Genomic DNA, 57,671 nt, shown 5'->3' with positions numbered 1-57,671 from the left:
AACAGGTGGGAGAGCGCGTGGCGCACGGCCTCCGTGCGTTCCTCGTCGCGGTCCAGCTTCTTCTTCACCTCGTCGGTCATGACGATGGCGTTGTCGATGAGCAGGCCGATCGCGATGATCATGCCGAAGATCGTCATCTGGTGGATCTGCTGGCCGAGCACGTTCAGGCCGAACACCGTGAGCGCGGCGGACAGCGGCAGGGCCGCCCCCACGATCAGCGCGGCGCGCCAGCCCATGCCGACGAAGACCACCAGCATGACCAGCAGTGCGCCGGCGAACAGATTGCCGCCGAGGGTGGACAGGCGCTCTTCCGTGTAGCGGCTCTGATCGAACGCCACCTCGACGCCGATGCCCTGCCCCACCGATTCACCGTATTCCTCGACGGCGGCCCGCGCCGCCTCGGCCCAGCGGTCCACCCGTATCTCGGGCCCGGTGCGCGCGGCCACGAGGATGCTGCGCGCGCCGCCCGTGCGGGCGATCTCCGCCGGCGGCTCCCGCCAGCCCCGCGTCACCTCCGCGACGTCGCCGACGGTCACCAGCGCCCCCGCGCGGTTGCCCTGCAGCGGGATCGACGCCACGCGGGCGACGGAGTCGAGCTCGCCCGCGACCTCCACGAAGAGCTGGCGCTGCCCGGTGCGCAGCGCTCCCGCCGGCTGCTTGGGATCGGCGCCGGCCACCCGCGCGGCGGCCTCGGTGGCGGTCATGCCCAGCGCGGCCAGCCGGTCACGGTCGAGGGTGACCGTGATCTCCTCGGCCGGCTGGCCGTAGAGCCGCACGAGCTCGGTCCCCGGCACGTTGCGCAGCCGGTCGGCCAGTTCCTCCGCCAGCCGGTTCATCAGCGTCAGCCGGGGCTCGCCGCCCTGCTCCCAGTGGATCGACGCCACCAGGCTGAAGGCGGTGGCGCTGAACTCGTCGTCGAAGTCCAGTTGGGCGCCTGGCGGCAGTTCGGCGGTCACGTCGTTCAGGCGGTCGCGTATGCGCGAGAAGATGCGCTCGTTCTCGCCCGGACCCACGCGGTCCTGCAGCTGGATGTTGACCACGGACACGCCGGCCCTCGAGTTCGAGTCCAGCTCGGCGATCTCCGCGATCTCGCGCAGCGCGTCCTCCACGGGATCGGTGACCAGCGCCTCCATCCTTGCCGCCGTGGCACCCGGCAGCAGCGTGATCACCTTCGGATTGCGGTTCGTGATCCGGGGATCCTCGATGCGCGGCATGCTGCCGATGGCCGAAAGGCCGGCCAGCAGGATGACGATGACGCCCAGCACCAGGAGGTGGCGATTGGCGAACAGCGCAAGCGCCGGCCGGGCGACCGGCGGGACGCGGCGTCCCTCCATTACTCGGTCTCCGTGCCGGGCTCACGCATGGTGTCACCCATTGCCTGGCGGACGCCGATGCGAACCGTCTGCCCGGGGACGATGCGATGCAGCCCCTCGACGACCACGCGCTCGCCGTCCTCGATGGCACCGCGGACATAGACCCGGTCCGACTGCTCGTGCAGCACCTCGACCGGCCGGGCCTCGATGACGTGGGTCGCCTCGCCCGCGCGTTGGCCGTCGGATGGGTCCGCGGACAGCGGCACCGCCACGTAGTTCGTCCACACGCCCCGGTCGCCTTCGGCCAGGGATCCCAGCGGCACCCAGAAGCCCGGCTTCTCCACCGGCAGTTCCAGCGCGAGCCGGGCCAGGTCGCCGGGCAGCACCCGGTATCCGCCCTCGAGTTCGAAGATGGCGTCCACCGTCCGGGTAGCCGTATCCCTCAGCGGCAGCACGGCGCGCAGCCGGGCGGTCATCTCCCGGCCGTCCACCCGCAGGACGTGCTCTTCCCGCGCCCGGATGGCGTCCAGCATGTCGCCGGCCACGCCGATGCGGACCCGGGGCGCCGTCCGCTCCTGCAGCTCGAGCAGGACCTGGCCGGCGGCCAGCACCTCGCCCTCGTCGGCGGAGCGGTGTGTCACGGTCGCCTCGAAGGGAGCCCGCAGCACCGACTTGTCCAGGTCGACCCGCACGCTGTCGAGGCGTGCCCGGGCCGCCTCCAGGGCGGAGCGGGCCGCGCGCTCCGCGCGGACGGCTTCGTCGTATTCCTGCCGCGACACGCCGCGGAATTCGAGCGCTTCCCCGGTGCGCGCGAGGGTCGTCTCCGCCAGCGACAGCGTGGCCTCGCCCTGGCCCAGCGCGGCCTCCGCCTCCGCTTCACGGGCCTCCAGGCGCCCGGTATCCAGACGAGCGAGTGGTTCGCCCGCCGCGACGTTATCGCCCTCGTCCACCAGCACCGCCGCCAGCATCCCGCCAATCTCGAAGCCCACCGCACTGTCCCGTGCCGCCTCGACCCGGCCGGCGAATTCCCGCCGCACCACGTAGCCATCGGCCGGCGCGACGCGCGCCACGGGCACCAGCAGCGCCGGGTCCATTGCCCCCTCGCCGGCGCCGTCATCAGCGCAGGCAGCCAGTGCCGCCACGGCGGCGAGCACGACGCCGTGCCGCGAAAGCCTCATTCCCTGGCCTGTAGCCTGCCTCATAGACCGGACTCCCCGAGGTGTTCCATCCTGTGACCGCGTGCACTAAACTAGACTGTTCAGTTTGATCTTAAATTACCTATACGGAACTGTCCAGTTTGATAACTGAAGCGGCGCACGCCCGGCCCGGACGGCCGAAGAGCCAGGAAAAGCGCGACGCCATCCGGCAGGCGGCGGTACGCCTGTTCATGTCGGAAGGCCTGCAGCGCACCTCGATGGATGCCATCGCCGCCGAAGCCGGCGTCTCGAAGCAGACCGTCTATTCCCACTTCGACAGCAAGGACGCCCTGTTCCGCGAGTGCGTCCGTACCAAGGTGACGGACTACGGGCTGGAAGCCGAGGCCATACCGCCGGAGACGCCGGCCGCGGAGGCGCTGCACGCGTTCGGCCGCCAGTTCATGGAGCTGCTGCAGGACCAGGAGGTGCTCAGCATGTTCCGCCTGCTGGCCGGCGAATGCCCGAGCTATCCCTCGATCGCACGGGTCTTCTACGAGGCGGGTCCTGGCCAGAACTGCGAGTTCCTGGGCTCGCTGCTGTCGCGCTTCGCGGAACGGGGGGAGCTCGTCCTCGATGATCCCCTGGAAGCGGCCTCGATGCTCATGGCCATGTTCAAGGCCCACTACTTCCTGGAGCTGCTGCTGCGCGTGCGCGAGACCATCGAACCCGAAGAACTGGAGCACCACCTCCAGCGCACGGTGCGCCGCTTCCTTGCGCTGCACGGCAGCGCCGGGTCGCCGCGGGAACAGGGTTTGCCGACGCGGGAAATCCGCTGACTACGGGGGAGTAAAGCACCGAACCGCCCGCGCCGGCAACGATCGTGCGGCCCGCCTGCACCGGCGGACCGTCTTCTGATCTCCTCCTAGCAAGTCCCGTGCCAGGAGGCGCCCTCACCGCCGATCAAGCACTTGTGCTGCACACGCGTCCGCACTCCCCCGTCAGGTGCACCGCCGCGGTGCCGCGCGGCCGCGCGTTGCCCGCATTTCGGGCAACGACGCCCCAACCCTCGTGGCCCTCACGGCCATGGCGCTTGAATAGTCGCGGGCGCGGCCCGACTCTGTGCTGATGAGCGAAGAAGAACCCGTCGTCGTGTTCGAATCCCCCCGGCCCCGGGAGACCGGCGAGCGGGCGCTGGTGCTGCAGTCCGTCGGCATCCGCCACGAGGTGTTGAGCGACGGCCGCAGCTCGCTGTTGGTCGTCCCCGCCGCCGAGGCCGCCCGCGCCCGGCAGGAACTGGCCGAATGGCGCCACGAAAACCGGCACTGGCGCCCGCCCCGGCCGATGCCCGTGTTCCGCAAGCTGAATCCCTGGCCCGGCCTGGCCGGCTATCTCCTGCTGGTCTGCGCCGTCGCTTGGGCCTCCTCCCAGAGCCTGTGGGGACTCGACTGGTTCGGCGCCGGGCGGGTGAACGCCGCGCTCGTACTGGAGGGGGAATGGTGGCGCACCGTCACCGCCCTCACCCTGCACCTGGACCTCGGCCACATCACGGCCAACCTCGTATTCGGCCTGGGCTTCGGGCTGTTCGCCGGCCACTACCTGGGATCGGGCGTCGCCTGGCTCGCCATCGTCGCCGCCGGTGCGCTGGGCAACGCCGTGAACGCCGGGATCCAGCCGCCCGACCACAATGCCGTCGGCGCCTCCACCGCCATCTTCGGCGCGCTGGGACTCATCGGCGCGTTCGCCTGGCGGCGCAGGCTCTACCCCCAGGACCGCTGGGTGTACCGGCTGGGCCCCATCGTGGGGGCCATTGCACTGCTGGCCTACACCGGCAGCGGCGGCGAGCGCACCGACGTGGGCGCCCACCTGACGGGTTTCCTCTGCGGCGGCGTGCTCGGTCTCGCCTGCGCGCGGCTGAATACGGACCGGCTCGCAGAAGCGCGCATTCAGCTGTCGGCGGGTCTAGTCACCGTGGGCGTCATCGCGCTGTCGTGGGCACTCGCGTTCGAACACTGGTCCTGACCGCCCGCTCAGCTTGATCCACGCCCACCTTGCTCTAGAATCGGCGGCAGACAATAACACCAACCGGAGCGAAACCCCATGGAACTCGATCTTGAGCAGCTGGCCTCGAAGGCTCAGACCCTGGCCACGGAATTCGGCGTCGACATCATCGCCGCACTGGCGATATTCATCATCGGCCGCTGGGTCGCCAACCTGATCACAAAGGGCCTGCGCCGACTGATGGAACGGGCGAACGTCGACCCGACGCTGATCAGGTTCCTGAGCAATATCGTCCGCATCCTGCTGCTGATCTTCGTGATCCTGGCGGCCATCGCCCAGCTCGGCGTCCAGACGACCTCGCTGATTGCCGTCCTCGGTGCCGCCGGCCTCGCCGTCGGCCTGGCCCTGCAGGGTTCGCTCTCCAACTTCGCCGCCGGCGTGCTGGTCATCATCTTCCGGCCCTACAAGGTGGGCGACTACATCGAGGCTGCGGGCGTCGCCGGCACCGTCGACGAGGTGCAGATCTTCAACACCATCATGAACACGCCGGACAACAAGAAGATCATCGTGCCGAACAGCCAGATCACGGGCGGCATCATCACCAACTACTCGGCCCACGAGACGCGGCGGGTCGACTTCACTTTCGGCATCGGTTACGCCGACGACATCGACAAGGCGAAGAAGATCATCGAGGAAGTGCTCACCGGCGACGACCGGGTGCTGGCCGATCCGGCGCCGCAGATCGTCGTAGCCGAACTCGCCGACTCCAGCGTCAATATCGTGGCGCGGCCCTGGGCCAATGCGGCCGACTACTGGGGCCTGAAGTTCGACGTCACGGAGACCGTGAAGAAGCGCTTCGACGCGGAGGGCATCAGCATCCCGTTCCCGCAGCGCGACGTCCACGTGTACTACGAGACGCCGCAGAAGAGCTGAGGTGAAACTCGACGACCCGCAGCTGGAATCGGTCGCCGCCTCCGAGCGGGTCGTCGTCTTCCACTCCGGGCTGACGGACACCAGCCGCGTCCGGGAAGCGCTCGAGTCCCGACAGATCCCCCATCGCTTCGAATCGATGCCGATGGGGGACTCGCCCATGCGGGAACGCTTCCACCGGCTGAAACAGGGCACGGGCTGGTCCACGCTTCCCATCGTCTTCGTCGACGGTGAATTCATCGGCGGCGAGAACGAACTCATGGCCCACCCGCTGATCGCGGACGGCCCGCCGGGCGCCGCGACCTCGCCCGCACGCTGGATGGGCTACGCGGGCCTCGTCCCGTTCGCCCTGCCCGTGGCCGGCATCCTGGCGGGTGACAACGATGCCTGGTTCCTCGACTGGCTGACCGGCTACGGCGCCGTTATCCTCGCCTTCGTGGGCGCCCTGCAGTGGGGGCTGGCGCTGGACGAGCGGCGCGAGCGCCGCGGCGAGCGCATCCTGGTGAGCGTGGTGCCGGCGCTGGCCGGCTGGCTCGCCCTGCTGATGCCCCACGGCGCCGGCATCGCGCTGCTGATCGCCGGTTTCATCGGCATCTACAGCTACGAGCGCATTACCCTGTGGCCGGGCGGTTACCCGGTCTGGTTCCGGCGATTGAGGACCCAGCTCACCGTCGGCGCCTGCCTGCTGCTCGGCGCGGGACTGCTCGCCGCTTTCCTCACCGGCTGATCCGCCTGCGGGCCTCTGGCCAGCGGCCGGGCGATACTGTATTTTCATACAGTATGAGCAAGCCCGCCCCACAGCCCGGCCGCGGTGCCGTGTCCAACGCACCGGGACGTTTCGCAAGCCGTTGCATAGAGCCCGAGGACGCGGGAGAACACGCGCCGGGCACGCGCCTGCACGAGGAGCGCGCCGTCTCCATCGTCAGCCGCAACCGCTCGCCGGACGTGCCTTTCGACCAGTCATTGAACCCGTACCGGGGCTGCGAGCACGGCTGCGTGTACTGCTACGCCCGCCCCACCCACAGCTACCTGGACCTGTCGCCCGGGCTGGACTTCGAGTCGCAGATCTTCGTCAAGACCAACGCCGCAGAGCGCCTCCGCGAGACCCTGATGAATCCCCGCTACGAATGCCGCCCGATCACCATCGGCGCCAATACCGATGCCTACCAGCCTGCGGAGCGCAGCCGGCGCATCACCCGGGGCGTCCTCGAGGTGCTGGCGGAGTTCCGCCATCCCTTCAGCATCATCACCAAGTCCGCGCTGATCGAGCGCGACCTGGACATCCTCGGCGAGATGGCGGCGGACGGCCTCTGCTCGGTGGCGGTCAGCCTGCCGACCCTGCAGGACGACGTGAAGCGTCTGCTGGAACCGCGGGCACCCTCGGCCGCCCGGCGGCTGCGTACCATCGAGCGGCTGGTGACCGCCGGCGTGCCGGTCACCCTGATGCTGGCGCCGGTGATTCCGGCACTCACCGATCACGAGATCGAGCGGATCCTGGAGGCGGCTGCCGCGGCCGGCGCCGACCGGGCCACCTGGGTGCTGCTGCGCCTGCCCCACGAGGTCGCGCCGCTGTTCCGGGAGTGGCTGGACGCCCACTATCCGCAGCGGGCCGCCCGCGTCATGAGCCTGGTGCGCCAGTCCCGCGGCGGCCGCGACTACGATGCGGCCTGGGGCCGCCGCCAGCGGGGCACCGGCGAGTACGCCGGCCTCATCGCCCGCCGCTTCGCCGTGGCCCGGCGCCGCGCCGGCTACGGCGAGGGCGAGCGCCAGCTGGACACGTCGCGCTTCCGGCGCCCGCACCCGGCGGGCCAGCTCGCCCTCACCCTGTGACGGCTACCAGGTGTAGCGGACCCGGTAGGTGAGCGTCTTCTCGGTGTCCGCCGGGATCGTGACCGGGAAGCGGACGGCGCCCGCATCCGCCTTCTCCCATTCGTCCGAACTCGACAGGATCTCCCAGTTGCTCCAGCGATAGAGGGATTCCTGCACGATGACCTCCACGGGCACCTCCTTGCGGTTGGCCACGGTGATCTCGATGTCCTCCTCGATCCAGTGGGCCCGGGTGTCGATGCGGAAGTCCCGCTGCACGCGCTCCCCGGTGACGTCGAAGGCCGAGCCGAGCCGGATGCGCACGTCCTCGTTGCGGGGCGTGTGATCGATCACGTCCTCGCCGATGAACTCGAGGCTGCCGTCGGCCGTATCCACCTGGGAGACGCGGATGCGCCCGGCGGGCAGCGGCACGCCCAGGCCGTCGGTCTGCCGGTTGGTGAATTCCACGTAGACGTCCACCTTCGGGTTGGAGGCCACCCCGTACTCACGCGCCGTGCGCGGCTGGCCGTAGCCGCCGTAGCCGCCGGCACCCTGGTAGACCAGCACCTTGCGCGCCGGCACGCCCGCGGCCGCCGGGAAGAGTTCCAGCTGCTTGGTGGAGCGGTCCGGCAGGGTCGTGGGGCGGCCCAGCGTGTAGAGGTGGAATTCGAAGAACGCCTTCTGCTCGAAGCCGGCCGTGTCCGCCATCGCTATGGCCAGCGCCTCGGTGCGCACCCGTTGCTGGTAGCCCGGCGCCTGGCCGCGCTGCACGTCGCCCGCGATCAGCTTCAGGCGGGCGTCCTCGTAGCTCGCCCCGGACTGGTTCACGATGCTGACCCAGGCATTGACGTCCAGCGTGCCGGAATTGGCGTCGTCGCCCTCGTTCCAGGTGAGGTTGTAGTCCGCCCACCAGGTGATGCCCGCGGTCTCATACGCCACCCGGGTGCGATGCGAGCCGGCGCGTTCGCTGAGGACGTCCCAGATCAGGGTCGGCCGGGTGATCAGGCCGCCGGGCAGCTCCGGGAAGCCCACGCGCTGGTACTGGCTGACCACTTCCACCGTGCCGTCGGGCATGCCGAGCACCAGCCCGCCGGTGGTGCTCATCAGCGTGCCGGTGAGCACCTCGGACTCGCTGCCCACGCCGCGATGGACGGTGACGGGACGGTCCAGGTAGCGCTCCAGCAGGCGGTCGGTGCTGACCAGGTCGAAGCGGTAGTCCTGCTCCAGCACCCGGGTCCCGTCCGGGTCCGTCAGCGAGCGGAACCGTACCGTGGTGGGGTCGATGAGCGCGGCCACGTCGGTGAACTCCAGGGTGCCGCGGCCGCGGGCGAGACCCACGGTGCGGTCCTGGCGGACGATGGCGTAGCCCGGCACCGACGGGCCCGACCAGCCCCCGCGGCCGGGCAGCGGCCGGTAGAGATCCGGCGAGACGGCGCCCGGCCGGGCCTGGCTGTAGATGGTGAGGCTGGTGGAAGAGTCGGCGGCTGCTGCCAGGCCGGCGGCGAGCAGGCAGAAGAGCGGGATGAGGATCCTGGTCACGGTACTTTCTCCGGATGGCTGGGTTCCGGCACTGTAAACGCAACGCCGGCCCGCGCGGGGTCAGGCCTCCGTCCGACCGTTTTCCCGCGCCGCCGAACTGTCGCCACCATTGCCGGTCTACAGACCTTTGACCCGGACGCCTCTCCGTCCATAATCGATTGCCATGACGTCCTCCGCGCAAGACCGCCATCGTTCGGACACCTTGCCGCCGCCGCGCGCGGCGGCTGTCCCGCCGAACCGCGTGGCCGCGCTGGCCGCCATAATCCTCGCCATCCTCGCCATGGCCGTGCCCGCCGCCGCCGAAGACGATGCCGATTCGATGCCGGAGGCCGGCGACGCGGAGAGCCTGCCCATCACCGCGGCCGAGCCGGAGGACGAACCCCCCGGCCTGCACGGCGAACTGGACCGCGCTTTCCAGACCTACCGGCGCCTGTACGACAGCGGCCGCTATGCCAGTGCCATCGAGACCGGCAAGCGGGTGGTGGTGCTCTCCATCGAGGTGAACGGCCGGGATAACCTGCAGACCGCACGCGCGCTGACCAACCTGGCCATCGCCCAGCAGCAGAACGGCGAGTACGAGGCGGCGGTGCAGAACTACGAGGCGGCCGTGGACATCGTCGAGCGGGTGGAGAGCCGCCTGAGCAAGCACCTGATCAACCCGCTTCGCGGCCTGGGCAACACCTATCTGGAGGCAGGCCGGCCGGACGAGGCCATCCGCGTCTACGACCGTGCCGTGCATCTCACCCACGTGAACTCGGGGCCGCAGAATCTGGACCAGGTGGACCTGCTCGACGCGCTGGCGGAATCCTTCGTGCGCCTGCAGGACCTGGAGGAGGCCAGCGAGATCCAGGATCTGTCTTATCAGCTCTACGCCCGCCGCTTCGGCGAGGACAGCGCGGAGATCCTGCCCGCGCTGCAGCGCCGGGCCCGCTGGCTGCACCGGCTCGGACTGTTCGGCCGGGAGCGTGACGTGTGGAACCAGGCCATCGACGTCATCGAGGCCGAGTACGGAGAGGACGACCTGCGCCTGATCGAGCCCCTGAACGGCCTCGCGCGCACCTATCTCTACGACATCCAGCAGACGGTCACGAACCGGGGCGAATGGGCGCTGCGACGGGCGCTGGAGATTGCGGAGAATCACCCCGAGAGCACGCCCGCGCTGGTGGCCGACAGCCTGATCGACACCGGTAACTACCACACACTGCGGGGCGAGGCGCAGAAGGCGCGGCGCGCATACCGGCGCGCCTGGGAGCTGCTGAGCGAGACGGAGGCCCTGGCGGCCATACGCGACCGGCGCTTCGACCGGCCGGCGCTGATCCGGCACGCCCGTGCGCCCGCCTATGCGGACGAGGAGACCAACCCGGTGGTCAATCCGGTGTACCGCGGCCGGGAATTCGACCAGGGCGTCGTCGTGGCGGATTACACCGTCAATGCCCGCGGCCGCACGGAGGACATCGGCGTGGTCGAATCCGAGCCGCCCGGTCTCATGGACGCCGAGGTGAAGCGGGCGGTGCGCCGGCTGGTGTATCGTCCCCGCTACGTGGACGGCCAGCCGGTCTCGACGCCGGGCCAGACGTTCCGCCACCGCTTCTCCTATATTGCCGAGCGACTGCCCGACGAGATCGCGGCCGCCATGGAAGAGCGCGAGCAGCCGGCGGACGCGGCACCGGCTGCGCCGGAGACCGATCCCGATACCGATCCCGAACTCGATACCGATACCGATACCGCCGACGCTGAGCCGGAGGACTAGCGCCGGTCAGCCGGCCCTGGTTAACAGACCCTCGTTAACAGGCCCTAGCCGCCCGACTGGGGCACCGCGCGGTCGAAGCGCCGGGCGATGCCGAGCCCGGCCAGGATCAGGATCATCGCGGCATAGGCTTCCGGCTGCAGCCGCTCGTCCAGCACCAGCGCGCCGGTGATCACGGCCCAGGGCGGCACCAGGAAACTCTGCATCGTCATGAAGCCCGCACCCGCCTGGGTGACGAGGAAGAAGAAGATCACCGCGGCGAAACCGGTGGACAGCATGCCCAGCGCCGCGACGGCGGCCAGCGGGCCCGGCGCCAGGGCGAAATCCTGCAGCACGCCGCCGTCCACCGCGAAATACAGCGGCAGCAGGATGAGGCTGCCGGCGATGGTCACCGCCGTCGACATCACCAGCGGGTGATGGGACGGCCCCAGCCGCGTGATCACGGCGGTGCTGGCGTAACAAAGGGCACCCCCCAGCACCGACAGCAGCCCGATCAGCGAGCCGTCGCCGCTCCGCCCGCCCAGCAGGAACTCCGGGCCCACCAGCAACGCGACTCCCGCGAATCCGGCCAGGAAACCGGCGATGCGTCCGGGGGTCAGCGGCTCGTCGGGCAGCAGGAAGTGGGCGAGCAGGATCACGGCCAGCGGCGTCACCGCCATGGCGATTCCGGCGAGACCGGAGGGCACGGTCTGCTGGCCCCAGCTGATCAGGAAGAACGGCAGGCAGTTGCCGATGACCGACAGCAGCACGAAGAACGCCCAGGAGCCCCGGTCGGCCGGCAGCCGCAGGCCGGCCAGCCGCATGGCCGTCCACAGCGTGGCGGCGGCCAGCACGATGCGCCCGGTGGTGATCGCGAGCGGGCTGTACGCCGTCAGCGCGATCTCCATGGCCAGATAGGACGAACCCCACATGGCCACCAGGCCGGCCAGGCCCGCCCAGTGCAGCGGGCCGGGTCTGCCTAACGGGACCACGACGGGAACACGAATGCGACGGGGTGTGACAGCGGTCCGACGGCGCCCGGAAAGGCCGGCTCAGTAAGGCCGGCTCAGGAAGCGGCCGGCGGGCTCGCCGACCACCTCGCCGTCGTGGTAAACGCGGCGGCCGCGCAGATACGTGCTCTTCACCCGCGCCGTCAGCTCCACCCCCTCGAAGGGCGAGTAGCCCTGCTGGGACTCCGATTCCTCCGCGTGGACCGTGTAGGTATCGTTCGGATCCACCAGCACCAGGTCGGCGTCCAGGCCCACGGCGATGTCGCCCTTGCGGTTCAGGCCGTAGCGCCGTGCCGGGTTGAAGCTGGTGAGCTCCGCCATGTGGTTGTAGGACATGCCGCGGCGCGAGCCCTCGGTAATCAGGCCGGGCAGCAGGTACTCGGTACCGCCGAATCCGGACTTGGCCAGGAAGATGTCGTCCGGATTCTCCTGGCTCACCTTGAACTCCTCCTTGCAGCAGGCATGGTCGCTGACCACCCAGTCCAGCTTGCCGTCCAGCAGCTGCTCCCAGAGGTACTCCACGTCCTCCCGCGGGCGGATCGGCGGATTCACCTTGGCATACTTGCCGCAGGGGGAATCCACATCGAGCACCAGGTGGCCGATGGTCACTTCCCGGCCGAAGCTGATGTGGGGGAAGGCCTCGGCCATCTTCAGGGCCGCCTCCACCGCCTTGCGCGAGGTGAGATGCAGCAGGTTGATGTTCGGCAGCTCGGTCTCGTGGGCGAGGTAGGAGGCGATGAAGATCGCGAGCCCCTCGGAGTGCGGCGGCCGCGACGCGTTGTAGGCGTGCAGGCCCGTGAGCTTGCCCTCGGCCTCCACCATCTTCGTGTAGGCCGCCATGATCTCGGCGGTCTCGCAGTGCAGGCTGAGGCTGATCTGGTCCGCCTTGTCCGGATGGCTCTCCATCGCCCGGCGGATGCCGCGCATCACGAACTCGAAATGGGCGATGTCGTACTTCTCGTCCTCGCCGATCATCAGGAACTCGGCCTGGGAGGAGGAGCGCCCGTGCAGTCCGTAGCCGCCGTAGAACATGAATATCTTGAACGAGGTGACGCCGTGGGTATCCACCAGGTACTCGATCTCCTCGATGTGCTCGCGCATCATCGGCGCCAGGTGATAGGCGTAGTCCACGTGGAAACGGCCCTCGGAGAGCTCCAGCACCTCGGGGAAGAACTCCCGGTACGGCCCGCTCTTGTTCAGGTAGTACTGGCCGGTGCGCATGTAGTTCAGGCTGGAGGTGACCCCGCCCATGGCCGCCGCGCGGCTCTCGGTGACGGCGTCCTCGGCCAGCGGCGAGTAGATGCCGGTGTGCATGTGGGCGTCGACGACGCCCGGGAAGGCGAGCAGGTTGCCGCCGTCGACCACCTCGCGGGCCTCGGCGGCATCGATGCCGGGAGCCAGCTCGGCGAACCTGCCGTCGCTGATCGCCACGTCCAGGGCATCCACGCGGGTGCGATTGGGGCGCACCACGCGCACGTCCTTGATCAGGAGATCGTAGGGGGTCTGCTCGCTCATCGTCACTCCTCGCTGGCTGTCGGACCGCGCGGCGACAGGGCGATACGGCAATAGCGATCGACCGCGCCGGCAGCCCGCAAGCATACTGCAGTCGGGCGCCGAATCCGACTACGCGGCGGCGGTATCACAGCAGTATCATTGCCCGTTCCGCCCTGCGAACCCCGGGCCGGGCGCGAGGTCTATAGCCGATCATGAGATCCGTCGTCACAACCGCCGCCGCGGCAATGCTGCTCTTCGCGTCGGGCGCTCCCGCCGGCGACTGCGACGGCGAGTGGGTCTGCGTGGAGGTGGAGGAGTCCCCGGCCGGCCTGGTGCTGTCCGGGCGCAACCTCACCGAATTCCCGCTGACGCTGACGGTGCGGGTGCGCGGCCGCGGCCTGGCACCGGCGGCCCGGACGGTGACCCGGACCCTGGACGGCGGCGACCTCGCCGAACTGCTGCGCATGCCGGCGCAAGGCGGGGCCCGCTATCGCTACCGCTACTGGTACGACTGGACGGTGGGGGATCAGCGCGCGCAACACGACGACACCCACCTCTACCGGCTGCCCTACGCTCGCGGCGAGAGCTATCCCGTGATGCAGGGCTACGGCTCGAGCTTCAGCCACACCGGACTGGAGCGTTATGCCGTGGACTTCGACATGCCGGAGGGGACGCCCGTGCACGCGGCCCGCGGCGGTGTCGTGGCACGGATCGAGGAATCCCACGACATCGGCTGCTGGGAGGAAGGCTGCGGCCGCTACGCCAACTACATCGTGATCCTGCACGACGACGGCACCACGGGCGAGTACTATCATCTGCGCCGCGACGGCGCCCTGGTGGCGGCCGGCGACCGGGTCGCGGCCGGAGACCGCATCGGGCTGTCGGGCAACACCGGCCACACGACCATGCCGCACCTGCATTTCGCCGTCTACCGGGCGGGCGCCTGGGGCCGCACCCAGTCGCTGCCCGTGCGCTTCGCCCACCGCGACGGCATCAGCGAGCGCCCCCGCCGCGGTCAGCGGCTGGTGGCGGAGTAACGATGCGCCGGGCCGGGCAACGAACCCCCGCCTTCGGTTATGCTGAGGGCATGAGTGCAGCGACTGCCACGGCACGTTCCGCCCGCCCCGGTCGGGCGCGGGCCGGCACGCTCGCGCCGCTCTGGCTGCTGGCGGCGCTCGCGCTGCTCACGAGCGGCTGTGCGGTCAACCCGGTCACCGGCGAGCGCGAGATCCGGCTCGTCTCGGAGGCCCAGGAAGTCGCTCTGGGCGAGCAGAATTACCTGCCGATGCGCCAGTCCCAGGGCGGCGACTACGTCCTCGACCCGGCACTCGAGGACTACGTGCAGCAGGTCGGTCAGCGTCTCGCCGCGGTCAGCGACCGGCCGCTTCCCTACGAGTTCCACGTGCTGAACAACTCCGTGCCGAACGCCTGGGCGTTGCCGGGCGGCAAGATCGCGATCAACCGGGGGCTGCTGACCGAACTCGAATCCGAGGCCGAACTGGCGGCGGTGCTCGGCCACGAGATCGTCCACGCCGCCGCCGGCCATTCCGCGGACGCCATGGAACGGGCCATGGTGCTGCAGGGCGCGGTGCTGGCGACGGCGGTCGCCACCAGCGACAGCGACTACGGCCGACTGGCCACCGCGTCGGCCTCGATCGCCTCCCAGCTCATCAACCAGCGCTACAGCCGCGGCGCCGAACTGGAGTCCGACCTCTACGGCATGCGCTACATGTCCCGCGCGGGCTATGACCCCCAGGGCGCGGTGGACCTGCAGGAGACCTTCGTGCGGCTGAACGAGCAGCGCCGCAGCGACTGGCTGAGCGGGCTGTTCGCGAGCCACCCGCCGTCGACCGCGCGGGTGGAGGCGAACCGGCAGACGGCGGCCAGCCTGCCGCCCGGCGGGGAGATCGGCGCCGCACGCTACCGCGAGATGCTCGCGACGACACGCACCGCCCTGCCCGCGTACGAGGCCTACGATGCCGGCCGCAAGGCGCTGGCCGAGGACAAGCGTGACATCGCCCTCGAGAAGGCCGACGAGGCCATCCGCATCGCCCCCGGGGAGGGTCATTTCTACGCGCTGCGCGGCGACGTCCACCTGCTGAACGACGACTACGATCGCGCCCGCAGCGAGTACACCCTGGCGCTCGAGCGCAACGACGGCTTCTTCTACTACTACCTGAAGCGGGGCCTGGCGGCCGAGCGGCTGGGCGACGACGCCGAAGCCCGCCGCGACCTCGCCGCGAGCCTCGAGCTGCTGCCGACGGCGCCGGCCTATCTCGCGCTGGGCGATATCGAGCGCCGGGCCGGCAACCGCGCGCAGGCGGTGGAGTACTACCAGAAGGCCAGCGGCGAACAGGGCGAGGTCGGAGCGCGCGCCCAGGCTGCGCTGATGCGCCTGGACCTGGGCCGGAATCCCGAAGCCTACCTGCGCAGCCGGACCGGGCTCGGCGACGGCGGGCGGCTGCTGCTGCAGATCGACAACCCCACCCGTGTCGGCGTCACCGACGTCGTGGTCGCCATCCGCTACCTGTCAGGCTCCGGCACCGTCGCCGAGACGCGCCGCCGGCTCCCCGGGGTGCTCGAGCCCGGCAACAGCGTGCGCCTGGACACGGGCCTCGGGCCGTTCACGTCGCCGGACCAGTACCAGGTGCGTATCATCGACGCCGCGGTCGCCCGGTGACGGCCGGCCTGGGCACCACCGCCCGACCCTTGATCGCGCGCTTGCCGGACGCATATCCGCCGGGCAGCCACAGGAGAGAGCCATGTTCGGTCTGAACAAGAAGACGTCCCTGCCAACCGCGGAGGAGGCCCTGCCCGGCCGCGACACGCCGATGCCGGTGCCGGAACGCCACTTCGTGCTGGACGCACCGCTGAAGCCGCCCTTCCCGGAGGGCTGCCGGCAGGCCGTGTTCGGCCTCGGCTGCTTCTGGGGCGCGGAGCGGCGCTACTGGCAACAGCCGGGCGTCCTCACCACGGCCGTGGGTTACGCGGGCGGCAGCACGCCGAATCCGGACTACCGTGAGGTCTGCAGCGGCATGACCGGTCACACCGAGGCGGTGCTGGTGGTCTACGACCCCGCGAAGATCGCCTACGAGGATCTGCTGCGGGTGTTCTGGGAGTCCCACGACCCCACCCAGGGCATGCGCCAGGGCAACGACGTGGGCACCCAGTACCGCTCGGCCATCTACGTCTTCGATGCCGAACAGAAGGCGGCGGCCGAGGCCTCCCGCGACGCCTACGCCCGGGTCCTGGCGGATGCCGGCTACGGCGCCATCACCACCGAGATCGCCGACGCCGGGCCGTTCTATTACGCCGAGGACTATCACCAGCAGTACCTGGCGAAGAATCCGGGCGGCTATTGCGGCCTCGGCGGCACGGGCGTGAGCTGCCCCGCCGGCCTCGCCGCCGCCGGCTGAGACTCAGTCCCCGGCGCCGGCCGCCGCCAGGCGCAGCGCCGCGGCCGCATCCAGGCGGCCGTGTCCGTGGGTGGAGCGGCGCCCGCCGGCGAGCGGCACCGCACTGTCCTCCAGTACCCGGCGCAGGCGCGCCGCCGGCAGCTCCGGATGCAGCGACAGCACCAGCGCCGCCGCGGCGGAGACGAACGGCGCGGCGGCGGAGGTGCCGCTGAACGCGTCGTACACCAGGGTGGGCGAGAAGCCGTGCCGGCCGCGCAGGTCGGTGGTGAGTATCGAGACGCCGGGTGCCAGCAGCGCGAGATTCCGGCCGTGGCTGCTGCCCCACCAGTGCTCGCCGTCCCGGGAGCGGCGGGTCTTGCGCCGGTCCCAGGGATTCGAGGCGCCCACCGCCAGCACCTCGGGCAGCGTGGCCGGATAGTCCAGGGCCGACTGGCTGTTCCCGGCCGCGGCCACGATCAGGCAGCCGCGACCGCGGCGGCCGGTCCGCGCGGCCCGTTCCAGCGCGCCCGTGATGGCATCGGCCGGCGGGCCGCCGCCCCAGGACAGGTTCAGGATGTCCGCGCCGCTCTCCCCGGCGCACCAGTCCACGGCCTCGGCGGTGTCGAAATCGTCGGACAGCCAGTAACCATGCGCGCCGCCGCGGGCGATGCGCGCGGCCACCAGGGAGACGCCCGGCGCGAGACCCGTCGCGCGGGGCCCGTCGGCGGCCACGATGCCCGCCACCGCGGTACCGTGGGCGTCGTCGCCGGCGGGGCGGCCGTAACGGTCGTCGGCCACGAAATCCCGCTCGGCTGCGGCCGCCGGTCGCAGGTACGGATGAGCCAGGTCGACGCCGTCGTCCAGGATGGCAACCCGCACCCGGCGGCGTCCGGTGGTGAGCGCCCAGGCGGCCTCCGCACCGACGTCGGCGCCGGCAACGCCCACGTCGCCGTCGTTGTCCAGCGCCCACTGCCCCTCCGCCAGCGCCGGCCCGGCTTCGGCCGCGGCCGCGGCCGGCGGCGGCCGATACAGCCGCAGGAAATTGGGATGGGCCACGGCGACGTTACCGCGGCGATAGAGCCGCCGCGCCGCGTCCGCCGCATGGCGCAGCCGGTCGATGCCGGTCGCCTCGCATACGGCGCGCAGCAGCACCCGGCCGCGGCGGCCCTCCCGGATGACTTCCAGCGACAGCCGCCGACAGGCCCAGTCGACCTCGGCGGCGCCGGCGCCCTCCACCACCAGCGTCTCGGTGGGCACCGCCAGCGGCGCGCCGGCTGCCGGCCGCGTCACGTACAGCGGCAGGTCCGGAAAACCGGCGAACAACGGCCCGACCCGGGCGGCCGGCGCCACCAGCGCGTCACGCACCGCCCTGCCGCCCGCCTCGACCGAGACGGCCAGCGCCTGCCGGTGACTGTAATACGAGAGCCGGTGCATGACGCCCCCCGCTGTTGACGACTGATGCGCGGCCTATTGCGCGGACTACTGTCCGGACCGTGGGCCCGGCTCCATGTTAGCCCGCGCCGGCCCGCCGGCGCATGGAGCATGGCGTATGGGTATCAGTCGCGATCGCCGTCACCGGTGTCGGGCTCCGGCCAGCGCTGGGGGACCTCGCGCAACGCGTCGAGGTCGTAGCCCTCGGTCTCCAGGAAGGACAGTATCCGGCGGTACTCGTCGTCGGGTATCCGCGGCTCGCGCGCCATGATCCAGACGTAGTCACGGGCGTTGCGTCCGATCACGGTCGTCTCGTAGCCCTCGTCCAGCCAGACGATCAGGAACTCGGCCTTGAACGGCCACACGAACTGCATGCCCCACACCGCATTGCTCGGGTCGTCCCGCACGAAACCGGTGGGCGTGTAGACCTTCAGCGGCCCGTCGAAGCCGCCGTTGCGGAAGCGGAAAGTGGTGGCAATGGTCCCGTCGTCGTTCAGCTCGTAGGACTCGATGGCGTTGTAGGCCTCGTCCTCCAGGAAGGTGGGGATGTGCGCGATGACGTACCAGTCGCCCATGTAGCGGGGCAGATCGACCTGGTCGACGACGTGGATCGGGTCTTCGGGGGTGGTGGCGCATCCGGCGAGGGAGGCGCACAGCAGAACGGCCAGCAGTCTCTTCACGTCGGCTCCATGCAAGCTTCGATGCCCGTTGTATTCGCTCTGTCGAGGACCGCGGATGCAGCGCCGGATGCCGCGATCGAGCCCGTTCCGGTAGTATGTCGCCAGCACGGACCAGGGAGATACGGACATTGGCGAACAAGAAGACCGGCGTGAAGAAGAAGGCGCGGCGCAGGCCGGGCCGCCGTCAGGCGGAGGGGGCCATCCGCACGCTGCTGCTGTGGGCGGGCGAGGATCCGGACCGGGAAGGCCTCCTCGACACGCCCGCGCGCGTGGCGCGCGCCTACGAGGACTGGTTCTCCGGCTACCGGGAGGACCCGGTCCGCTTCCTGAAGCGCACCTTCCAGGAGGTGGAGGGCTACGACGAGATGATCGTGCTGCGCGACATCACCTTCGAGTCCCACTGCGAGCACCACATGGCGCCGATCATCGGCCGGGCACACGTCGGCTATCTGCCCACCAACAAGGTGGTGGGCATCAGCAAGCTGGCCCGGGTGGTGGAGGCCTTCGCCCGCCGCTTCCAGGTGCAGGAGAAGATGACCGCCCAGATCGCCAACACCATCCAGGACGTGCTGAAGCCGAAGGGCGTCGGGGTGGTGATCGAAGCCGAGCACCAGTGCATGACCACCCGCGGCATCCACAAGACCGGCGTGTCGATGGTCACGAGCCAGATGCTCGGCACCATCCGCGAGGACGCCCGCACCCGCGCCGAATTCCTGCGCATGATCGGCCACGGCAGCTGACGCCGACCCTGCCGCCGACCGCCGGCGGCCCGACACCGACGCGACGTTGAGCGACATCGGCCCCCGCAAGCTGATCGTGCTGCTGGCGGCGGCAACCGCCATGGGGCCGCTCGCCATGCAGATCTATCTGCCCGCGCTGCCCGCGGTGCAATCGGCGTTCGGCACCTCGCTGGCGCTGACCCAGCTCACCTTCAGCGCCTTCGTCTTCGCCATCGGTCCGGCCCAGCTCCTCTACGGACCGCTGGCGGACCGCTGGGGACGGAGGCCGGCGCTGATCGCGGGCCTCGCGCTCTGTTTCGCCGGCAGCGTCTCCTGCTACCTGGCCCCCGACATCTACTGGCTGATCGGCGCACGGATGGTGCAGGCCGTGGGCGGCGCAGCCGGCCTGGTGATCGCCCGCGCCATACTCAGTGACGTCTACGGCACGGACGAGATGGCCGGCCGGCTCGCCACCCTGGTGATGGTCATGGTGGTGGCGCCGACGCTGGCGCCGCTGGTGGGCGGCTATTTCACCGACTGGTACGGCTGGCGCAGCCTGTTCCTGGTGGTGAGCGTGCTGGGGCTGCTGGTGACCGCCGCGGTGCTGCGCTGGCTGCCGGAGACACTGCCCGACGAGGACGACGGGCAGCGGGAGTCGCTCGGCCTCGGGGTGAAGCGGCTGATGGGCAAGCCGCTGTTCCATGCGTACACCGCCCAGGCGGTGCTGTCGGTGGGCATGTTCTACGTCTTCATCTCCACCGCGCCCTACCTGATGGAGTCCGTGATGGGTCGGCCGGCCCGGGAGTACGGCTTCTGGTTCCTGCTGCTGGCCGGCGGCTACACGCTGGGCAACCTGACCTCGAGCCGGTACTCGCACCGGCTCGGCGTCGACGCCATGATCCTGCGCGGCAGTCTCGTCGCCGCCGCGGGCACGCTGGCGATGGTGAGCCTGACCGGCGCCGGCTGGTGGGCACCGATGGCGCTGTTCCTGCCGATGACGGTGGTGACCTACTCGAGCGGCCTCGCCGCGCCGAACGCCCAGACCGGCGCCGTGCGCCAGTCGCCACGGCGGGCCGGCACGGCGTCGAGCCTGCTCGGCTTCACCCAGCAGACGGTGGGCGCGCTGCTGGTCCAGTTCGTCTCGATGCTGGACAACGACTCACCGGTGACGCTGGCCGTGTTCCTGCTGGTGCTCGGCCTGCTCTCGGTGGCCTGCGCGCTGGCCATCCGCGCACTCGGCGCGCGCGCCGCGCAGACTGCCTGAGGCTCAGCCCGCCTTCAGCGCATGCGCCTCCACGCTGGCGGCGCTCTGGGCGGGACGGCGGACGTCGGCGAGGTCCGGGCGGCTGTCGATGAAGGCCTGGTAGCCGTACTTGCGGATCAGCGCCACCTCCGAATCGTGCACGGGATAGAGCTGCAGCATGCGCACGCTGCGCCCCTCCATCTCGAGCCGTTCACCGGCCAGGCCGAACAGGGCCGGATTGTGCACGAGGAACGCGCGCATCGGGCTCGAGCGGCTGATCTCGTCGCTGACCGAGACCGTGTCGCCGATCTTGAAGGCTCCCCGGCCCCGGTAGCGCTCCGCGATCACGCCGATGGCACGGGCCCAGGCGGCGTTGGGGCTCTTCACCGAGATCATCAGCTCGGGACGCTCGCCCCCCGCCGGCGGTTCCACGCTGGACATGCCGACGGTGAAAGCCGTCAGGTGGTCCGCCACCGGGAACTCCAGGTAACTCGCCACCAGCACCGGAGGGCCGTCTTCGGCCGCCGGGATGTAGGTCAGATTGGCCCTGCTGCCGCAGCGCTCGTTGAGATAGTCGAGCAGCAGCTCCTCGGCGGATTTCCAGAACTGCAGTCCCCGGTTGATGACAGGCATGTCGCACGCTCCTTGTCGGTTGATGGCCGGCCGCGCCGTCCTCGCGCATCAGCTTCGCAAATCCGTCCCGGTCGGTCCGACTATGGCAGGCGAATGTGTCAGGCTGATGGCGCCATGCGATCACGTGTGCAATATCCGTGCCGCCGCTCCGGCACCGGTTTCCGGGGCAGCGCGGCCCGATCCTGCACCACGCTGGCGCAGGACCGCCCGCCGGCGCGCCGCGATGGGGCGCCCATTGCGGCAGACCGGCGGGGAAGGCCGACCGTCAGAGGCCGAGGACCTCGCGGCCCTGCTCGAAGCGCACATCCACCGGTATGTCCGCCGCATTGACGCGGGACAGCGCGTCGGCCAGCTCGGGCCGGACCACCCCGAGGGTATCGGTGAACGCCTTCGCGCCCTCGTAGTCGCCGTCGCCCTGCAGCGTGAGGATCTTCGCAGAGAGCTTCGTGATCGCCGCCTGCATGGCGTCGAAGTCCACACGGTAGCGGCCGGTGGTCTCGTCCGTGGTGAACGCACCCTCGTCGGCGAAGAAATTGAACCGCACCATATTCGCCTTGCCGTGGGCGCTGGAGGCGCCGAAACGCACCGAGCGGAAGATGCCGGCGAGGAACGTGGTGTAGTAGTCCATGAGGTCGACGTCGCCGAGTTCGCCGCGCTCGTGCAGTTCGGTGATCATGTACAGGCCCAGCACGTCGGCCTTGCCCTCCTCGATGCTGGAGGCCACGTCCTTCAGCGCGGCACGCACGGTGCCGGAGCCGTCCACCGTGTTCTTGATGCCGAGGCCGTGGGCGACTTCGTGGAACATGGTGTTGGCGAAGAAGGCGTCGAAGGTGACGTGGCCCCGCTGCTCCTCGACGATGAGTACCTCGGCAATGGGCTGCATGATCTTCTCGAACTTCGCGCGCATCGCGTTCTTCAGCTGCAGTCGCCGGGTGCCCTTGGCGAGTTGCACCTCCTCGTCGTTGGGCAGGTTGATGGCGATGGTCTTCGCGCCCGCATTCGCGTCGCCGGCGTAGTAGAGGGCGTCGTAGGCGTTCAGGTCGGAGTCGCTGCCCGGCTCCTCCGCCTTGTAGCGCTCCGGCACGGGCAGGCCGCGCTGCAGCTCCGGCAGGAAGGCCGCGAAGCGCGACAGCCGGTCGGACCAGGCCATGTCCTTCAGCAGCACGAAAGACTCGTAGGCCGCCCGGTAGCCGAACAGCTGGTCTTCGTAGGTCTCGACGGCGCCGATCACCACGTCGATGCGGTTGGTCTTCATGTCGAGCCAGGCCATGTCGCTCGGCTGGTAGTCGTCGGTCACCAGGGCGTCCGCTCGCAGGCCCAGGTAGCGGGCGAAGCCCTCGTCCTCTGCCAGCGTCGCGGCTTCGCGCAGCAGTTCGGCGGCGCGCCCCAGCGGGCCGGCGTAGGCCTCGTGATAGGGGATCAGCTCGAGATCACCCGCCGCGTCCCGGCGCACGAGCGAATAGAGGCCGTCCTTGCCCGGCTGGTCCCAGGCCTCGAACTCCTCCACCGTCATGTCGGGCGGGTAGAAGTTGGCGCCGGCGGGCTTGGCCCGCACGCCGGTCACGAACGGCCGGTCGTCGGCCAGGCGGTCCCAGGGCCCGTAGTTGATGCCGGCGAACTCGCGCACCGGGCCGGCCGGCAGGTCGGCCAGCCACTCCTCGTGGCCGTCGCCCCAGGCCTGACGCCAGAACAGGTCGTCCATGATCTTCGAGGCGTCGATCAGCAGCCCGATCATCCTGCGCTGGTCGTCGCTGAGACCGCCGAGGTCGGCGGTGAGCGTGAACGGGGCGTAGTCGGCCACCCGCTCGGCGACGGCATCGGCGTCCGGGCGCGCTTGCGCCGCCGGCTGTTCGCGCATGCCGGTCTCCGCGGTCACGGTCTCCTCCGGCGGTGCGTCGCTGCCGCAACCGGCGAGAGCGAGGGCCGACAGCAGTAGGGCCGGGACGGCAATCTTGCTGATCGCGGCAAGCGGACGGCTGCGGCGCCCGTGGCGCGTCGTGTCTGCGTGGCCAGCATGGGCGATCCGGACGACAGCGCCGAACGGGCGCAGGGATTCGGTACTGAATTTCATCGCTGAGCTCCGTACAGAAAAGGGGCATTATTGCACGAGAGATCGGGGCTCCCGGGGAGGGCGGCGGCGATGCGAGACAGGGCGATCCGGTTGCCGGCCACTGCGGACGGCGAGCTGACTCCGCGCAGCGAGGGGCTGATGCTGGCCGTGGATTCGGGGCTGAGCCCGGCGGCGGCCACCCGCGCCGCTCGCCGCGCGGTCGCCGCCACGCTGCCGGGGGAATGGGCCGTGGAGCGACTGCCCCGCTCGGGCGGCGTGTACCAGGCGCTGCGCCGGCGCCCGGCGCTGCAGCCGCTGGTGCGCCAGGTCTGGGATTTCGCGCGCCGCCTCGACGCCCACCCCGACGTGCTCTGGGCCGAGGCGGCGGTGATCCAGCCGGGCCACGATCCGGACCCGGCCCGGGCCGGGCGCCGCGGCCCCCGCAGCGGTGCCGGCACGCGCCCGCTGCCCTGCTCCGCCGACAGCGAATGGAGCCTGGCCAATGCCCGTCTCGTCGAGGCCTTCGCCCTGATCGACGGTGCGCCCGGCGGCGGCATACGCATCGCCCATCCGGACACCGGCTACACCCTGCACCCGGAGATCCGCCACCCGGACCGGCTCGCCGTCGCGCTCGGCTACGACTTCGAGGCCGATCGCCCCGATCCCCGGGATCCGCTGCGGGGCCGCAATCCGGGCCACGGCACGGCGACTGCCAGCGTCATCATGAGCGCCGTGGGTGACGAAGGAGAGGACGGCATCGCGGTAAGCGGCAGCGCGCCCGCCGCGACGCTGGTGCCCCTGCGCGTGTCTTCCGGCGTCGTGCATTTCTCGTTCCGGCGGCTCGCCCTCGCCATCGATCACGCCATCGGCATCGACGCCGACGTCATCTCGATGAGTCTCGGCGGACCCTTCGCCAGTCGCAGCCTCGAACGGATGCTCGACGCGGCGGCGGCCCGCGGCATCATCGGCCTCGCCGCGGCCGGGAATGTCTGGCCCTGGGTCGTGCATCCGGCGCGCTCCGCCCGGGTGATCGCCGTCGCGGCCGGCAACTGCCGGGACGCCGTCTGGCGCTACAGCGCCGCGGGCGGCGACGTGGACCTCGCCGCGCCGGGCCAGGACGTCTGGCGCGCGCTGGCCGAGCCGGGCGGGCGCTACAGCGACGCCCGGGGCAGCGGCACCTCGTATGCGGTGGCCACGGTGGCCGGCGCGGCAGCCCTGTGGCTGTCCCGTCACGGCCGCGACCGCCTGCGCCGTCGCTACCCCGGCGCGGCACTGCCGGCCGTCTTCCGCGACATCCTGACCGGCGCCGGCGTCCGCCGCCCGGACGGCTGGGACACCGGACGCCACGGGGCCGGCCTGCTGGACGCGGTGGCGCTGCTCGAGGCCGCCCTGCCCCGCCGCGGTCCGTCGGCGGTCCGGCCGGAACCGGCCGCCGGCACGGATCTCAACCACTGGCGCGAATTCGGCCGCTATTTCCCGGAACTGGACGAGGCGGCGGTGCGCCAGGCGCTGGCCCGGCTGACCGAGGCCGGCGGCGACGACCCGGAGACGTTCCTCGCCCGCTACGGCGACGAGCTCCGCTTCCACCTCGCGACCAGCCCGGCGTTCCGCGCCATGCTCATGCGCCGCGGTCCCCGCAGCGCACGCCGCCCGCCGGCGGCGGTAAGCGCCCACCTGACGCGCTACGCCTCCCGCGAATTCCAGAACATGTAGGAGGGCCTTCAGGCCCGACCCGGCCCTGCCAGACCCCCGTTCTATTGTGGCCGCCCTGCGGGGGTGGTCCGGGCCGACTGGAGCCAGGACGGCGGGAAGGAGGCCCGGCCGAAGCGAAGGAGGACAGGACGTCCGACTGAGCGTCCCCCGCAGTTCGCCTGAGCCGATGGCGGGCCTACGCCGATAGAAGGATGCCGCCGTCAGAAGAGCGGATCGGGCCTGAAGGCCCTCCTACGGTGGGTGGTTGCAGGGCGGGGGTGGTCAGGACTTCAGTAGGAAATCCGGGACATCTTCCAGCTCCGGGGCGCGCACCAGGTGCAGCGGACCCGTGCTGTCGGCCGCCTCCCGCCGTGCGAGTTCGCCGTACAGCGCGACGATGATCTTCGCGCAGTCGGCGGCTTCCGGGCCACTCATCTTGCGAACCGAGGCGCGCACCGGCCCTTCCCCGTTCAGTGGGGTCACGCTGTGCAGGCGCCGGCGCAGATCGGAGAAGCGCGCCAGCACACGGCGCGGCAGGTCCTCGTCGTGGACGCCGCTCAGGTGGTCACTGTAAGCGCACACCAGCCGCTGCTTGATCGGCGCATGACCAGCCAGCGCGAGCACCGCTTCGTGAAAGTGCTTGGTCAGGGGCGACATGGGCTCTCCCGATTTTGTTCTTCTAATTTCCGCCGGTCTGCGGCGGCCCTCGGAGAGCTGACTGGGCGGAACCCGCGCGGCTTATTCTCGCTCTTGCCGGCTCGTGGCGGTGCCCCACGCCAACCAGTCACTTGGGACCTTTTCTTATAGCAAAATAGCGGAACGGCTTACAACTCCCCTTTGGGATGACGGTTTTATGAAGCCCCGTCGTCGCCGCTCACCCGCAGCGCGATACGCCATTCCTCGTCATCCAGCCGCTTCTCGGTGACCCAGGCGTCCTGCATGTCCGCCGGGGCCCACTCCACGGCCAGTGTCTCGTGCATGACGTAGTCCCGGTACTCCGCCAGCGCCTCCTCCACGCCCGGCGTGCCTGTGACCGAGAGCGCGATGCGGTCCGAGACCTCGAGGCCGGCCTGTTTGCGCGCGTCCTGCACGGTGCGCACGAGTTCCCGGGCCAGGCCCTCGCGCACGAGCGCATCGTCCAGCCGGGTATCCAGCGCCACCAGATAGCCGCCCTCCTCCGCACAGGCGAAGCCCTCGGCGGAGCTGGTCTCCACCAGCACGTCCTCCGGGCCGAACTCCAGGGTCTCGCCGCCGGCCTCGAGGCTGAAGTCCCGCCCGGCGGCGGCCGCGGCCGCGATGGCCGCACCGTCCGCCGCCGCCAGCGCCTCGCGGATGGCCGGCACCAGCTTGCCGTAGCGCTTGCCGATCCTCGGCAGGTTCGGCTTGATGCGGTACTCCACCAGCTCGGCATCCCGGGCGATGAACTCGAGCTCCTTCACGTTGAGCTCCTCCAGGATCTGCGCCCGGTGGCTTCCGGCCGCCTCCGCGGCCGCGTCGTCCGGCACCCGCAGCAGCAGCCGGCCCAGCGGCTGGCGGGTGCGGAAACCCGTCTGCGCGCGGGCGGCCCGGCCGAGGCCGACCACCTTCTGGACCACGTCGAACTCGAACAGCAGGTCCGGATCGCGCCACTCCGCCGGCAGCTCGGGCCAGGCCGTCATGTGCACGCTCTCCGGCGCCTCCGGATACACGTTGCGCACCAGATTCTGATAGACGTGCTCGGACAGGAACGGCGTGAACGGCGCCATCAGTCGGTGCACCGTATCCAGGCATTCGTACAGCGTCAGGTAGGCGGACTGCTTGTCGTCGCCCGCCGCCGACTTCCAGAACCGGCGCCGGTTGCGCCGCACGTACCAGTTGCTCAGCTGGTCGACGAACTCCTCGATGGCGACGCCGGCCGCGCGGGCGTCGTAGGCATCCAGCGACTCCCTCACCCGCCGCTCGGTGTCGGCCAGCAGCGCGAGCGCCCAGCGGTCGATCTCCGGCCGCGAGTCCAGCGGCACGTCGCGGGCAAGGTCCACTTCGTCCAGCCGTGCGTATAGCACGAAGAAGCCGTAGGTGTTCCAGAACGTGTTGACGAAGGAGCTCGCGACGTCGGCCACGATGTCCACCGAAATCCGCTTCTGCTGGTCCGGCGAGATGCGCGCCAGGAAGTACCAGCGCAGCGGATCGGCGCCCACCTTGTCGAACACGTCGTAGGGGTCGACGATGTTGCCCAGCGACTTCGACATCTTCTTGCCGTCCTCGTCCACGATGTGGCTGAGGCAGATCACGTTGCGGTAGGCGACGCTGTCCGAGACCATGGTGGCGATGGCGTGCAGGGTGTAGAACCAGCCCCGGGTCTGGTCGATGGCCTCGCAGATGAAGTCTGCCGGGAAGTGCGCCCGGAACGCCTCCACGTTCTCGAAAGGGTAGTGCCACTGGGCGTAGGACATGGCGCCGGAGTCGAACCAGCAGTCGATCACCTCGGGCACCCGGCTCCAGGTGGCGCCGTCGGCCTCGAAGGTGACGTCGTCCACTGCCGGGCGATGCAGGTCCAGCCCCTCGAGCCTGCGCCCGGTGAGCTCCTCCAGCTCGGCCAGCGAGCCGATGCAGCGATAGCGGCCCTCGCCGTCGGTCCAGACCGGCAGCGGCGTGCCCCAGAACCGTTCCCGGGACAGGGCCCAGTCCACGTTGTTCTCCAGCCAGTTGCCGAAGCGGCCGTCGCGGATGTTCTCCGGCACCCAGTTGATGGTGCGGTTCAGCGCCACCATGCGGTCGCGGAACTCGGACGTGCGGATGTACCAGGCATCCTTGGCGTAGTAGATGACCGGATCGCCGGTGCGCCAGCCGAAGGGGTAGTTGTGCACGTAGCTGGCCGCACGGAACATCCGGCCGCGCTCTTTCAACAGGTCGATCAGCACCGGATCGGCGTCCTTGAAGAACACGCCGGCCACCGGTTCCACCTCGGGCAGGAAGCAGCCGTCCAACCCGACGCCGTGCACGACCGGCAGCCCGTGCGCCTGCCCGAGCTCCAGGTCGTCCACGCCGTAGGCCGGGGCGATGTGCACGATGCCCGTGCCGTCCTCGGTGCTGACGAACTCGGCCGCCAGCACCCGGAAGGCGTCCACATCGTCATCCACGGACAGGTATTCGAAGAGCTGCTCGTAGTGCATGCCGGCCAGGTCGCGGCCCTTCACCCGGCGGATGACCTCCACCGGCTCGTCGCCGAACACCGCCGGCACCAGCGCCTCGGCCAGGATCAGCGTCTCCTCGCCATGGCCCACGTAGACGTAGTCCACGTCCTCGTGCACGGCCAGCGCCAGGTTCGACGGCAGCGTCCACGGCGTCGTGGTCCACACCAGAAAGTAGGTCTCCTCCTCGTCGGCCACGGCGAAGCGCACGTAGATGGAGGGGTCCTCCACCTCCTTGTAGCCGAGGGCGAGTTCGTGGGAGGACAGCGTGGCGCCGATGCGCGGGTCGTAGGGCACCACCTTGTAGCCGCGGTAGATCAGGCCCTGGTCCCAGATGCGCTTCAGCAGGTTCCACACCGACTCGATGTAGCTGTTGTCGAGGGTGTAGTAGGCCTCCTCCAGGTTCACCCAGAAGCCCATGCGCTCGGTCATCTTCTCCCAGTCGCCGATGTAGCGCATGACCGACTCGCGGCAACGGCGGGTGAACTCGTCGATGCCCACCTGGCGCTCGATCTCCTTCTTGTCGAAGATGCCGAGCTCCTTCTCCACCTCGTGCTCCACGGGCAGGCCGTGGGTATCCCAGCCCGCCTTGCGGGGGACGTGATAGCCGCGCATGGTGCGGTAGCGGGGGAAGGCGTCCTTGAACGTGCGCGCCAGCACGTGGTGGATGCCGGGCCGGCCGTTGGCCGTCGGCGGACCCTCGTTGAAGCTCCACTGGGGCCGGCCCCGGCTCGCCGCCAGCGTCTTGTCGAAGATGCGGTGCTCGCGCCAGAACGAGAGCACGTCGTCCTCGAGGGCCGGACCATCGTAGCGGCTGGCAACTTCTCTCAGCTTCATTTCATCCCGTCCAACGAAAAAACCCCGGGCGCCGTCAAGCGCCCGGGGCGATGTGATTCCTCATGCACCGCGGTACCACCCGGTTTCCGCCCGGCCCTCCCGGACCGGACCTCAAGGGGCCGCCACTGCTGTCACGGTCGTTGCCATTGTCGCAATCGTCCGTGGCGACCCGCGGCCGTGTATCGGCGGCCACCCGGTCGAGCCTACTCGGGAGCCGCAGCCACCGTTTCGGTCGACGGCTCCGGGGTGATGTTCACCACCCACCGGCCGCGAGGCTCCCACCGTCCCTCGCTCGCTCGAGACCGGCGCCGGGTAGCTACTGTCCCCATCGACGCCTCAGACGCGGAAGCTAGCGCCGGGCGGAGGAAAAGGCAAGCCCGCCGCCGTCCCGGTTCGCCGCGGCGGCGGCGCTCCGCTACGCTACCGTCACGGCAAGCGGTCCGAGCCTCTAGGAGCAGCAGGTGGCCAGCGACTTCCCGGCACCCCGATACATCGACACCAACGGCATCCGCATGGCGGTCCACGAGCAGGGCGAGGGCGAGGCCGTCGTGCTCTGTCACGGGTTCCCCGAACTCGCCTATTCGTGGCGCCTGCAGCTGCCCGCGCTCGCCGATGCAGGCTACCGGGCGATCGCGCCCGACCAGCGCGGTTACGGCGCCACCAACAAGCCCCGGGCCGTCGCCGATTACGACATCCATCACCTGACCGGCGACATGACCGGCCTGCTCGACGCCCTCGGCCTCGAGCGCGCCTGGTTCGTGGGCCACGACTGGGGCGCGCTCATGGTCTGGCAGATGGCGCTGCTGGCGCCGGAGCGCATGCGCGGCGTCGTCGCGGTGAACATCCCCTTCTACCCGCGGCCGCCGGTGGACCCGATGATCATGATGCGCAGGATGCTGGGACCGGATTTCTACATCGTTAACTTCCAGGACTCCGACGAGGCCGACCGGCGCTTCGCCGCCGAGCCGGAGCGCTACTTCCGCGCCATGATGCGGCGGCTTCCGGTCACCCGGCAGGCCTTCGAGCAGATCCCCGACGACAAGCGCCGGCCGTTCAGCATGCTGACCGCCATGGACGAGCCGCCGAGAGGCGAGGACCTGCTGGCGGAGGAGGAGCTGCAGGTCTTCGTCGATGCCTTCCGGCGCGGCGGCTTCACCGGTCCCATCAACTGGTACCGCAACTGGACGCGCAACTGGGAACTCACCGAGGGGGTCGAGCAGCGGGTGCGCATACCGGCGCTGTTCGTCGGCGCCGAGGACGACGTGCTGATCGCCCCCCACCACATCGAGGCCATGCGCGACTACGTGGACGACCTGGAGGTGCACATGATCGGCGACTGCGGCCACTGGACCCAGCAGGAGCGCCCGGAAGCCTTCAACGCCATCCTGCTCGACTGGCTGGCGCGACGGCGCGAGGGCTGAACGAGGGCGCCTGCCCGGCCACCTCGGGCGGACTCAGGGCTCGACGACCAGTTTGCCCCGCACGTGGCCCGAACGGCTCTCGGCCAGCGCATCCAGTGCCTCGGCCAGGCGGTAGCGCCGCGCGACGTGCACCCGCAGTTCTCCGCGGCTCATCATGGCAGCGAGCTCGGCGAGCTGGGCGCCCTCCGGCAGCACGGCGATCATCTCGGCCGAGACCTCGGCCTGGTCGGCCCAGTCCGGGTCCGGCACCTCGACGATGCTCACCAGGCGTCCGCCCGGCCGCAGCACGTTGAAGGAGCGGCGCAGCGTGTCGCCGCCGACGGTGTCGAACACCACGTCGACCGGCTCGACGGCATCCTCGAACGGGCCGGCGGTGTAGTCGACGAAACCGTCCGCGCCGAGTCCGCGGACGAAGTCCTCGTTGCGGGCCGAGGCGGTACCGATCACCGTCGCCCCGAGCGACCTGGCCAGCTGCACCCCCACGGAGCCGACCCCGCCCGCGGCCGCGTGGATCAGCACCCGCTCGCCCGCCGCCAGCCGGGCGGTCTCCACCAGCGCCTGCCAGGCGGTCTCGCCGGCCACCGGTACGGCCGCCGCCTCCGCATAGGAGAGCTCTTCCGGCTTGCGGGCAATCTCGGTGGGCATGGCAATGACGTACGGGGCATAGCAGCCGCAGCGCTCGAGCGAGACGTAGCCGAACACGGGCTCGCCGACGGCGAACGCATCCACGCCCTCGCCCACGGCGGCCACGTCCCCCGCCAGCTCGCAACCGAGCGTCAGCGGCGGCGTCAGGCCGAGGAACTCGCCGAAACCGTCGGCGATCTTCCAGTCCACCGGATTGACGCCGGCCGCACGCACCCGCACCAGCACCTCGCCGGGCCCGGGCACGGGCCGTTCCGTGGCGGCCAGACGCAGGCCGTCCTCGTCGCGGTAGCGCTCCAGGCGCACCGCCTGCATTTCCTCAGCCAAAAAAGAACTCCTTCCGAATGCGTCGGCGGCGTCGGTCAGTTGAGAACCCGGTACCCGCGCCCGCGCAGGCAGTTCCTGACGACGCGCTCCTTCTCACGCTGATTGTACAGCGCCGAGCGCGCGCCGCCGCCGATGGCACCGTAGCCGGCGCCGCGGTCCGCATCGCCGCTGATGGCCCCGGCCGCTGCCCCGACCACTGCGCCGGCGGCTGCCCCTTTCGCGGCGCCCTCGGCCACGCTTACCTCGTCGGCGTATTCGCGGCACTCACGCAGGTCGATCTCGTACTGCGCCATGTTGACCCCTTTCGTATCCACGATGGGATCCGGATGCGATGCGCATCCGGCCGAGAGCACGAAGGCCAGCGCGACGGCAGTGACAGTCATTCTCATGGGGTTATCCTCCGGCAGACCCGTCCGTAACGCCAACGCAGCGCAGCGGCAACGGTTGACCGCCCGCGCGCACCGCGGGTGCCCGCAAGCCCCGGGGCTCAGTGCAGCGTATCCGACACCGTCAGATCGCTGTCCTCGCCGAACATGGCACGGTCGAAAGCGCCGAGCAAGGTGGCCTCGCTCTGGGCGCCGATCACGAACAGGCGCTTGTTGATCATGTAGTCCGGCACGCCGGTCACGCCGGCCTTGCGAGCCTGCGCCTCCTCTGCCAGGACGATGCGGTCGATGCGCTCGTCGTCCAGGTACTGCGCGGCCGCCTCGGGCGTGAGGCCGGCTTCCCTGGCCAGCTCCACCAGCACGTCGTGCCGGCCGATGTCGCGGCCCTCGCCGAAGAACGCCCGGAACAGCCGGTCGGCGAGTTCGTTCTGGCGGCCCTCGATCTCGGCCAGCTTCATGAGACGGTGGGCCGCCCGGGTGTTGGGCACGCGGGCGATGCGGTCGAAGGCCAGCTCGAGGCCTTCGCCGGCTCCGAGACGGGTCAGCTGATCCAGGGCGGGCTGCAGTGCCTCGGGCTCGCCGAACTTGTCGCGCAGGTAGTCCTCCAGGGGCATGCCGCCGTCGGGCATGTCGGGGTTCAGCTGGAAGGGGTGCCAGGCGACCTGCACCGGGCCCAGCACGGAAGCGAGCGCCTCGTCCAGGCGATGCTTGCCGATGTAGCACCACGGGCAGACGAAGTCCGCGATGACGTCCACGCGCAGCGCGGCGGGCGCCTGCGTCTCGGTACGATTGACGAGCTCGAGGATGCTTTCCTTCATGTCACCGGGGCGCCGCGCGCCATTGCTCTCCACACTCCGCGGAACTTGGGGCAGCGGCTGCGCTTTTCAATGCCGGACAGCGCCCTGCCGCCGGGCATCCGCGCGGCCGGGCCACCCGAATACCCTTTGGAGTCCCAGACAGGCACGACGGTTCCCGGAGCCCCCATGACGGACATCCAGCTCGGCAGTTTCGACACTCCCATGAACGTGATGGTACAGGGTGCCAGCCGCGGCATCGGCGCGGCCTTCTGCGCCGCGCTGGCCGGCTCGCCATCGGTGGCTGCCGTGGTCGCGACGAGCCGGGATCCGGACGGCTCGGAGGCACTGGCCGCGGTCCGCCGGGACATCGGCGACCGTCTGGTCACCGTGCCGCTGGACCTGACCAGCGAGGCCAGCATCGAAACCGCGGCCCGCGCCGTCGCAGGACGCGTCGAGAGGCTCTCTCTCATCATCAACTGCGGGGGCCTGCTGCACGACGGCGCTCCGCTGCAGCCGGAACGCAGGCTGTCCGAGGTGACCCCGGAGGCGCTGCAGCGCAGTTTCGCCGTGAACGCCTGGGGACCGCTGCTGGTGGCAAAGCACTTCGCCGGCCTGCTGCCGCGGCGCGGGCGCGCGGTCTTCGCCAGCCTCTCCGCGCGGGTCGGCAGCATCGGCGACAATCGGCTCGGGGGCTGGTACGCCTACCGGGCCTCGAAGGCGGCCCAGAACATGTTCACGAAGAATCTGTCCATCGAGTTGCCCCGGCGCCATCGCGGCACTCTCGTCGTCGCGCTCCATCCCGGCACCGTCGATACGGGCCTGTCCGCCCCGTTCCAGTCGCGGGTGCCCGACGGGCAGTTGTTCGACCCGCCGCGGGCCGCCCGGCAGCTGCTGGCGGTCATCGACGGCCTCGGGAAGGAGGACAATGGCGGTTTCTTCGCCTGGGACGGCCAGCCTATCGTCTGGTGATCGTCTGTTGATCGCCTGTTGATTGGGCAAAAGAAAACCCCGCCCGGCAGAGCCGGACGGGGTCTTCGCCTCGATGAGGCTACCGGTCGGAACCGGGCGACGACTCGTTACATCATGCCGCCCATTCCGCCCATGCCGCCCATGTCGGGCATCGGCGGGTGGTCCTCGTCCTTCGGCGCGTCCGCCACCATCGCTTCGGTGGTCAGCAGCAGGCCGGAGACGGAAGCCGCGTTCTGCAGCGCCGAACGGCTCACCTTGGTCGGATCCAGGATGCCCAGCTCCACCATGTCGCCGAACTGGCCGGTGGCGGCGTCGTAACCGTAGTTACCCTTGCCCTCGGCGACGGCGTTCAGCACCACCGAGGCGTCGCCGCCGGCGTTGCTGACGATCTGGCGCAGCGGCTCTTCCAGCGCACGGCGCAGGATGTTGATGCCGGTGGTCTGATCCTGGTTCTTGCCCTCGAGCTTCTCGATGCCCTTGCGGGCCCGGATGAAGGCGACGCCACCGCCGGGCACCACGCCTTCCTCGACGGCGGCACGGGTGGCGTGCAGCGCGTCCTCGACGCGGGCCTTCTTCTCCTTCATCTCCACCTCGGTGGCAGCACCGACCTTGATCACGGCGACACCGCCGGAGAGCTTGGCGACGCGCTCCTGCAGCTTCTCGCGGTCGTAGTCCGAGGAAGACTCCTCGATCTCGGCACGGATCTGCTCGACGCGGCCCTCGATCTCCTGGGTGCGGCCCGCACCGTCGATGATCGTGGTGTTCTCCTTGGTGATCTGCACCTTCTTGGCCTCGCCGAGATCCTCCAGCGTGGCCTTCTCCAGGGACAGGCCGACCTCCTCGGAGATCACCTGGCCGCCGGTCAGGATGGCGATGTCCTGCAGCATGGCCTTGCGGCGGTCGCCGAAGCCGGGCGCCTTCACCGCAGCCACCTTCACGATGCCGCGGATGTTGTTCACCACCAGCGTGGCGAGGGCCTCGCCTTCGACGTCCTCGGAGACGATCAGCAGCGGGCGGCTGGACTTGGCGACGCTCTCGAGTACCGGCAGGAGATCGCGGATGTTCGAGATCTTCTTGTCGTACAGGAGAATGTACGGGTTATCCAGCTCGGCCGACTGGCTCTGCTGATTGTTGATGAAGTAAGGCGACAGGTAGCCGCGGTCGAACTGCATGCCTTCCACGACCTCGAGCTCGTTGGTCAGCGCCTGGCCTTCCTCGACCGTAATCACGCCTTCCTTGCCCACCTTCTTCATGGCCTCGGCGATGATCTCGCCGATCTCGGTGTCGGAGTTGGCAGAGATGGAACCCACCTGGGCGATGGCCTTGTCGTCCTCGCAGGGCTTGGACAGCTTGTGCAGCTCCTCGACCACGGCGGCAGAAGCCTGCTCGATGCCGCGCTTGAGATCCATCGGGTTCATGCCCGCGGCGACAGCCTTCAGGCCCTCGCGCAGGATGGCCTGCGCCAGCACGGTCGCCGTGGTGGTGCCGTCACCGGCCACGTCGGAGGTCTGGGAGGCGACTTCCTTGACCATCTGGGCGCCCATGTTCTCGAACTTGTTCTCGAGCTCGATCTCCTTGGCGACGGACACGCCGTCCTTCGTGACGGTGGGCGCGCCGAAGCTCTTGTCGAGCACGACGTTGCGGCCCTTCGGGCCCAGGGTCACCTTGACGGCGTTCGCCAGCACGTTCACGCCGGCCATCATCTTGTGGCGGGCGTCATCGCTGAAACGGACTTCTTTTGCAGACATTGTCTCTCTTCCTCTTTTCGTAAATTCAGTTGGTGTCTAACGATGATCGACGCGGGGCTCAGCCTTCGATGACCGCCATCACGTCGTCTTCCTTCATCACCAGGTAGTCCTCGCCTTCCACCTTGACCTCGGTGCCGCTGTACTTGCCGAACAGCACCTTGTCACCTGCCTTCAGGTCGAGAGCGCGGACTTCGCCGTTCTCGAGGATCTTGCCCTTGCCGACGGCGATGACTTCGCCCTTGATCGGCTTTTCGGCGGCCGTATCGGGAATCACGATCCCACCGGGGGTGGTGCGCTCTTCCTCCATGCGCTTGATAATCACGCGATCGTGAAGCGGACGAATCTGCATGGGTGCGTCTCCTTCTGGTAAACTGCTGTTTTTCCGATGAATTATGGAATTCTGGATGACTGCGCTGTTAGCACTCGCCATCAGTGAGTGCTAATGATAGTGCCGGCCAGCCAAATTTCAAGAGCCGCCGCGGCCGGCGGGGTCATGACAGGGGGGCCGCCGCCCGCTATCCTCGGCGCCGGCCAGGGAGACCGTTATGTCAAAGACGCTGCTCGTACTCTGCACCTGCCCCGACGAGGAGACCGCCCGCCGCATTGCTGCCGCGCTGGTCGCGGACAAGTGGGCCGCCTGCGTGAACATCGTCGGCCCCCTGCGCTCGGTCTTCAGCTGGGAGGGCGAGGTCTGCGACGAATCCGAGCTGCTGCTGATCGCGAAGACCACGGAGGCGGCCTGGCCGGGGCTGGAGGCGCGCGTCGTGGAGCTGCATCCCTATGACGTTCCGGAGGTCATCGCCACGCCGGTGACGGCAGGGTCCGCGGCCTACCTGGACTGGGTGGCCGCCTCGGTCTCGCCTCCTGCTGCCGATGCCGTGGACGATTCTGTGACGGAGAAGGAATAATCCCGCGTCCGGCGCGGTCACACTGTATGGCTGTCCGCCTGCGGGGCGTCCCGTCTGCGGGCCGTCCGAGGCAACGCCGGTAATGAGAGACAGCATGAGCCCGAACAGACATCCTCCCCGTCGTGCGGCCAGTGCGGCCGCCACCCCTGTCGCAGCCGTCCTGGCCATGGTCTGGATGGCGACGATGATCGGTATCGCCGCGGCCGCCTTCGCGCCGCCGGCCCATGCGGTCTCGCCGGAGGACCTGCTGCGCCCCGAGCAGGCATTCCGCTACCAGGTCGAGGACACCGGCGAGTCGCTGCTCGTCCGCTGGACCGTGGAACCCGGTTATTACCTGTACCGCCAGAAGCTCGGCATCGGCGCCGACAGCGACGACGTCCTGCTGGGCGAGCCCGCGCTGCCCACCGGCGAGATCCACGAGGACGAATACTTCGGGCGCCAGGAGATCTACCGGGGCGACTTCACCATGCAGGTGCCCTACGTCAACGAGGGCGCAGGCACCGTGACCCTCGAGCTCCGCTCCCAGGGCTGCGCCGACATCGGGCTGTGCTATCCGCCCCAGCGCTGGACCACCGAGGTGACGCTGGCGGGCGCGGCACCGGCCGCGTCGCCCACCGTCTCGCCCTTCGGCAGCGGCCGGCCCTCCGGCGGGCTGGCCGCCACCGGCGGCGGCGAGTTCCTGCCGCCGGACGTGGCATTCCGGCCGGTGGTGAGCGCGCTGGACCCGTACACCGTCGAACTGGCCTGGCAGATCGAGCCCGGCTATTACCTCTATCGCGACAAGCTGTCGGCCGCCGCCGTCAGCGACGGCGTGCAGCTCGGCGCCCTGCAGACGCCGGCGGGCAAGAAGAAGTTCGACGAGTACTTCGGCGAGACCGAGGTCTACTACGACGAGGTCGTCGCGCGGCTGCCGCTGAACCGGGCGAGCCGCGAGGGGCAGAGCCTGGTGCTCGAGCTGGGCTTCCAGGGCTGCGCCGAGGACGGAATCTGTTACCCGCCGCTCAAGCGCGAGGTGAACGTCTCCCTGCCGCCGGCCACCGCCGCCGACGCGCCGCGGCCGCCGGACGAGGCGACGGCAATCGCGGCCGCGCCCGTCTCCGAGCAGGACCGCCTGGCCACGCTGATCGGCGAGGGCAACCTGGCGGCGGTGCTGGCCACCTTCTTCGGCGCCGGCCTGCTGCTCGCACTGACACCCTGCGTGCTGCCGATGATCCCCATCCTCTCCGGCATCATCGCCGGCGAGGGCAAGGACGTGACACCGGCGCGCGGCTTCACGCTGTCGCTTTCCTATGTAATGGGCATGGCGCTCACCTACACCGTGGCCGGCGCGCTGTTCGCCGCTGCCGGACAGCAGGCGCAGGCGATCTTCCAGCAGACCTGGATACTGGTGACATTCGCGGGGCTGTTCGTGCTTCTGGCGGCGGGCATGTTCGGCGCATTCGACCTGCAGATGCCCTCGTCCATGCAGACCCGCGTGGCCGCAATCAGCGGCAAGCAGAAGAGCGGCACCATGGTGGGCGCCTTCGTCATGGGTGCGCTGTCCTCGCTGATCGTCACCGCCTGCGTGGCACCGCCGCTGGTGGCGGCACTCGCGGTCATCGGCCAGACGGGTGACGTCTTCCGGGGCGCGGCGGCCCTGTTCGCGCTGAGCCTCGGCATGGGCGCGCCGCTGCTCGCGGTGGGCGCCTCCGCCGGCAAGCTGATGGTGAAGGCCGGCCCCTGGATGGTGGCGGTGAAGAACGCCTTCGGCTTCGTGATGCTGGGGCTGGCCATCTGGATGCTGGACCGGGTGCTGCCCGGCGCCGTCACCCTGGCCCTGTGGGCCGTGCTCATCTTCATGGCCGGCGTATTCCTGGGCGCGCTGACGCCGCTGACGCCGGAATCGGGCGGAGCGCAGAAACTCGGCAAGGGCTTCGGCGTGCTGGCGATGTTCTACGGCGCCGTCCTCCTGCTCGGCGCGCTGTCGGGCGGCGACGACCCGCTGCAGCCCCTCGCCGGCACGCGCGTGGCGGCGGTGGGCGGCGGCGCGGCCGCGGCCCACGAGGAACTGGAATTCCGCCGCATCAAGACCGTGGCCGACCTGGAACTGGCGGTGGCCGAGGCGTCCACCCGCGGCCAGCCGGTGATGCTCGACTTCTACGCCGACTGGTGCGTGTCCTGCAAGGAGATGGAGAAGTACACCTTCAGCGACCCGCAGGTGCAGGCGGAACTCGACGGCGTCGTCCTGCTGCAGGCGGACGTGACCGCCAACGACGAGCAGGACCAGGCGTTGCTGAAGCACTTCCGCATCTTCGGGCCGCCCTCGATCATATTCTTCGGGCCGGACGGCGAGGAGCGCCGTCCCTACCAGGTGGTGGGCTTCATGCCCGCCGACGAGTTCGCCGCCCATGCGGCCCGGGCCGTCGCGCCGGCGCCCGCCGCCGTGACCGCACAGGCAGACTGATATGCCCCGTATCCTGATGATCCTCGTCCTGGCGGCGTCGGTTGCGGCCGGCATGTGGCTTTCCCGTGTGCTGCTGCCGCCCGAGAGTCCCGCCACCGCGCCCGTCGACCGGACCGCTGCCGAGATGCGGGCCAGCGCCGCGCAGGCGGAAACGGGCGACTTCAGCCTGCCTGACCTGGCCGGCCGCACCCGCACCCTCGCCGACTGGGACGGCAAGCTGCGGGTGATCAACTTCTGGGCCACCTGGTGCGCCCCCTGCCGGCGGGAGATCCCGCTGCTGAAAGACATCCAGGCCCGGCATGGCGAGGCGGGCATCCAGGTCATCGGCATCGCCATCGACGATGCCGAACCGGTGGCGGACTATGCGGCAGAGATGGAGTTCAACTACCCCGTGCTCATCGGCCAGGAGGACGCCATCGCCGCCGCGGAGAGCTTCGGCATCGATTTCCTCGGCCTGCCCTTCACGCTGATCGTCGCGCCGGACGGCGAACTCCTGAACGTGCATGTGGGCGAATTCAACGCCGACCAGGCCGAGACCATGGCGTCGGTGCTGCGGGAATTCCTCGACGGCACGCTGCCCGCCGACGCCGCCCGGCAGGCCCTCGCCGATATCTGATCCGCCGGCGGGACCCGCCCGCCGCACGCCGCCGCCCGGCGGCGCCCGAGCACGACCGCTGCCGGCAATTATTGTGCAATTGCCGGCTATGGGCGTTAAACTCGCCGCTAACTTCGCTGAAAAGGCCGTCTACTGGACTGATCATGCCGCGGCTGCTCCTCTTGAACGGGCCCAATCTGAACCTGCTGGGCAAACGGGAACCCACTGTCTACGGCGACGAGAGCCTGGCCGCGGTGGAGGAACGTCTGCGTAACCTGGCCGACGAGTTCGGCCACGAGCTGGACTGTTTTCAGAGCAACGCCGAGCACGAGCTCGTGGCCCGGGTGCAGGCCTGCGCCGACGACGGCACCCGCGCCCTGATCGTGAACCCGGGCGCCTATACCCACTCCAGTATCGCCCTGCGCGACGCCCTGCTGGCCGCCGGCCGGCCTTTCGTCGAAGTTCATCTCTCGAACGTGCACGCCCGCGAGGGCTTCCGGCACCACAGCTATTTCTCCGACGTGGCCGACGGCACGATCGTCGGACTGGGCGTCATCGGCTACGAACTCGCCCTGCTGGCACTGCACCGCAGGCTGACGGACTCATAAGAGAAGGCAAGCGCATGGATATAAGAAAGGTCAAGAAGCTCATCGAGCTGCTGGAGGAATCCGGCATCGCGGAGATCGAGATCACCGAGGGGGAAGAGGCGGTGCGCATCAGCCGCTACCCGGCCAATACCATGGTGGCCGCGCCGCAGATGGCTCACTACCCGATGCAGCAGGCGGCGCCCGCCAATCCGCCTCCGGAGCCCGCCGCTCCCGCCGGCGAGCCCGCCGGCGCGCCGCCCCGGGAGCCCGAGGAGGAGGGTCACGTGGTCACCTCGCCGATGGTGGGCACCTTCTACGCCGCGCCCGCCCCGGGGGCGAGCCCGTTCGTGCAGATCGGCGACCGGGTCAAGGCCGGCGACACGCTGTGCATCGTCGAGGCCATGAAGATGATGAACCCGATCGAGGCCGACGTGGACGGCGTGGTGAAATCGATCCGCGTCCAGAACGGCGAGCCGGTGGAATACGGGCAGATGCTGTTCGTGATCGACCAGCGCGGCGGCTCCTGAGCGGACCATGATCGAAAAGGTCGTTATCGCCAACCGCGGCGAGATCGCGCTCAGGATCCTGCGCGCCTGCCGCGAGATGGGCATCAAGACGGTCGCCGTGCACTCCACGGCCGACACCAATCTGAAACACGTGTTGCTGGCGGACGAGACCGTCTGCATCGGCCCGCCCTCCTCCGCAGAGAGCTACCTCGATATGCCGGCCATCATCAGCGCCGCCGAGGTCACCGACTCCGTGGCCGTGCATCCCGGCTACGGCTTCCTGTCGGAGAACGCGGACTTCGCCGAGCGGGTCGAGAAGAGCGGCTTCATCTTCGTCGGCCCGAAGGCCGAGAGCATCCGTCTGATGGGCGACAAGGTCTCGGCCATCCGCGCCATGAAGGAGGCGGGCGTGCCCTGCGTGCCGGGTTCCGACGGCCCCCTCGGCGAGGACGGCGACGAGAACCTGCGCCTCGGCCGCGAGATCGGCTACCCGGTGATCATCAAGGCGGCCGGCGGCGGCGGCGGCCGCGGCATGCGGGTGGTCCACAGCGAGGCCTCCCTGCTCGGCGCCATCAACGTGACCCGGGCCGAGGCCAAGGCGGCGTTCGGCAACGACCAGGTGTACATGGAGAAATTTCTGGAGCGACCGCGGCACATCGAGTTCCAGGTGCTGGCAGACGCCCACGGCAACGCCGTGCACCTCGGCGAGCGCGACTGCTCCATGCAGCGGCGCCACCAGAAGGTCATCGAGGAGGCGCCGGCGCCTGGCATCAGCGACGAGGAGCGCGAGCGGATGGGGGCGCGTTGCGTCCAGGCCTGCCAGGAGATCGGCTACCGCAACGCCGGCACCTTCGAGTTCCTCTACCAGGACGGCGAGTTCTACTTCATCGAGATGAATACCCGTCTGCAGGTGGAGCACCCGGTCACGGAGATGGTCACGGGCGTCGACATCGTGAAGGAGCAGCTGCGCATCGCCGCCGGCGAGAAGCTCCGCTTCACGCAAGCCGACATCCGCGTCACCGGGCATGCCATCGAGTGCCGCATCAACGCTGAGGACGCGAAGACCTTCATGCCCTCGCCCGGCATGGTCCAGCTGTGGCACTCGCCGGGTGGGCCCGGCATCCGCGTGGATAGCCATCTCTACAGCGGCTATCGCGTGCCCCCCTACTACGACTCGCTGATCGGCAAGCTGATCGCCTACGGCGAGAACCGGGAGTCGGCCATCGCCCGCATGCAGATCGCGCTGACGGAGATCGTGATCGAGGGCATCAAGACCAACGTGCCGCTGCACCAGGAGATCATGACCCACCAGGCCTTCAAGACCGGCGGCACGAATATTCACTACCTGGAGAAGCGCCTCGGTCTGTGAACCGGCGCCGGCGGGATGTCTTGGCGTCAGTTCACCATGGCTCTGGAAGGACTCGACGCGGCCCGGGTAGAGGAGGCGCTGGAGGACCTCGGTGCCGGCGCCGTCACCTACTCCGACGCCGGCGATTCGCCGGTGCTGGAGCCCGCGCCGGGCGAGACGCCGCTCTGGCCCGCCACCCTCGTCACCGCGTTGTTCGATGACACACTGGACGAGGATGCCCTGAGCGCCGGCCTGCGTGCCGCACTCGAACTCGACGAACTGCCGGCCTGGCGGGTGGAGACGCTGGCGGACCGCGCCTGGGAACGGGAGTGGCTGCGCGACTTCCACCCCATGCGCTTCGGGCAGCGCCTCTGGGTATGCCCGACCGGCAGCGTGGTGGAAGACCCGGACGCGGTGGTGCTGGACATGGACCCCGGCCTCGCATTCGGCACCGGCACTCACGCCACGACGGCCCTGTGCCTGGAATGGCTCGATGCGGCTCGCATCGCAGGGCGCCGCGTCCTCGATTACGGCTGCGGCTCGGGCATCCTCGCCATTGCCGCCCTGCTCCTTGGCGCCGGGGAGGCGACCGCCACCGACATCGACCCGCAGGCCCTCACGGCAACGCGGGCGAACGCGGCACGCAACGACGTCGCCGGGCGCCTCGGCGTCGCGGCACCGGACGAACTCGGCGACACGGCGTTCGACGTCGTACTGGCGAACATCCTCGCCGCTCCCCTGGCCGCGCTCGCACCGCGGCTGGCCGGACTGACCCGGGGCGGCGGCGAGATCGTGTTATCGGGTATCCTCGCGAGTCAGGCGGACGAGATCCGCGCCGCCTACGAGCCCTGGTTCGAGATCGCGCCGGCGGTGGCACGCGAGGACTGGATCATGATCAGCGGCAGGCGCCGGGAAGACTGACACCGTGTACACCCAATGCACCGAATGCCGGACCGTCTACCAGATCGGGCCGGAAGATCTGAAACGTGCCCACGGGCGGGTGCGCTGCGGCGCGTGCGGGACGGTGTTCGACGCGCTGGAAACCCTGTCCCACGAACCGCCGCAACCGGCCGAGCCGCCGGCACCCGAGCCGGAGTCGATCGAAGAGCCGGCGCCGGAGCTCGGCGCCGAGGCCGGGCCGGAACCGGAGCCGGAATCCGAACCGAAGCGGGAGCCGGAGCCGGAGACCGACACCGACACCGACACCGAGTCTGCAGGGAGTCCGGCGGAAGAAGCGGAATGGACGCCCGCGCCGGCAGAGGAGCCCGAAGAGCTGTGGCAAGTGGCGCCGGAAACCGGATCGGAATCGGAATTCCGGCCCGAAACGGGGCCCGAGGCCGAACCGGAACCCGAGGCCGAGGCCGAACCCGAGCACGAGCCCGAACCGGAAGGCGAACCCGAGCGCGAGCCCCAGCGCTTCGACGACGACACGCCCCTGGAGGAGATCCTGGCTTCCTTCGGCGGTGAACTTTCCGCGGAGACCGACGAGGAGGAAGGCGAGCAGCGGGACGAAGCCGCGGCGGCCGGCGCGCAGACGGACAGACCGACCGGGGAACCGGCAGAGCCGACTCTCCATAGCGGCGACGAGGCGGGAGAGACCGGCGATCTCGGCGACGAGGACGAGTGGCGCGCACTGCTCGCCGAACTCGAGCTGGACGAGACCGCCCTCGGCGCCGGGCTGGAGCATGAGACCGACGACGAGAACGGCGCACGGGCCGCCCAACCGCCGGAGGCGGAGGCGCCGTCCGAAGAGCTCACCCTCGTCGAAGAGCCGGCGGAGACCCGGCCCGAGGCGGCGGAGCCGACGGGGACGGTGGAGCCCGAAGCCGGGGAACCGCCGGCCGGGCAAGCCGTGCCGGAGACCGCGCCGGAAACGCCGGAACACGACCGGACAGACACAGCGGAGACGGAGACAGCGGAAGAGGAAAGCGAGCGTCCCGCTGCGGAGGACCGGGACGACCTCGCGGCATCCGCGGCCCTGTTCGACGAGATCGTGCAGAGCGGCGAGTTCGCGGCGATCCTCCGCCCCGACAGCGACGCCGTGGCGGCCGCCGTCGAGGAGCGCGGGCGGGAGGATCGCGAAGAGTCGCAGTCGGCCACGGAATCTCCCCGGGAACTCGAAAGCGAGACGGCCGGGGGCGCCGCCGGGGAACAGCCTGAGGAAATCGCCGAAGAGGAGATCATCGACCAGACGCTGCTCCCGCGCCGGCGCAGCCGGTCGCGGACACTGCTGTGGTCGGCGGCCGCCTTGCTGCTGGTCGCCGCACTCGGCGCCCAGGTCATCCACGGCCAGCGCGCCCAGTTGGCGACCCATCCGGAATTCGGGCCCCGCCTGCAGCAGATCTACGGCCTGTTCGGCGTCGAGGTGCAACCGCGCTGGGACATCGGCGCGCTGTGCGTCGAGTCGTCCGGCGGCGATGCCAGCGCGGACTCGCTGCAGATCACCAGCGTCATCGTGCACCAGGGCGACCGGCCTCAGCCCTATCCGCTGCTGCACGTCTCGCTGACGGACCGCTGGCAGAGCGTGATCGGCAGCCGCTCCGTCGAGGCCGGGGACTATCTGCCCGAAGGGGAGTTGCGCGACGTCCGCATGCATCCGGGCGAGCGCGTGCGCGCCCGAGCCCGCCTGTCGGATCCGGGTAGCGAGGCGGCGGGCTACGAGCTGCACGTCTGCTACCGGGGCGCCGAAGGCGACCTGCGCTGCTCCGGCGCCTGCCGCTAGACCGTTATGCGCATCGGCACCATCGACATCGCCTCGCCCGTGCTGCTCGCTCCCATGGCGGGCACCACCGACCTGCCGTTCCGCCGCCTCGCACGCCGGTTCGGGGCCGGCCTGGCCGCCACGGAGATGACCACCGCGGACACCTCCCTCTGGCGCTCGGAGAAATCACGGCACCGACTGCGCCTGGAGGGCGACCCCCGGCCGCGGGCGGTGCAGATCGCCGGCAGCGATCCGGAGCCCATGGCGGAGGCGGCCCGCGCGGTCGCCGATGCCGGCGCCGACATCATCGACATCAACATGGGCTGCCCGGCCAAGAAGGTCTGCCGCAAGCTCGCCGGCTCGGCGCTGCTGCAGGACGAGCGCCGGGTCGCCGACATCCTCGCCGCGGTCGTGTCCGCCGTCGACCTGCCCGTCACGCTGAAGACGCGCACCGGCTGGGATCCCGATAACCGCAACGGCGTGCGGGTGGCCAGGATCGCCGAGGACTGCGGTATCCGGGCGCTGGCCATCCACGGGCGCACCCGCGCCTGCCGCTTCGCCGGCAGCGCGGAATACGAGACCATCGCGCAGATCGTCGACGCCGTCTCCATACCGGTGATCGCCAACGGCGATATCGACAGTCCTGAAAAGGTACTCGAAGTTCTGCGCGTAACCGGCGCCGCCGCCGTGATGATCGGCCGCGCGGCACAGGGCCGTCCGTGGATATTCCGGGAAGTGCTGCACTATCTCCGTCACGGCACCGTGCCGGCGCCTGTGGACGCTGCCGAGCTCCGTGCTATCATCACCGCCCACCTGCACGACCTGCACCGTTTCTATGGGGAAGAGCGCGGTGTCCGGGTGGCACGCAAACACCTGTCCTGGTACAGCCGCCATCTGCCGGATGGCGATGAATACCGACGCCAGGTGGTGCGCGTTGAGAGCGCCAGGGAGCAGCTGCTCCTCACCGAGCGCTTTCTCGACAGCGCGGACCGGGCCGGTGTTCTGGCCGCCTGATCCCGCTGTTCAGCAACAACAGTCAACCGAAGCGCTGCGGCCGGCGGTCGTGGCGGCGATCTGCGGGGAACGAATCGACGTGGCTCAATCGACGAAAAAGAAGAAAAGAAAGCCGACGCTTGGCAACGACAAGTCCCTGAGCGACCACACCCAGGATGCCCTGAACCAGTATTTCGAGAGCCTGAACGGCTATCGGCCAGGGGATCTCTACGAGCTGGTGCTGAGCGAAGTGGAGAAGCCGCTGCTCAGGACGGTGCTCGAATACACCGGCGGCAACCAGAGCGAGGCCGCCTCGATCCTGGGCATCAACCGGGGCACCCTGCGCAAGAAACTGAAGGCGTACGCGTTGCTGCGCTGAGCGGCCGCCGGCGTCAGCACACACACCGGGAGCAGAGCCGATGACGCCACCCCGCCGCGCGCTGTTGAGCGTCTCCGACAAGACCGGGGTGGTGGAACTGGCGCGGGGGCTGGCCGGCAGCGGCTACCACCTGCTCTCCACGGGGGGCACCGCCCGCGCGCTGCGCGATGCCGGGCTGGAAGTCACCGACGTCTCGGCGGTGACCGGCTTCCCCGAGATCATGGACGGCCGGGTGAAGACCCTGCATCCGAAGATCCACGGCGGACTGCTGGGCCGCCGGGATACCGACGCGGCCGTCATGGCCGAGCACGGCATCGACGCCATCGACGTCCTCGCCGTCAACCTCTACCCCTTCGAGCAGACGGTCAGCGCGGCGGATGCGACCCTCGCCGATGCCATCGAGAACATCGACATCGGCGGCCCCGCCATGATCCGGGCGGCGGCCAAGAACCACCGCGACGTGCTCGTGCTGGTGGACCCTGCCGACTACGAGCCCGCACTCCGCGCGCTGGACGAGGGCCGCGCGGACGAGGCCATGCGCCTGCGCCTCGCAGCGAAGGCCTATACCCACACGGCCGGTTACGATGCGGCCATCTCCGCATGGCTCACCGAGGCGGCGGGCGAACGCCGGCTCGGCGAGCGTTTCGCCGCAGGCGGACGGCGCGTCGCCAGCCTGCGCTACGGCGAGAACCCGCATCAGCAGGCCGCCTTCTACGCCGACGCGGGCGATCTCCGCGGGACGCTGGCCGGCGCCGGGCAGATCCAGGGCAAGGCGCTTTCCTACAACAACATCGCCGATGCCGACGCTGCGCTGGAATGCGTGCGCCAGTTCGAGGGCCACGCATGCGTGATCGTCAAGCACGCCAACCCCTGCGGCGTGGCCGCCGCCGGGTCGCAGCTCGAGGCCTACGAGCGGGCCTACGCCACCGACCCCGTATCCGCCTTCGGCGGCATCATCGCCTTCAGCGAGCCGCTGCAGAAGAAAGTGGCCCGCGAGATCCTGGAGCGGCAATTCGTGGAGGTCATCGTGGCCCCCGCCCTGGCCGACGGCACCGCCGAGGTGCTGGCCGCGAAGAAGAACGTGCGCGTTCTCGTCACGGGCGAGACGCGTCCCGCGCGCCCGGCCGTCGAACTGAAGAAGGTCTCCGGCGGGCTGCTGGTGCAGGACCGGGACGATGGCCGCATCGAGGCCGGTGATCTGCGCGTGGTGACCCGCCGCGAACCCTCGGCCGGCGAGATCGCCGACCTGATGTTCGCCTGGCGGGTTGCCAAGTACGTCAAGTCCAACGCGATTGTCTTTGCCCGCGGCGGCGCTACCATCGGCGTCGGCGCCGGCCAGATGAGTCGGGTCTACTCCACGCGCATCGCCGCCATCAAGGCGGCCGATGCCGGGCTTTCCACGAAGGACGCCGCCATGGCGTCCGACGCTTTCTTTCCCTTCCGCGACGGCATCGACTCGGCAGCCGAGCACGGCGTGCGGGCCGTGATCCAGCCCGGCGGTTCGGTGCGCGACGAGGAGGTCATCGCCGCGGCCGACGAGCACGACATCGCGATGGTGTTCACCGGCATGCGGCACTTCCGTCACTGAGCCGGAGGAGTTGCCTTGAAGATACTCATCGTGGGCGGCGGCGGGCGCGAGCACGCGCTGGCCTGGAAATGCGCCGCCTCGCCGAGGGTGGACGACGTCGTCGTCGCGCCGGGTAACGCAGGCACCGCGCTCGAACCCGGCGTCCGCAACGCCGCGGTGGCAGGGGACGACGTGGAAGGCCTGCTGGCGCTGGCCCGCCGGGAGCGCGTCGATCTCACCATCGTCGGCCCGGAGGTGCCGCTGGTCGCGGGTCTCGTCGACCGCTTCGCGGAGGCCGGGCTGCGCTGCTTCGGCCCCCGCGCGGAAGCCGCGAAGCTCGAAGGCTCCAAGGCCTACACGAAGGACTTCCTGGCACGCCACCGCATCCCTACGGCCGTCTACGGGAGCTTCACCGAACTGGCGCCGGCGCTCGACTACATTCGCGAGCAGGGCGCGCCGCTGGTGGTGAAGGCGGACGGTCTCGCCGCCGGCAAGGGCGTGGTGGTGGCCCATACCGTCGCGGCCGCGGAGGAGGCAGCGCGGGACATGCTCCAGGCCGGCGCGTTCGGCGGTGCCGGTCGGCGCATCGTCGTGGAGGAGTTCCTGCAGGGCGAAGAGGCGAGCTTCATCGTCATCACCGACGGGCGCCACATCCTGCCGCTGGCCACCTCCCAGGATCACAAGGCCCGGGACGAGGGCGACACCGGCCCGAACACCGGCGGCATGGGTGCCTACTCCCCCGCGCCGGTGGTCACGCCCGCGATAGAACGACGCATCATGGACGAGGTGATCCGGCCCACCATCGACGGTCTGGCGGCGGACGGCGTCGACTACCTGGGGTTCCTCTATGCCGGGCTGATGATCGACGAGACCGGCGCGCCGCGGGTGCTCGAATTCAACTGCCGCTTCGGCGACCCGGAGACCCAGCCCATCATGGTGCGGCTGCAGAGCGACCTGGTCGAACTGTGCGAGGCCGCGCTGGAAGGCCGCCTGGCCGACGCGAAGGCCGAGTGGGATCCCCGCGCCTCGCTGGGCGTGGTGATGGCCGCGGGCGGCTACCCGGAGGACTATCCCAAAGGCGATGCCATCGAGGGCCTGGACCGCGCCGCGGCCCTGGACGGCGTCAAGGTCTTCCATGCCGGCACGCGCATGGACGGTGACCGGGTGGTGACCGCGGGCGGGCGCGTGCTCTGCGTCGTGGGGCTGGGCGACAGCGTCACGGCGGCACGGGACTCGGCCTATCGGGGCGTCGATTGCATCCGCTGGCACGGCTCCTGTTTCCGCCGGGACATCGGCCACCGCGCCATCGCCCGCGAGACCGCTGCGGCGGCCGGCGGTTAAGACCTCATGATCACCGTCGGCGAAGCCTGGCAGCGCATCGAGGATGCCCTGCCCGACTACGGCGTCGAAGACATCGCCGTGGAGGAAGCCGCCGGCCGGGTGCTGCGGTCGTCCGTCTGCGCCGAGCGGGATCAGCCACCTTTCGACCGGGTCATGATGGACGGTATCGCGCTGCGCCACACGGGCGCCCGGCACCTGCGGGTGCAGGCCACGCAGCACGCCGGCGACCCGCCGCTCGAGCTGGCCGACGATACCGCCTGCATCGAGATCATGACCGGGGCCGCGCTGCCGTCCGGCGCCGACACGGTGATCCCGGTGGAACGCGTCCGCATCACCGACGGCACCGCGGAACTGGAGGAAGGCTACGAGCCCGAGCCCGGCCAGTTCATCCACCGCCGGGGCTCGGACCACGTTGCCGGCACGGGGCTGCTGGAGCCGGGCTGCGTGCTCGGGGCCCCGGAGGTGGCGGTGCTGGCCGCGCAGGGCCTCGCCACCGTCGGCGTCGGCCGGCGTCCGCCGGCGGCGGTCGTCTCCACCGGCAACGAGCTGGTGTCCGCCGGGGCGCCGGTCGCGGCGCACGAGATCCGGCTCTCCAACGGCCCGGCCATCCTCTCCTCCCTGCTCCGGCACGGCCATGCCGGCAGCCGCCACGTCCATCTGCGGGACGAGCCCCAGCTCATGCGCGAGCGGCTCGCGGCACTGCTGGACGAATACCCGCTGCTGCTGCTCTCGGGCGGTGTGTCGAAGGGCAAGGCGGATTACGTGCCCGGCATCCTGGCCGAGCTGGGCGTGGAGGTGATCTTCCACCGGGTCAGTCAGCGGCCGGGCAAACCGATGTGGTTCGGCGCCCGCGGAGGGACGCTGGTATTCGCCCTGCCGGGCAATCCGGTCTCCGCGCTGGTGTGCTTCCGCCGCTACGTGCTGCCGGCGCTGCTGCGCGGCGCGGGCCATACCGGCCCCACCGTCGAGACGGCGGTGCTGGGCGCCGATTACGCTTTCCGCCCGCCGCTGACCTGCTTCCTGCCGGTACGGGCGGAGACGGATGCCGACGGCTCACTGGTGGCGATGCCGGCCCCCACGAATACGTCCGGCGACTTCACGGCGCTGGCCGGGACCACCGGCTTCGTCGAGCTGGACCGTGACCGGGAGCGCTTCGCCGCCGGCACGCCGGTGATACTGCACCGCTGGCGGCTGTACTGACCCTGAGGCGGCGCGGGCGGCGCGCCGCCGCCTCAGCGCTTCCTCAGCGCTTCATGGCCTCGAAGAACTGGGCATTGGTCTTCGTGTCCTGCAACTTGGAGAGCAGGAATTCGACGGCCGCGAGTTCGTCCATCGGATGCAGCACCTTGCGCAGCACCCACATCTTCTGCAGCTCGTCCGGCTGGGTCAGATACTCTTCCTTCCGGGTACCCGATCGGTTGATGTTGATGGCCGGGAATACCCGCTTCTCGGCGATGCGGCGATCCAGGTGGATCTCCATGTTGCCGGTGCCCTTGAACTCCTCGTAGATGACGTCGTCCATCTTCGAACCGGTGTCGATCAGCGCCGTGGCGAGGATGGTGAGCGAGCCGCCCTCCTCGATGTTGCGCGCCGCGCCGAAGAAGCGCTTCGGCCGGTGCAGGGCGTTGGCGTCCACGCCGCCGGTCAGCACCTTGCCGGATGACGGCACCACCGTGTTGTAGGCGCGCGCCAGACGCGTGATGGAGTCGAGCAGTATCACGACGTCGCGCTTGTGCTCGGTGAGTCGCTTGGCCTTCTCGATCACCATCTCGGCCACCTGCACGTGACGACTCGCCGGCTCGTCGAAGGTCGAGGAGACGACCTCGCCGCGCACCGTACGCTCCATCTCGGTGACCTCCTCCGGGCGCTCGTCGATCAGCAGCACGATCATGTCGCAGTCCGGATGGTTCGCTGCGATGGCCGAGGCGATGTTCTGCAGCAGCATCGTCTTGCCCGCCTTCGGCGGCGAGACGATCAGCCCGCGCTGACCCTTGCCGATGGGCGCCACCATGTCGATTATGCGCGCCGTCAGGTCCTCGGTGCTGCCGTTGCCCTGCTCGAGCTTCAGCCGTTCTTTCGGGAACAGCGGCGTCAGGTTCTCGAACAGCACCTTGCTCTTCGCATTCTCCGGCGCATCGAAGTTGATCTGCCCGACCTTCAGCAATGCGAAATAGCGCTCACCGTCCTTCGGCGGACGGATCAGGCCGGAGACGGTGTCGCCGGTGCGCAGGTTGAAGCGCCGGATCTGGCTGGGCGAGACGTAGATGTCGTCCGGCCCGGCGAGGTAGGAACTGTCGGAGGAGCGCAGGAAGCCGAAGCCGTCCTGCAGGATCTCCAGCACGCCGTCGCCGTAGATGTCCTCACCCTGCTTCGCATGCGCCTTCAGCATCGCGAAGATGATGTCCTGCTTGCGCGAGCGTGCCAGGCCTTCCAGCCCCATCTCGTCGGCAAGCTCCACCAGCTCGGACGCGGGACGCGTCTTGAGTTCGGTGAGGTTCATCACGTTCTTGCTGTCGGCGAGCTGCTCCGGCGTTATGACCTCGAGATTCTCCTCGTCGGCGGGGAGATCTTCGTAGCCGTGCTGCGTGTTGCCGCTTTTCCGCCGGCGCGGTTTGCGCGGCGGCCCGTTCTGATTTTTCGGACGGGAAGATTGCTTCGACCGCCCTCTTGCTTGATTACCCAAGTAGCCTCTCACAAATTGGCATCCAAGAACTCGACAAGTTGCGATTTCGACATCGCACCCATTTTCTGCGCCTGCACTGCTCCGTCGCGGAACAACATCAGGGTAGGGATACTGCGGATCCCGAATTTCGGCGGCGTGTTAGGATTCTCGTCGATGTTGATCTTCGCCACCTTCAATCGATCGCCATACTCGCCGGATACGTCATCGAGCAGCGGCGCGATCATCTTGCAGGGACCGCACCACTCCGCCCAGAAGTCCAGCAACACCGGACGATCCGACTGCAGCACGTCCTGCTCGAACGTCGCGTCACTCGTATGAACGATCTGGTCAGTCACCGCTGTTAACCTCCCCGCAGCATCGAATGATTCAGTGTCCAGAGTCGGAGCTACCCCGACGGCGCATATTTCTTTCGGCACCGGACCGGGCAGGTGACGGCGCCTTCCCGATCAGGCAATATGTCGCAGCTTTCTCGCCGGTCTTGTGCGGCTTCTCTTGAGATTTGGTGGTAGCGAATTCTGGCAGGTGCGACGGCTGTCGCAGCGAACTGGGGTTAATTTGAACCCTTCGCGGCCGAATTTGCAAGCCTTACATTCACATTTTCCCCACAGGTACCCATGTCTGAAAATCATCTGAGCGAACTGGCCTTCAGGGATCTGGAGCTGCCCGACGCCATACGCAAAGGCATCGACGATGCCGGTTTCGAATATTGCACGCCGATCCAGAGCCGCACGCTGCCCATCGCCCTCGCGGGCCGCGACGTCGCCGGCCAGGCGCAGACCGGGACGGGCAAGACGGCCGCGTTCCTGATCGCCCTGTTCAATCGCCTGCTCGCAAGCGAACGCCCGGACGGCAAGCAGTCGGCGCCGCGCGCGGTCATCCTCGCCCCCACCCGGGAGCTCGCGGTGCAGATCGCCGCCGACGCCGAGACGCTGGGCAGCCACACGGATCTCGAGCTCGCGCTGGCCTATGGCGGCAAGGACTACGACAAGCAGCGCGACCACATCACCGCCGGCATCGACGTGTTGATCGGCACGCCGGGACGCCTCATCGACTATTTCAAGCAGGGCGTGTTCAACCTGCAGCACGTGGAGGTGATGGTACTGGACGAGGCCGATCGCATGTTCGATCTGGGCTTCATCAAGGACATCCGCTACGTGCTCAGGCGCCTGCCTCCGCCGACCGAACGGCTGAACATGCTGTTCTCGGCCACCCTCTCGCACCGGGTGATGGAACTCGCCTACGAGCACATGAACGATCCGGAGCTGATCCGCATCGAACCCGAGAAGGTGACGGCCGACCGCGTGCGCCAGGTCATCTACTACCCCTCCAACGAGGAGAAGCTGCCGCTGCTGATAAAGCTGCTGCGCGAGAGGGACGCCAAGCGCACGATGGTGTTCGTGAACACCAAGCGGGAAGCGGAGAGACTGGAGGACACGCTGCGCGCGAACGGCATCAACGCCCAGGCCATCTCCGGCGACGTCCCCCAGCGCAAGCGCGAGCGCATGCTCTCCGACTTCCAGAGCGGCGAGCTGGCCGTGCTGATCGGCACCGACGTCGCCTCCCGCGGCCTGCACGTGCCCGACGTGAGCCACGTATTCAACTACGACCTGCCCCAGGACCGCGAGGATTACGTGCACCGCATCGGCCGCACGGCGCGGGCGGGCGCATCGGGCGACGCCATCAGTTTCGGCTGCGAGCAGTACGTGGTGTCGCTGCCCGACATCGAGGACTACATCGGCAACAAGATTCCGGTGGCGAGCTTCGATCACGAGGCGCTGCCGGAGATCGAGCGCCCGCCCCGACGGCCGCGCAAGCGCCTCGGCGACCGTCCCGGCGGAGGCGGCAGGCCGTCTCGCGGCGGCGGGCGCAGCGGCCGTGGCGGCGGCAGTGGCGGCGGCAGGAAAGCCCGCTCCGACGAAGGCAGCAGCAAGGCGAAATCCGGTGACGGCGGCGAGAAGAAGAAGCGGCGCCGGCGCAGGAAGACGAAGAAATCCGGTGATGCCGGCCAGTAACACGGAGGATACGTGCAGAACCGACAGCAGCTCCTGAAGAACGTCGTGGCCATCACCCGGGATGCCGGCCAGGCCATCCTGGAGGTCTACGAGACCGACTTCGACGTGCACAACAAACAGGACAACTCCCCCATCACGGCGGCCGACCGCGCGGCCCACGACATCATCGTCCAGGGCCTGAAGCAGCTGACGCCCGGCATGCCCGTGCTGAGCGAGGAAGACGGCATGCCGTCCTACGGAGAGCGCGGCGCCTGGCAGCGCTACTGGCTGGTGGATCCGCTGGACGGCACGAAGGAGTTCGTCAGCCGCAACGGCGAGTTCACCGTGAACATCGCCCTGGTGGAGGGACATCAGGCGGTACTCGGTGTCGTGCACGTGCCCGTGCAGGGCAAGACCTACACCGGCCTGCACGGTTACGGCGCGCGGCGTCTCGTCGACGGCGGGAGCAGCGAGGCCATCCGCGTCGCCGAGGAATCCGCGTCGCCGGTACGCGTGGTCGGCAGCCGCTCGCACCGCGGCGCGAGCCTGGACGCGTGGCTCGACGAACTGGGCGAGCACGAACTCGTGCCCATGGGTTCGTCGCTGAAATTCTGCGTCGTCGCCGAGGGTGGCGCCGACGTCTATCCCCGGCTGGGCCCGACCTCGGAGTGGGATACCGCCGCCGCCCAGGCCGTGGTGGAGGCCGCCGGCGGGCGCGTCACGGTGGCCGGCGGCTCGCCGCTGGCCTACAACGCCAAGGCGGATATCCTGAACCCGCACTTCCTGGTGACGGGCCCGCAGGACCGCCAGTGGCCGCCTATTGGCTGAGAGACGGGCCGGGACCGGGACTGAGCCCTGTGCTCGAGCGGGAAAGACTGGACAAGGGCCCGATTTCGGCTTAGTAAGAAAGCGTGGACGGCGAGATCACCGACAACAACAACGTCGATAACGACGTATTCAGGGGCCTGGAGCGGCTGCGGGAGCTGCGCATCAGCCATCGGGACCTGGACGACCTCATCGACCGCCTGTCGGAAGACCCCCTGGTCGACCAGCTCCGGCTGCGGCGGCTGAAGAAGCGCAAGCTCCAGCTGAAGGACATGATCGCCCGCCTCGAGAGCGAGCTGATCCCCGACCTGAACGCCTGACCTACTCCTCTTCGCGTCCCTCGTAGACGGCGCCGATGTGGCGCTCGCCGCGGGCCTCGGCCAGTTCCACCTGGCGGCGCCGCTCGGCCAGCCGTCCGGCGCGGTCGGCGTCGACTTCGCCGTGGCAGTGAGGGCAGCTCACGCCCTCTTCGTAGAGCGGCGACGCCACGTCCGCGGCGGACAGGGGCCGCCGGCAGGCGTGGCACTGCACGTAGTGGCCGGGGGCCAGACGACGGTCCACCGCCACCCGGCTGTCGAAGACGAAACACTCGCCCTCCCAGCGGTTGTCCGGCGAATCCGCCATCTCGTCGAGATAGCCGAGGATACCGCCGTCCAGCTGGTAGACCCGCTCGAAGCCCATCTCACGCATCATGGCCGTCGCCTTCTCGCAGCGGATGCCGCCGGTGCAGTACATGGCGATGGGCCGGTCGCGCTCGCCGTCCAGCCGTTCGTCGACGAAAGCCGGGAAATCGCGAAAGCTGTCCGTGCCGGGATCGACGGCGCCGGGGAAGCGCCCCACGTCGATCTCGTAGCGGTTGCGCGTGTCGACGACCAGCGTCTCCGGATCCGCGATCAGCCGGTTCCACTCCGCCGGCGGCACCCGCTCGCCGGTACGCGCCGCGGCGTCGACGTCGGGCCGTCCGAGGCTGACGATCTCGGTGCGCAGGCGTACCCGCAGCCGCCGGAAAGGCGGCTCGTCCGCGCGCGACCAGCGGCCCTCCAGTCCCGCCAGCCCCTCGATGCCGCCCAGCCAGTCCAGCATCGACGCGAGCGCGCCGCGCTCGCCCGAGAGCGTGGCGTTGATGCCTTCCGGCGCCAGCAGGACAGTGCCGAGGAGGTTCCGCTCGCGCCCGGCCGCGAGCAGCGGCTCGCGCAGCTGCGGGTACGCCGGCAGCGAGACGAAGCGATAGAAGGAGACGACGTCCCAGGCATTACCGTCCGGGCTGCAGGGCGCACTGTTCATGGACGCAATTGTACGCAACGCCGGGCGCCCGGGGTGCAGAGGCAGGCGCCTCAGGCGGGCTCCCGCTCCGCCTCTTCGGGCGGCAGCTCGCTCACGGTGGTGCTGAGGATGTGGTGGCAGAGCTGTTCGCCGAGCACCTGGCGGGCGTCTTCTTCCACGCGCACCAGGTCCTCGCCGAACGCCAGCCGGCCTTCGGCGTCGACGGAGAGCACGCCGCCCTTGCGCAGCGTGCGAATGAATTCCTGGAACAGCTTGCGGTCGAAGAAGTCCGGCGAGCGCAGCCCGGACACCATCGACAGGCGCTGTGCGGAAAGTTCGCAGATGCGCTCCAGCCGCCCCTGGGTGAGACGCCCCGACCCGTAGCGCTCCAGCAGCGCGATGGTCATGTAGTAACGCTGCAGCATCGGCAGCATCAGCCGGCCGAGCTGGACCAGCTGGAAGGCCGGCGCGCTGCCCGCGCGGGGCCGGCGCAGCGTCTGGCCGTCCTCCGACAGCCGCAGGAGCCCGAGGCCGGTGAGCTGGCCGATGACGTCGCGCACCAGCGCCTCCACCTCGCCGCCTCGCCAGCGCAGGAACAGCTCCGCGCGCACATAGGGATAGGTGAGGCCCACCAGGCGTACCACCTCGGCCAGCGCGAGCCGGCGGCTCTGGATGAAGCACGCGGCCACCAGACCCGGGACGGCCAGCAGGTGGAGCACGTTATTCAGGAAATAGGTCATCAGCACCGCCTCGCTCTCCCGCATCAGGATGAGATCGCCGAGGGGGTGCTCCTCGCGCCGGATGACGCCCATCTTCTCGCCGTGGGCGATGACGGCTTCGGGCCCGAGTTCGGTCACCGTCACGGCATCGCTGTAGGGGAAGCGGCGCAGCAGCTCGAGCAGCAGGGTGAGCTGGCGGTGCAGCGTGGACTCCGGCATGGTCTGTCGCGGCGTCGCCAGCAGCGTCAGGGCCAGCAGGCTGATCGGCGTGACGGCGGCGGCGGCATTGATGCGCCACATGATGCGCCGCTCCAGGTCGCCGATCACCTCCGGGAGCCAGGCCGGCCGCTCGCCCTCGACCGGTTCCTCCTCCCGCCAGCCCGGACGGTGCGCGTCCAACAGCGCAGTAAGTTCCAGCGGCTCGCCCACGTTGACGTACACCTCGCCGAAGTAGTCGCGCAGCGTCCGCAGGGAGCGGATCAGGCCGAGCACGGTCTCCTTCTTCTTCTCCTCGCCGGAGAGTTCGCTGATGTACGCCTTGCCCTCCACCAGCTTCTCGTAGCCAAAGTACACGGGCACGAACACGACCGGCCGGCGCGGGTCCTGCAGGAACGACTCCACCGTCATCACCAGCATGCCGCCCTTGGGTCTGAGCAGCCTTCCGGTGCGGCTGCGCCCGCCCTCCACGAAGTACTCGATGCTGAAGCCGCGGGTGATCAGGGCCCGCAGATAGGCATAGAACACCGCGGCGTACAGACGGTTGCCGCGGAAGCTGCGGCGCAGGAAGAAGCCGCCGCCGCGCCTGAGGATGGAGCCCACCACCGGCAGATTCAGATTCACGCCCGCGGCGACGTGGGGCAGCGACAGGCCCTGGTGATAGAGCACGTAAGACAACAGGATGTAGTCCATGTGACTGCGGTGACAGGGCACGTACACGAGTTCCCTGCCCTCGGCCACGGACTGCACCCGCTCGATGCCGTTCAGCCGGATGCCGTCGTAGAGCTGGTGCCAGGCCCAGGTGAGCACCTTGTCCAGGAAGCGCACCATGGGATAGGACATGTCGGCGGCAATCTCCCGGGCGTACTCCCGGGCCTTGCGCCGCAACCGCTCGCGCTTGCGCGCATCGCCGCGGGATTCCTGGCTGATCACGCCGCGCACGCTGGCGCTGCGCACCACCCCGTTCACCAGCGTGCGGCGATGGGACAGATCCGGGCCCAGGGTCGCGACCCGGCGCTGACGGAAATGCACGCGGAGTATCCGCGAGATCTTGCGCGAGGCGAGCCGCGCGCTCAGTCCCTCCGCCGCGACGCGGCGCACGGACAGCGGCTCGCTGAAATGCACCAGCGTGGCGCGGCCGTAGAGGACCGTGCTCAGGAACTTGCGCGTGCGGCCACCAATATCCCACTGCTCGCTGAACAGCACCTTGAACCAGGAGCGCTCCTTCTCCGGCGCGCGTCCCCAGTAGACGGCCACCGGCACCAGCAACAACTCCTCGTCGCCCCCCCGCGCCGCGGCGGCCACCAGGCGCTCGAGCCGCGCCGCTATCTGTTTGCGGCGGCGGCCGAACAGCAGCCCCCGCCGGGTGCGCAGCACGAGCAGCGCCGTGGATTCCTCCTGACCTGCAAACACGACGCCCTCGCCGGCCAGCGGGAGATCGTGGCGTATGCAGGCCTGCTCCAGCGCGAGCCGATCCGCCAGCCCCCCGTACTCGAGCACGTAGCACACCCGGG

Annotated in this window: 50 protein-coding genes (2 of these 50 only partly in view); 30 read left to right on the top strand and 20 right to left on the bottom strand. The window is 69.7% G+C overall.

The window, feature by feature from the left end; all coding sequences use genetic code 11:
* A protein-coding gene (locus tag ACJMK0_RS06550) for an efflux RND transporter permease subunit (protein ID WP_405236659.1) crosses the window boundary here: on the bottom strand, positions 1–1,334 show its 5' portion. 1,816 nt of this gene lie to the left of the window's left edge; the window shows 1,334 of its 3,150 coding nt (coding positions 1–1,334); the start codon lies at positions 1,332–1,334; its stop codon lies beyond the left edge, outside the window.
* The gene (locus ACJMK0_RS06545) at positions 1,334–2,491 is read right to left on the bottom strand and encodes an efflux RND transporter periplasmic adaptor subunit (RefSeq protein ID WP_405236657.1); all 1,158 of its coding nucleotides are present in this window, start codon (positions 2,489–2,491) and stop codon (positions 1,334–1,336) included. The genes ACJMK0_RS06550 and ACJMK0_RS06545 overlap by 1 nt, the downstream gene beginning before the upstream one ends.
* A 119-nt stretch (positions 2,492–2,610) precedes the next feature.
* Here ACJMK0_RS06545 and ACJMK0_RS06540 point away from each other — a divergent pair, with 119 nt between their 5' ends.
* From ACJMK0_RS06540 to ACJMK0_RS06520, 5 genes are all read left to right on the top strand, one after another.
* Positions 2,611–3,285 (top strand): TetR/AcrR family transcriptional regulator, encoded by a 675-nt coding sequence (locus ACJMK0_RS06540; protein ID WP_405236655.1) that lies wholly within the window; start codon positions 2,611–2,613, stop codon positions 3,283–3,285.
* Between the two features lie 289 nt (positions 3,286–3,574).
* On the top strand, positions 3,575–4,468 hold the full coding sequence (locus ACJMK0_RS06535; RefSeq protein WP_405236653.1) for a rhomboid family intramembrane serine protease: 894 nt from the start codon (positions 3,575–3,577) through the stop codon (positions 4,466–4,468).
* Positions 4,469–4,546: 78 nt separating this feature from the next.
* Entirely contained in the window at positions 4,547–5,380 is an 834-nt protein-coding gene (locus ACJMK0_RS06530; protein WP_405236651.1) for a mechanosensitive ion channel family protein, read from the top strand.
* 1 nt (position 5,381) lies between these two features.
* Positions 5,382–6,104, top strand: coding sequence for a DUF3429 family protein (locus tag ACJMK0_RS06525; protein WP_405236649.1), 723 nt, complete (start codon positions 5,382–5,384; stop codon positions 6,102–6,104).
* Between the two features lie 53 nt (positions 6,105–6,157).
* The gene (locus tag ACJMK0_RS06520) at positions 6,158–7,207 is read left to right on the top strand and encodes a PA0069 family radical SAM protein (protein WP_405236647.1); all 1,050 of its coding nucleotides are present in this window, start codon (positions 6,158–6,160) and stop codon (positions 7,205–7,207) included.
* Between the two features lie 3 nt (positions 7,208–7,210).
* Here ACJMK0_RS06520 and ACJMK0_RS06515 read toward each other — a convergent pair whose 3' ends face one another.
* Positions 7,211–8,722 (bottom strand): DUF4139 domain-containing protein, encoded by a 1,512-nt coding sequence (locus ACJMK0_RS06515; RefSeq protein WP_405236645.1) that lies wholly within the window; start codon positions 8,720–8,722, stop codon positions 7,211–7,213.
* A 241-nt stretch (positions 8,723–8,963) separates the two neighbouring features.
* Here ACJMK0_RS06515 and ACJMK0_RS06510 point away from each other — a divergent pair, with 241 nt between their 5' ends.
* The gene (locus tag ACJMK0_RS06510; RefSeq protein WP_405236643.1) at positions 8,964–10,472 is read left to right on the top strand and encodes a tetratricopeptide repeat protein; all 1,509 of its coding nucleotides are present in this window, start codon (positions 8,964–8,966) and stop codon (positions 10,470–10,472) included.
* Between the two features lie 44 nt (positions 10,473–10,516).
* Here ACJMK0_RS06510 and ACJMK0_RS06505 read toward each other — a convergent pair whose 3' ends face one another.
* Together ACJMK0_RS06505 and ACJMK0_RS06500 are read right to left on the bottom strand one after the other, a co-directional pair.
* Entirely contained in the window at positions 10,517–11,440 is a 924-nt protein-coding gene (locus ACJMK0_RS06505; protein WP_405236641.1) for a DMT family transporter, read from the bottom strand.
* A 60-nt stretch (positions 11,441–11,500) separates the two neighbouring features.
* Positions 11,501–12,973, bottom strand: coding sequence for a dihydroorotase (locus ACJMK0_RS06500; RefSeq protein WP_405236639.1), 1,473 nt, complete (start codon positions 12,971–12,973; stop codon positions 11,501–11,503).
* A gap of 191 nt (positions 12,974–13,164) precedes the next feature.
* Here ACJMK0_RS06500 and ACJMK0_RS06495 point away from each other — a divergent pair, with 191 nt between their 5' ends.
* The 3 genes from ACJMK0_RS06495 to msrA all read left to right on the top strand — a co-directional run bounded on the left by ACJMK0_RS06495 (position 13,165) and on the right by msrA (position 16,368).
* Positions 13,165–13,989, top strand: coding sequence for a M23 family metallopeptidase (locus ACJMK0_RS06495; RefSeq protein ID WP_405236637.1), 825 nt, complete (start codon positions 13,165–13,167; stop codon positions 13,987–13,989).
* A 50-nt stretch (positions 13,990–14,039) separates the two neighbouring features.
* Positions 14,040–15,632, top strand: coding sequence for a M48 family metalloprotease (locus tag ACJMK0_RS06490; RefSeq protein ID WP_405236635.1), 1,593 nt, complete (start codon positions 14,040–14,042; stop codon positions 15,630–15,632).
* A gap of 82 nt (positions 15,633–15,714) precedes the next feature.
* A complete protein-coding gene (gene msrA / locus ACJMK0_RS06485; RefSeq protein ID WP_405236633.1) occupies positions 15,715–16,368 on the top strand; it encodes a peptide-methionine (S)-S-oxide reductase MsrA in 654 nt (217 codons plus the stop codon).
* A gap of 3 nt (positions 16,369–16,371) precedes the next feature.
* On the opposite strand, the gene ACJMK0_RS06480 is transcribed toward msrA, so the two are convergent.
* Complete coding sequence (locus ACJMK0_RS06480; RefSeq protein ID WP_405236632.1) at positions 16,372–17,781, bottom strand: S8 family serine peptidase; 1,410 nt, start codon at positions 17,779–17,781, stop codon at positions 16,372–16,374.
* Between the two features lie 122 nt (positions 17,782–17,903).
* Entirely contained in the window at positions 17,904–18,458 is a 555-nt protein-coding gene (locus tag ACJMK0_RS06475; RefSeq protein WP_405236630.1) for a lipocalin family protein, read from the bottom strand.
* Positions 18,459–18,586: 128 nt separating this feature from the next.
* Here ACJMK0_RS06475 and folE point away from each other — a divergent pair, with 128 nt between their 5' ends.
* Both folE and ACJMK0_RS06465 read left to right on the top strand, forming a co-directional pair.
* Positions 18,587–19,198 carry a GTP cyclohydrolase I FolE gene (gene folE, locus ACJMK0_RS06470; RefSeq protein ID WP_405236629.1) on the top strand — a complete coding sequence of 204 codons (612 nt, stop codon included), beginning with the start codon at positions 18,587–18,589 and terminating at the stop codon, positions 19,196–19,198.
* 46 nt (positions 19,199–19,244) lie between these two features.
* Positions 19,245–20,441, top strand: coding sequence for a multidrug effflux MFS transporter (locus tag ACJMK0_RS06465; protein WP_405236627.1), 1,197 nt, complete (start codon positions 19,245–19,247; stop codon positions 20,439–20,441).
* A 3-nt stretch (positions 20,442–20,444) separates the two neighbouring features.
* On the opposite strand, the gene ACJMK0_RS06460 is transcribed toward ACJMK0_RS06465, so the two are convergent.
* On the bottom strand, positions 20,445–21,053 hold the full coding sequence (locus ACJMK0_RS06460; protein WP_405236625.1) for a suppressor of fused domain protein: 609 nt from the start codon (positions 21,051–21,053) through the stop codon (positions 20,445–20,447).
* Positions 21,054–21,318: 265 nt separating this feature from the next.
* On the bottom strand, positions 21,319–23,013 hold the full coding sequence (locus tag ACJMK0_RS06455; protein WP_405237908.1) for a dipeptidyl-peptidase 3 family protein: 1,695 nt from the start codon (positions 23,011–23,013) through the stop codon (positions 21,319–21,321).
* 180 nt (positions 23,014–23,193) lie between these two features.
* Here ACJMK0_RS06455 and ACJMK0_RS06450 point away from each other — a divergent pair, with 180 nt between their 5' ends.
* The gene (locus ACJMK0_RS06450; protein ID WP_405236624.1) at positions 23,194–24,816 is read left to right on the top strand and encodes a S8 family peptidase; all 1,623 of its coding nucleotides are present in this window, start codon (positions 23,194–23,196) and stop codon (positions 24,814–24,816) included.
* A 261-nt stretch (positions 24,817–25,077) separates the two neighbouring features.
* Here ACJMK0_RS06450 and ACJMK0_RS06445 read toward each other — a convergent pair whose 3' ends face one another.
* Positions 25,078–25,452 (bottom strand): hypothetical protein, encoded by a 375-nt coding sequence (locus ACJMK0_RS06445; protein ID WP_405236622.1) that lies wholly within the window; start codon positions 25,450–25,452, stop codon positions 25,078–25,080.
* A gap of 194 nt (positions 25,453–25,646) precedes the next feature.
* Positions 25,647–28,802, bottom strand: a complete 3,156-nt coding sequence (gene ileS / locus ACJMK0_RS06440) for an isoleucine--tRNA ligase (protein WP_405236620.1) — start codon at positions 28,800–28,802, stop codon at positions 25,647–25,649.
* Between the two features lie 461 nt (positions 28,803–29,263).
* Here ileS and ACJMK0_RS06435 point away from each other — a divergent pair, with 461 nt between their 5' ends.
* Positions 29,264–30,223, top strand: coding sequence for an alpha/beta fold hydrolase (locus ACJMK0_RS06435; RefSeq protein WP_405236618.1), 960 nt, complete (start codon positions 29,264–29,266; stop codon positions 30,221–30,223).
* 33 nt (positions 30,224–30,256) lie between these two features.
* On the opposite strand, the gene ACJMK0_RS06430 is transcribed toward ACJMK0_RS06435, so the two are convergent.
* The 3 genes from ACJMK0_RS06430 to ACJMK0_RS06420 all read right to left on the bottom strand — a co-directional run bounded on the left by ACJMK0_RS06430 (position 30,257) and on the right by ACJMK0_RS06420 (position 32,396).
* On the bottom strand, positions 30,257–31,192 hold the full coding sequence (locus ACJMK0_RS06430; protein ID WP_405236616.1) for an NADP-dependent oxidoreductase: 936 nt from the start codon (positions 31,190–31,192) through the stop codon (positions 30,257–30,259).
* A gap of 35 nt (positions 31,193–31,227) precedes the next feature.
* A complete protein-coding gene (locus ACJMK0_RS06425) occupies positions 31,228–31,581 on the bottom strand; it encodes a glycine zipper family protein (protein ID WP_405236614.1) in 354 nt (117 codons plus the stop codon).
* A 98-nt stretch (positions 31,582–31,679) separates the two neighbouring features.
* Complete coding sequence (locus ACJMK0_RS06420; RefSeq protein WP_405236612.1) at positions 31,680–32,396, bottom strand: DsbA family oxidoreductase; 717 nt, start codon at positions 32,394–32,396, stop codon at positions 31,680–31,682.
* A gap of 165 nt (positions 32,397–32,561) precedes the next feature.
* On the opposite strand from ACJMK0_RS06420, the gene ACJMK0_RS06415 reads away from it, so the two are divergent.
* Positions 32,562–33,344: an SDR family oxidoreductase gene (locus tag ACJMK0_RS06415; protein WP_405236611.1), complete on the top strand. Its 783-nt coding sequence runs from the start codon at positions 32,562–32,564 to the stop codon at positions 33,342–33,344.
* 107 nt (positions 33,345–33,451) lie between these two features.
* On the opposite strand, the gene groL is transcribed toward ACJMK0_RS06415, so the two are convergent.
* Both groL and groES read right to left on the bottom strand, forming a co-directional pair.
* On the bottom strand, positions 33,452–35,092 hold the full coding sequence (groL, locus tag ACJMK0_RS06410; RefSeq protein ID WP_405236609.1) for a chaperonin GroEL: 1,641 nt from the start codon (positions 35,090–35,092) through the stop codon (positions 33,452–33,454).
* 58 nt (positions 35,093–35,150) lie between these two features.
* Entirely contained in the window at positions 35,151–35,441 is a 291-nt protein-coding gene (groES, locus tag ACJMK0_RS06405) for a co-chaperone GroES (RefSeq protein ID WP_405227387.1), read from the bottom strand.
* 196 nt (positions 35,442–35,637) lie between these two features.
* Between groES and cutA the strand changes: the two genes are divergently transcribed.
* The 13 genes from cutA to ACJMK0_RS06340 all read left to right on the top strand — a co-directional run bounded on the left by cutA (position 35,638) and on the right by ACJMK0_RS06340 (position 49,660).
* Positions 35,638–36,000 carry a divalent-cation tolerance protein CutA gene (gene cutA / locus ACJMK0_RS06400; protein WP_405236607.1) on the top strand — a complete coding sequence of 121 codons (363 nt, stop codon included), beginning with the start codon at positions 35,638–35,640 and terminating at the stop codon, positions 35,998–36,000.
* Positions 36,001–36,094: 94 nt separating this feature from the next.
* Positions 36,095–38,443 (top strand): protein-disulfide reductase DsbD, encoded by a 2,349-nt coding sequence (dsbD, locus tag ACJMK0_RS06395; RefSeq protein ID WP_405236605.1) that lies wholly within the window; start codon positions 36,095–36,097, stop codon positions 38,441–38,443.
* 1 nt (position 38,444) lies between these two features.
* Positions 38,445–39,059, top strand: a complete 615-nt coding sequence (locus ACJMK0_RS06390; protein WP_405236603.1) for a TlpA family protein disulfide reductase — start codon at positions 38,445–38,447, stop codon at positions 39,057–39,059.
* Between the two features lie 143 nt (positions 39,060–39,202).
* The gene (gene aroQ, locus ACJMK0_RS06385) at positions 39,203–39,646 is read left to right on the top strand and encodes a type II 3-dehydroquinate dehydratase (RefSeq protein ID WP_405236601.1); all 444 of its coding nucleotides are present in this window, start codon (positions 39,203–39,205) and stop codon (positions 39,644–39,646) included.
* Positions 39,647–39,660: 14 nt separating this feature from the next.
* Positions 39,661–40,152: an acetyl-CoA carboxylase biotin carboxyl carrier protein gene (accB, locus tag ACJMK0_RS06380; protein ID WP_405236599.1), complete on the top strand. Its 492-nt coding sequence runs from the start codon at positions 39,661–39,663 to the stop codon at positions 40,150–40,152.
* Between the two features lie 7 nt (positions 40,153–40,159).
* Entirely contained in the window at positions 40,160–41,500 is a 1,341-nt protein-coding gene (accC, locus tag ACJMK0_RS06375) for an acetyl-CoA carboxylase biotin carboxylase subunit (protein ID WP_405236597.1), read from the top strand.
* Positions 41,501–41,515: 15 nt separating this feature from the next.
* Entirely contained in the window at positions 41,516–42,400 is an 885-nt protein-coding gene (prmA, locus tag ACJMK0_RS06370) for a 50S ribosomal protein L11 methyltransferase (RefSeq protein WP_405236595.1), read from the top strand.
* 4 nt (positions 42,401–42,404) lie between these two features.
* Positions 42,405–44,201 (top strand): DUF3426 domain-containing protein, encoded by a 1,797-nt coding sequence (locus tag ACJMK0_RS06365; protein ID WP_405236593.1) that lies wholly within the window; start codon positions 42,405–42,407, stop codon positions 44,199–44,201.
* Between the two features lie 6 nt (positions 44,202–44,207).
* Positions 44,208–45,194: a tRNA dihydrouridine synthase DusB gene (gene dusB / locus ACJMK0_RS06360; protein WP_405236592.1), complete on the top strand. Its 987-nt coding sequence runs from the start codon at positions 44,208–44,210 to the stop codon at positions 45,192–45,194.
* 79 nt (positions 45,195–45,273) lie between these two features.
* Positions 45,274–45,552, top strand: coding sequence for a DNA-binding transcriptional regulator Fis (fis, locus tag ACJMK0_RS06355; RefSeq protein WP_405236591.1), 279 nt, complete (start codon positions 45,274–45,276; stop codon positions 45,550–45,552).
* 40 nt (positions 45,553–45,592) lie between these two features.
* Positions 45,593–47,140, top strand: a complete 1,548-nt coding sequence (gene purH, locus ACJMK0_RS06350) for a bifunctional phosphoribosylaminoimidazolecarboxamide formyltransferase/IMP cyclohydrolase (RefSeq protein ID WP_405236590.1) — start codon at positions 45,593–45,595, stop codon at positions 47,138–47,140.
* 15 nt (positions 47,141–47,155) lie between these two features.
* Positions 47,156–48,460, top strand: a complete 1,305-nt coding sequence (gene purD, locus ACJMK0_RS06345; protein ID WP_405236589.1) for a phosphoribosylamine--glycine ligase — start codon at positions 47,156–47,158, stop codon at positions 48,458–48,460.
* Positions 48,461–48,466: 6 nt separating this feature from the next.
* Positions 48,467–49,660 carry a molybdopterin molybdotransferase MoeA gene (locus ACJMK0_RS06340; protein ID WP_405236588.1) on the top strand — a complete coding sequence of 398 codons (1,194 nt, stop codon included), beginning with the start codon at positions 48,467–48,469 and terminating at the stop codon, positions 49,658–49,660.
* A 43-nt stretch (positions 49,661–49,703) separates the two neighbouring features.
* On the opposite strand, the gene rho is transcribed toward ACJMK0_RS06340, so the two are convergent.
* Positions 49,704–50,960, bottom strand: a complete 1,257-nt coding sequence (gene rho, locus ACJMK0_RS06335) for a transcription termination factor Rho (RefSeq protein WP_405237906.1) — start codon at positions 50,958–50,960, stop codon at positions 49,704–49,706.
* A gap of 191 nt (positions 50,961–51,151) precedes the next feature.
* Positions 51,152–51,478, bottom strand: coding sequence for a thioredoxin TrxA (gene trxA, locus ACJMK0_RS06330; protein ID WP_405227350.1), 327 nt, complete (start codon positions 51,476–51,478; stop codon positions 51,152–51,154).
* Positions 51,479–51,757: 279 nt separating this feature from the next.
* On the opposite strand from trxA, the gene rhlB reads away from it, so the two are divergent.
* The 3 genes from rhlB (at position 51,758) to ACJMK0_RS06315 (ending at position 54,279) form a co-directional block, all read left to right on the top strand.
* The gene (gene rhlB / locus ACJMK0_RS06325) at positions 51,758–53,155 is read left to right on the top strand and encodes an ATP-dependent RNA helicase RhlB (RefSeq protein WP_405236586.1); all 1,398 of its coding nucleotides are present in this window, start codon (positions 51,758–51,760) and stop codon (positions 53,153–53,155) included.
* Positions 53,156–53,167: 12 nt separating this feature from the next.
* A complete protein-coding gene (gene cysQ / locus ACJMK0_RS06320; RefSeq protein WP_405236584.1) occupies positions 53,168–53,962 on the top strand; it encodes a 3'(2'),5'-bisphosphate nucleotidase CysQ in 795 nt (264 codons plus the stop codon).
* A gap of 83 nt (positions 53,963–54,045) precedes the next feature.
* Positions 54,046–54,279, top strand: coding sequence for a DUF465 domain-containing protein (locus ACJMK0_RS06315; protein WP_405236583.1), 234 nt, complete (start codon positions 54,046–54,048; stop codon positions 54,277–54,279).
* 1 nt (position 54,280) lies between these two features.
* On the opposite strand, the gene trhO is transcribed toward ACJMK0_RS06315, so the two are convergent.
* Both trhO and plsB read right to left on the bottom strand, forming a co-directional pair.
* The gene (gene trhO, locus ACJMK0_RS06310) at positions 54,281–55,243 is read right to left on the bottom strand and encodes an oxygen-dependent tRNA uridine(34) hydroxylase TrhO (RefSeq protein ID WP_405236581.1); all 963 of its coding nucleotides are present in this window, start codon (positions 55,241–55,243) and stop codon (positions 54,281–54,283) included.
* A gap of 50 nt (positions 55,244–55,293) precedes the next feature.
* Positions 55,294–57,671, bottom strand: partial view of a glycerol-3-phosphate 1-O-acyltransferase PlsB gene (plsB, locus tag ACJMK0_RS06305; RefSeq protein ID WP_405236579.1) — the 3' portion only. 121 nt of this gene lie beyond the right edge of the window; 2,378 of the gene's 2,499 nt are visible here — the last part of the coding sequence; its start codon lies off the right edge, out of view — the gene reads right to left on this strand; the stop codon is at positions 55,294–55,296.

This window comes from Lentisalinibacter orientalis (assembly GCF_040706535.1).
Taxonomy (GTDB): Bacteria; Pseudomonadota; Gammaproteobacteria; order Steroidobacterales; family Woeseiaceae; genus Lentisalinibacter; species Lentisalinibacter orientalis.
The sequence above is the reverse complement of the archived record's forward strand: the minus strand, read 5'-3'. Positions and strand labels throughout refer to the sequence as shown.

Bases quoted from the DNA above. Each gene is read 5' to 3' on its own strand.
- prmA (WP_405236595.1), top strand. From the start codon at position 41,516: ATGTCTTGGCGTCAGTTCACCATGGCTCTGGAAGGACTCGACGCGGCC.
- dusB (WP_405236592.1), top strand. From the start codon at position 44,208: ATGCGCATCGGCACCATCGACATCGCCTCGCCCGTGCTGCTCGCTCCC.
- ACJMK0_RS06545 (WP_405236657.1), bottom strand. From the start codon at position 2,491: ATGAGGCTTTCGCGGCACGGCGTCGTGCTCGCCGCCGTGGCGGCACTG.
- ACJMK0_RS06520 (WP_405236647.1), top strand. From the start codon at position 6,158: ATGAGCAAGCCCGCCCCACAGCCCGGCCGCGGTGCCGTGTCCAACGCA.
- purH (WP_405236590.1), top strand. From the start codon at position 45,593: ATGACGCCACCCCGCCGCGCGCTGTTGAGCGTCTCCGACAAGACCGGG.
- ACJMK0_RS06420 (WP_405236612.1), bottom strand. From the start codon at position 32,396: ATGAAGGAAAGCATCCTCGAGCTCGTCAATCGTACCGAGACGCAGGCG.
- aroQ (WP_405236601.1), top strand. From the start codon at position 39,203: ATGCCGCGGCTGCTCCTCTTGAACGGGCCCAATCTGAACCTGCTGGGC.
- ACJMK0_RS06390 (WP_405236603.1), top strand. From the start codon at position 38,445: ATGCCCCGTATCCTGATGATCCTCGTCCTGGCGGCGTCGGTTGCGGCC.
- ACJMK0_RS06495 (WP_405236637.1), top strand. From the start codon at position 13,165: ATGAGATCCGTCGTCACAACCGCCGCCGCGGCAATGCTGCTCTTCGCG.
- ACJMK0_RS06425 (WP_405236614.1), bottom strand. From the start codon at position 31,581: ATGAGAATGACTGTCACTGCCGTCGCGCTGGCCTTCGTGCTCTCGGCC.
- accC (WP_405236597.1), top strand. From the start codon at position 40,160: ATGATCGAAAAGGTCGTTATCGCCAACCGCGGCGAGATCGCGCTCAGG.
- rho (WP_405237906.1), bottom strand. From the start codon at position 50,960: ATGAACCTCACCGAACTCAAGACGCGTCCCGCGTCCGAGCTGGTGGAG.
- rhlB (WP_405236586.1), top strand. From the start codon at position 51,758: ATGTCTGAAAATCATCTGAGCGAACTGGCCTTCAGGGATCTGGAGCTG.
- groES (WP_405227387.1), bottom strand. From the start codon at position 35,441: ATGCAGATTCGTCCGCTTCACGATCGCGTGATTATCAAGCGCATGGAG.
- ACJMK0_RS06480 (WP_405236632.1), bottom strand. From the start codon at position 17,781: ATGCACCGGCTCTCGTATTACAGTCACCGGCAGGCGCTGGCCGTCTCG.
- msrA (WP_405236633.1), top strand. From the start codon at position 15,715: ATGTTCGGTCTGAACAAGAAGACGTCCCTGCCAACCGCGGAGGAGGCC.
- ACJMK0_RS06445 (WP_405236622.1), bottom strand. From the start codon at position 25,452: ATGTCGCCCCTGACCAAGCACTTTCACGAAGCGGTGCTCGCGCTGGCT.
- ACJMK0_RS06460 (WP_405236625.1), bottom strand. From the start codon at position 21,053: ATGCCTGTCATCAACCGGGGACTGCAGTTCTGGAAATCCGCCGAGGAG.
- accB (WP_405236599.1), top strand. From the start codon at position 39,661: ATGGATATAAGAAAGGTCAAGAAGCTCATCGAGCTGCTGGAGGAATCC.
- ACJMK0_RS06530 (WP_405236651.1), top strand. From the start codon at position 4,547: ATGGAACTCGATCTTGAGCAGCTGGCCTCGAAGGCTCAGACCCTGGCC.
- cutA (WP_405236607.1), top strand. From the start codon at position 35,638: ATGTCAAAGACGCTGCTCGTACTCTGCACCTGCCCCGACGAGGAGACC.
- dsbD (WP_405236605.1), top strand. From the start codon at position 36,095: ATGAGCCCGAACAGACATCCTCCCCGTCGTGCGGCCAGTGCGGCCGCC.
- ileS (WP_405236620.1), bottom strand. From the start codon at position 28,802: ATGAAGCTGAGAGAAGTTGCCAGCCGCTACGATGGTCCGGCCCTCGAG.
- ACJMK0_RS06450 (WP_405236624.1), top strand. From the start codon at position 23,194: ATGCGAGACAGGGCGATCCGGTTGCCGGCCACTGCGGACGGCGAGCTG.
- ACJMK0_RS06415 (WP_405236611.1), top strand. From the start codon at position 32,562: ATGACGGACATCCAGCTCGGCAGTTTCGACACTCCCATGAACGTGATG.
- ACJMK0_RS06340 (WP_405236588.1), top strand. From the start codon at position 48,467: ATGATCACCGTCGGCGAAGCCTGGCAGCGCATCGAGGATGCCCTGCCC.
- ACJMK0_RS06535 (WP_405236653.1), top strand. From the start codon at position 3,575: ATGAGCGAAGAAGAACCCGTCGTCGTGTTCGAATCCCCCCGGCCCCGG.
- groL (WP_405236609.1), bottom strand. From the start codon at position 35,092: ATGTCTGCAAAAGAAGTCCGTTTCAGCGATGACGCCCGCCACAAGATG.
- ACJMK0_RS06500 (WP_405236639.1), bottom strand. From the start codon at position 12,973: ATGAGCGAGCAGACCCCCTACGATCTCCTGATCAAGGACGTGCGCGTG.
- ACJMK0_RS06490 (WP_405236635.1), top strand. From the start codon at position 14,040: ATGAGTGCAGCGACTGCCACGGCACGTTCCGCCCGCCCCGGTCGGGCG.
- trhO (WP_405236581.1), bottom strand. From the start codon at position 55,243: ATGAACAGTGCGCCCTGCAGCCCGGACGGTAATGCCTGGGACGTCGTC.